The 55,620-nt window shown below is 67.2% G+C and carries 55 protein-coding genes, 3 tRNA genes and 1 other RNA gene (2 of these 59 cut by a window edge); 21 read left to right on the forward strand and 38 right to left on the reverse strand.

Annotated elements, in window-relative coordinates; genetic code table 11:
• From AZOLI_RS07985 to AZOLI_RS08005, 5 genes are all read right to left on the reverse strand, one after another.
• A protein-coding gene (locus AZOLI_RS07985; RefSeq protein WP_014248100.1) for a phosphatase PAP2 family protein crosses the window boundary here: on the reverse strand, window positions 1-151 show its 5' portion. The gene continues 515 nt to the left of window position 1, outside the view; only the first 151 of its 666 coding nucleotides appear in the window; the start codon lies at window positions 149-151; its stop codon lies beyond the left edge, outside the window.
• Between the two features lie 101 nt (window positions 152-252).
• A complete protein-coding gene (locus AZOLI_RS07990; protein WP_014248101.1) occupies window positions 253-1,647 on the reverse strand; it encodes a PleD family two-component system response regulator in 1,395 nt (464 codons plus the stop codon).
• A gap of 42 nt (window positions 1,648-1,689) precedes the next feature.
• A complete protein-coding gene (locus AZOLI_RS07995; RefSeq protein ID WP_014248102.1) occupies window positions 1,690-2,097 on the reverse strand; it encodes a response regulator in 408 nt (135 codons plus the stop codon).
• A 477-nt stretch (window positions 2,098-2,574) separates the two neighbouring features.
• Window positions 2,575-3,291 (reverse strand): GGDEF domain-containing protein, encoded by a 717-nt coding sequence (locus AZOLI_RS08000; protein ID WP_014248103.1) that lies wholly within the window; start codon window positions 3,289-3,291, stop codon window positions 2,575-2,577.
• Between the two features lie 240 nt (window positions 3,292-3,531).
• A complete protein-coding gene (locus AZOLI_RS08005) occupies window positions 3,532-4,533 on the reverse strand; it encodes a 2-hydroxyacid dehydrogenase (RefSeq protein WP_014248104.1) in 1,002 nt (333 codons plus the stop codon).
• A 109-nt stretch (window positions 4,534-4,642) separates the two neighbouring features.
• Between AZOLI_RS08005 and AZOLI_RS08010 the strand changes: the two genes are divergently transcribed.
• Window positions 4,643-5,500 (forward strand): cell envelope integrity EipB family protein, encoded by an 858-nt coding sequence (locus AZOLI_RS08010; RefSeq protein ID WP_014248105.1) that lies wholly within the window; start codon window positions 4,643-4,645, stop codon window positions 5,498-5,500.
• 171 nt (window positions 5,501-5,671) lie between these two features.
• Window positions 5,672-5,899, forward strand: a complete 228-nt coding sequence (locus tag AZOLI_RS08015) for a hypothetical protein (protein WP_014248106.1) — start codon at window positions 5,672-5,674, stop codon at window positions 5,897-5,899.
• A 173-nt stretch (window positions 5,900-6,072) separates the two neighbouring features.
• Here the strand turns inward: AZOLI_RS08015 and AZOLI_RS08020 are convergent, their stop codons facing one another.
• Window positions 6,073-7,392, reverse strand: coding sequence for a replication-associated recombination protein A (locus AZOLI_RS08020; RefSeq protein WP_014248107.1), 1,320 nt, complete (start codon window positions 7,390-7,392; stop codon window positions 6,073-6,075).
• Window positions 7,393-7,402: 10 nt separating this feature from the next.
• Window positions 7,403-7,774: a hypothetical protein gene (locus tag AZOLI_RS32965; protein ID WP_014248108.1), complete on the reverse strand. Its 372-nt coding sequence runs from the start codon at window positions 7,772-7,774 to the stop codon at window positions 7,403-7,405.
• Between the two features lie 46 nt (window positions 7,775-7,820).
• Here AZOLI_RS32965 and AZOLI_RS08030 point away from each other — a divergent pair, with 46 nt between their 5' ends.
• Entirely contained in the window at window positions 7,821-8,177 is a 357-nt protein-coding gene (locus AZOLI_RS08030; RefSeq protein ID WP_014248109.1) for a hypothetical protein, read from the forward strand.
• A gap of 14 nt (window positions 8,178-8,191) precedes the next feature.
• On the opposite strand, the gene AZOLI_RS08035 is transcribed toward AZOLI_RS08030, so the two are convergent.
• The 10 genes from AZOLI_RS08035 to AZOLI_RS08080 all read right to left on the reverse strand — a co-directional run bounded on the left by AZOLI_RS08035 (window position 8,192) and on the right by AZOLI_RS08080 (window position 17,595).
• A complete protein-coding gene (locus tag AZOLI_RS08035; RefSeq protein ID WP_244442459.1) occupies window positions 8,192-8,707 on the reverse strand; it encodes a YqaA family protein in 516 nt (171 codons plus the stop codon).
• 218 nt (window positions 8,708-8,925) lie between these two features.
• Complete coding sequence (gene rplQ / locus AZOLI_RS08040; RefSeq protein ID WP_014248111.1) at window positions 8,926-9,354, reverse strand: 50S ribosomal protein L17; 429 nt, start codon at window positions 9,352-9,354, stop codon at window positions 8,926-8,928.
• Window positions 9,355-9,514: 160 nt separating this feature from the next.
• Window positions 9,515-10,531, reverse strand: coding sequence for a DNA-directed RNA polymerase subunit alpha (locus AZOLI_RS08045; RefSeq protein ID WP_014248112.1), 1,017 nt, complete (start codon window positions 10,529-10,531; stop codon window positions 9,515-9,517).
• A gap of 136 nt (window positions 10,532-10,667) precedes the next feature.
• Window positions 10,668-11,066 carry a 30S ribosomal protein S11 gene (gene rpsK / locus AZOLI_RS08050; RefSeq protein WP_012974490.1) on the reverse strand — a complete coding sequence of 133 codons (399 nt, stop codon included), beginning with the start codon at window positions 11,064-11,066 and terminating at the stop codon, window positions 10,668-10,670.
• Between the two features lie 15 nt (window positions 11,067-11,081).
• Complete coding sequence (rpsM, locus tag AZOLI_RS08055) at window positions 11,082-11,450, reverse strand: 30S ribosomal protein S13 (RefSeq protein ID WP_014248113.1); 369 nt, start codon at window positions 11,448-11,450, stop codon at window positions 11,082-11,084.
• A gap of 172 nt (window positions 11,451-11,622) precedes the next feature.
• The gene (locus tag AZOLI_RS08060; RefSeq protein WP_014248114.1) at window positions 11,623-13,014 is read right to left on the reverse strand and encodes a hypothetical protein; all 1,392 of its coding nucleotides are present in this window, start codon (window positions 13,012-13,014) and stop codon (window positions 11,623-11,625) included.
• A gap of 160 nt (window positions 13,015-13,174) precedes the next feature.
• A complete protein-coding gene (locus tag AZOLI_RS08065; protein ID WP_244442554.1) occupies window positions 13,175-13,702 on the reverse strand; it encodes a tetratricopeptide repeat protein in 528 nt (175 codons plus the stop codon).
• Window positions 13,703-14,019: 317 nt separating this feature from the next.
• Window positions 14,020-16,161 (reverse strand): elongation factor G, encoded by a 2,142-nt coding sequence (fusA, locus tag AZOLI_RS08070; protein WP_014248116.1) that lies wholly within the window; start codon window positions 16,159-16,161, stop codon window positions 14,020-14,022.
• 228 nt (window positions 16,162-16,389) lie between these two features.
• A complete protein-coding gene (locus AZOLI_RS08075) occupies window positions 16,390-16,737 on the reverse strand; it encodes a RidA family protein (protein WP_014248117.1) in 348 nt (115 codons plus the stop codon).
• A 96-nt stretch (window positions 16,738-16,833) separates the two neighbouring features.
• Window positions 16,834-17,595 carry a trypsin-like serine peptidase gene (locus AZOLI_RS08080; RefSeq protein WP_014248118.1) on the reverse strand — a complete coding sequence of 254 codons (762 nt, stop codon included), beginning with the start codon at window positions 17,593-17,595 and terminating at the stop codon, window positions 16,834-16,836.
• 75 nt (window positions 17,596-17,670) lie between these two features.
• On the opposite strand from AZOLI_RS08080, the gene AZOLI_RS08085 reads away from it, so the two are divergent.
• Window positions 17,671-19,929 (forward strand): DNA topoisomerase, encoded by a 2,259-nt coding sequence (locus AZOLI_RS08085; RefSeq protein ID WP_014248119.1) that lies wholly within the window; start codon window positions 17,671-17,673, stop codon window positions 19,927-19,929.
• A gap of 144 nt (window positions 19,930-20,073) precedes the next feature.
• Window positions 20,074-21,243 carry a hypothetical protein gene (locus tag AZOLI_RS08090; RefSeq protein WP_014248120.1) on the forward strand — a complete coding sequence of 390 codons (1,170 nt, stop codon included), beginning with the start codon at window positions 20,074-20,076 and terminating at the stop codon, window positions 21,241-21,243.
• 91 nt (window positions 21,244-21,334) lie between these two features.
• On the opposite strand, the gene AZOLI_RS08095 is transcribed toward AZOLI_RS08090, so the two are convergent.
• The 10 genes from AZOLI_RS08095 to AZOLI_RS08140 all read right to left on the reverse strand — a co-directional run bounded on the left by AZOLI_RS08095 (window position 21,335) and on the right by AZOLI_RS08140 (window position 32,168).
• Window positions 21,335-21,409: transfer RNA gene (locus AZOLI_RS08095), tRNA-Val, on the reverse strand.
• A 111-nt stretch (window positions 21,410-21,520) separates the two neighbouring features.
• A complete protein-coding gene (locus AZOLI_RS08100; protein WP_012974523.1) occupies window positions 21,521-21,793 on the reverse strand; it encodes an HU family DNA-binding protein in 273 nt (90 codons plus the stop codon).
• A 197-nt stretch (window positions 21,794-21,990) separates the two neighbouring features.
• Window positions 21,991-24,405 (reverse strand): endopeptidase La, encoded by a 2,415-nt coding sequence (gene lon, locus AZOLI_RS08105; protein WP_014248121.1) that lies wholly within the window; start codon window positions 24,403-24,405, stop codon window positions 21,991-21,993.
• Window positions 24,406-24,882: 477 nt separating this feature from the next.
• Complete coding sequence (clpX, locus tag AZOLI_RS08110; RefSeq protein WP_014248122.1) at window positions 24,883-26,145, reverse strand: ATP-dependent Clp protease ATP-binding subunit ClpX; 1,263 nt, start codon at window positions 26,143-26,145, stop codon at window positions 24,883-24,885.
• Window positions 26,146-26,401: 256 nt separating this feature from the next.
• Window positions 26,402-27,025 carry an ATP-dependent Clp endopeptidase proteolytic subunit ClpP gene (gene clpP, locus AZOLI_RS08115; protein ID WP_014248124.1) on the reverse strand — a complete coding sequence of 208 codons (624 nt, stop codon included), beginning with the start codon at window positions 27,023-27,025 and terminating at the stop codon, window positions 26,402-26,404.
• Window positions 27,026-27,137: 112 nt separating this feature from the next.
• Window positions 27,138-28,481 carry a trigger factor gene (tig, locus tag AZOLI_RS08120; protein WP_014248125.1) on the reverse strand — a complete coding sequence of 448 codons (1,344 nt, stop codon included), beginning with the start codon at window positions 28,479-28,481 and terminating at the stop codon, window positions 27,138-27,140.
• Window positions 28,482-28,572: 91 nt separating this feature from the next.
• Window positions 28,573-28,657, reverse strand: a tRNA-Leu gene (locus AZOLI_RS08125).
• Window positions 28,658-28,794: 137 nt separating this feature from the next.
• The gene (locus AZOLI_RS08130) at window positions 28,795-30,336 is read right to left on the reverse strand and encodes a malonyl-CoA decarboxylase (protein ID WP_014248127.1); all 1,542 of its coding nucleotides are present in this window, start codon (window positions 30,334-30,336) and stop codon (window positions 28,795-28,797) included.
• 102 nt (window positions 30,337-30,438) lie between these two features.
• Window positions 30,439-31,902, reverse strand: coding sequence for a bifunctional ADP-dependent NAD(P)H-hydrate dehydratase/NAD(P)H-hydrate epimerase (locus AZOLI_RS08135; protein ID WP_014248128.1), 1,464 nt, complete (start codon window positions 31,900-31,902; stop codon window positions 30,439-30,441).
• Window positions 31,903-32,092: 190 nt separating this feature from the next.
• Window positions 32,093-32,168, reverse strand: a tRNA-His gene (locus tag AZOLI_RS08140).
• Window positions 32,169-32,410: 242 nt separating this feature from the next.
• Between AZOLI_RS08140 and AZOLI_RS08145 the strand changes: the two genes are divergently transcribed.
• Window positions 32,411-32,875: a P-II family nitrogen regulator gene (locus AZOLI_RS08145; RefSeq protein WP_081505920.1), complete on the forward strand. Its 465-nt coding sequence runs from the start codon at window positions 32,411-32,413 to the stop codon at window positions 32,873-32,875.
• Between the two features lie 294 nt (window positions 32,876-33,169).
• Complete coding sequence (gene glnA / locus AZOLI_RS08150) at window positions 33,170-34,579, forward strand: type I glutamate--ammonia ligase (protein ID WP_014248129.1); 1,410 nt, start codon at window positions 33,170-33,172, stop codon at window positions 34,577-34,579.
• 46 nt (window positions 34,580-34,625) lie between these two features.
• On the opposite strand, the gene AZOLI_RS08155 is transcribed toward glnA, so the two are convergent.
• Window positions 34,626-34,919, reverse strand: a complete 294-nt coding sequence (locus tag AZOLI_RS08155; RefSeq protein WP_014248130.1) for a hypothetical protein — start codon at window positions 34,917-34,919, stop codon at window positions 34,626-34,628.
• Between the two features lie 189 nt (window positions 34,920-35,108).
• Between AZOLI_RS08155 and AZOLI_RS08160 the strand changes: the two genes are divergently transcribed.
• Complete coding sequence (locus AZOLI_RS08160; RefSeq protein WP_014248131.1) at window positions 35,109-35,303, forward strand: hypothetical protein; 195 nt, start codon at window positions 35,109-35,111, stop codon at window positions 35,301-35,303.
• A 75-nt stretch (window positions 35,304-35,378) separates the two neighbouring features.
• Window positions 35,379-35,564 carry a hypothetical protein gene (locus AZOLI_RS08165; protein ID WP_014248132.1) on the forward strand — a complete coding sequence of 62 codons (186 nt, stop codon included), beginning with the start codon at window positions 35,379-35,381 and terminating at the stop codon, window positions 35,562-35,564.
• A 251-nt stretch (window positions 35,565-35,815) separates the two neighbouring features.
• Here AZOLI_RS08165 and gatA read toward each other — a convergent pair whose 3' ends face one another.
• The 4 genes from gatA to AZOLI_RS08185 all read right to left on the reverse strand — a co-directional run bounded on the left by gatA (window position 35,816) and on the right by AZOLI_RS08185 (window position 38,616).
• A complete protein-coding gene (gatA, locus tag AZOLI_RS08170) occupies window positions 35,816-37,297 on the reverse strand; it encodes an Asp-tRNA(Asn)/Glu-tRNA(Gln) amidotransferase subunit GatA (protein WP_014248133.1) in 1,482 nt (493 codons plus the stop codon).
• Window positions 37,297-37,584 carry an Asp-tRNA(Asn)/Glu-tRNA(Gln) amidotransferase subunit GatC gene (gene gatC / locus AZOLI_RS08175; RefSeq protein WP_014248134.1) on the reverse strand — a complete coding sequence of 96 codons (288 nt, stop codon included), beginning with the start codon at window positions 37,582-37,584 and terminating at the stop codon, window positions 37,297-37,299. The genes gatA and gatC overlap by 1 nt, the downstream gene beginning before the upstream one ends.
• A gap of 88 nt (window positions 37,585-37,672) precedes the next feature.
• Complete coding sequence (locus AZOLI_RS08180) at window positions 37,673-37,990, reverse strand: hypothetical protein (RefSeq protein WP_014248135.1); 318 nt, start codon at window positions 37,988-37,990, stop codon at window positions 37,673-37,675.
• Window positions 37,991-38,073: 83 nt separating this feature from the next.
• A complete protein-coding gene (locus AZOLI_RS08185) occupies window positions 38,074-38,616 on the reverse strand; it encodes a GNAT family N-acetyltransferase (RefSeq protein WP_014248136.1) in 543 nt (180 codons plus the stop codon).
• Window positions 38,617-38,689: 73 nt separating this feature from the next.
• Here AZOLI_RS08185 and ruvX point away from each other — a divergent pair, with 73 nt between their 5' ends.
• Complete coding sequence (gene ruvX, locus AZOLI_RS08190; RefSeq protein ID WP_429725898.1) at window positions 38,690-39,256, forward strand: Holliday junction resolvase RuvX; 567 nt, start codon at window positions 38,690-38,692, stop codon at window positions 39,254-39,256.
• 18 nt (window positions 39,257-39,274) lie between these two features.
• Here ruvX and AZOLI_RS08195 read toward each other — a convergent pair whose 3' ends face one another.
• Both AZOLI_RS08195 and thyX read right to left on the reverse strand, forming a co-directional pair.
• The gene (locus tag AZOLI_RS08195; RefSeq protein ID WP_014248138.1) at window positions 39,275-41,170 is read right to left on the reverse strand and encodes an O-linked N-acetylglucosamine transferase family protein; all 1,896 of its coding nucleotides are present in this window, start codon (window positions 41,168-41,170) and stop codon (window positions 39,275-39,277) included.
• Window positions 41,171-41,186: 16 nt separating this feature from the next.
• Window positions 41,187-42,128: an FAD-dependent thymidylate synthase gene (thyX, locus tag AZOLI_RS08200; protein ID WP_014248139.1), complete on the reverse strand. Its 942-nt coding sequence runs from the start codon at window positions 42,126-42,128 to the stop codon at window positions 41,187-41,189.
• 114 nt (window positions 42,129-42,242) lie between these two features.
• Here thyX and ssrA point away from each other — a divergent pair.
• The 3 genes from ssrA (at window position 42,243) to AZOLI_RS08210 (ending at window position 43,552) form a co-directional block, all read left to right on the forward strand.
• Window positions 42,243-42,603, forward strand: a transfer-messenger RNA (tmRNA) gene (gene ssrA / locus AZOLI_RS30800).
• A 75-nt stretch (window positions 42,604-42,678) separates the two neighbouring features.
• Window positions 42,679-43,176: an SspB family protein gene (locus AZOLI_RS08205; protein WP_014248140.1), complete on the forward strand. Its 498-nt coding sequence runs from the start codon at window positions 42,679-42,681 to the stop codon at window positions 43,174-43,176.
• 13 nt (window positions 43,177-43,189) lie between these two features.
• Window positions 43,190-43,552 (forward strand): TfoX/Sxy family protein, encoded by a 363-nt coding sequence (locus AZOLI_RS08210; RefSeq protein ID WP_014248141.1) that lies wholly within the window; start codon window positions 43,190-43,192, stop codon window positions 43,550-43,552.
• Window positions 43,553-43,610: 58 nt separating this feature from the next.
• On the opposite strand, the gene AZOLI_RS08215 is transcribed toward AZOLI_RS08210, so the two are convergent.
• Together AZOLI_RS08215 and def are read right to left on the reverse strand one after the other, a co-directional pair.
• On the reverse strand, window positions 43,611-44,306 hold the full coding sequence (locus AZOLI_RS08215) for a COQ9 family protein (protein WP_014248142.1): 696 nt from the start codon (window positions 44,304-44,306) through the stop codon (window positions 43,611-43,613).
• A gap of 24 nt (window positions 44,307-44,330) precedes the next feature.
• Window positions 44,331-44,882 (reverse strand): peptide deformylase, encoded by a 552-nt coding sequence (gene def, locus AZOLI_RS08220; protein WP_014248143.1) that lies wholly within the window; start codon window positions 44,880-44,882, stop codon window positions 44,331-44,333.
• Window positions 44,883-45,099: 217 nt separating this feature from the next.
• Between def and rpsU the strand changes: the two genes are divergently transcribed.
• The 4 genes from rpsU to AZOLI_RS08240 all read left to right on the forward strand — a co-directional run bounded on the left by rpsU (window position 45,100) and on the right by AZOLI_RS08240 (window position 49,521).
• Window positions 45,100-45,303 (forward strand): 30S ribosomal protein S21, encoded by a 204-nt coding sequence (rpsU, locus tag AZOLI_RS08225; protein WP_012974546.1) that lies wholly within the window; start codon window positions 45,100-45,102, stop codon window positions 45,301-45,303.
• 205 nt (window positions 45,304-45,508) lie between these two features.
• A complete protein-coding gene (panB, locus tag AZOLI_RS08230; RefSeq protein WP_014248144.1) occupies window positions 45,509-46,339 on the forward strand; it encodes a 3-methyl-2-oxobutanoate hydroxymethyltransferase in 831 nt (276 codons plus the stop codon).
• A gap of 139 nt (window positions 46,340-46,478) precedes the next feature.
• Entirely contained in the window at window positions 46,479-46,913 is a 435-nt protein-coding gene (locus AZOLI_RS08235) for a hypothetical protein (RefSeq protein WP_044549869.1), read from the forward strand.
• 106 nt (window positions 46,914-47,019) lie between these two features.
• Entirely contained in the window at window positions 47,020-49,521 is a 2,502-nt protein-coding gene (locus AZOLI_RS08240; protein ID WP_014248146.1) for a ligase-associated DNA damage response DEXH box helicase, read from the forward strand.
• A 23-nt stretch (window positions 49,522-49,544) separates the two neighbouring features.
• Here AZOLI_RS08240 and AZOLI_RS08245 read toward each other — a convergent pair whose 3' ends face one another.
• Complete coding sequence (locus AZOLI_RS08245; protein ID WP_014248147.1) at window positions 49,545-49,928, reverse strand: 2Fe-2S iron-sulfur cluster-binding protein; 384 nt, start codon at window positions 49,926-49,928, stop codon at window positions 49,545-49,547.
• 124 nt (window positions 49,929-50,052) lie between these two features.
• Here AZOLI_RS08245 and pdeM point away from each other — a divergent pair, with 124 nt between their 5' ends.
• The 4 genes from pdeM to AZOLI_RS08265 all read left to right on the forward strand — a co-directional run bounded on the left by pdeM (window position 50,053) and on the right by AZOLI_RS08265 (window position 54,237).
• Window positions 50,053-50,790, forward strand: a complete 738-nt coding sequence (gene pdeM / locus AZOLI_RS08250; RefSeq protein WP_014248148.1) for a ligase-associated DNA damage response endonuclease PdeM — start codon at window positions 50,053-50,055, stop codon at window positions 50,788-50,790.
• 67 nt (window positions 50,791-50,857) lie between these two features.
• Complete coding sequence (locus AZOLI_RS08255; protein ID WP_014248149.1) at window positions 50,858-52,342, forward strand: cryptochrome/photolyase family protein; 1,485 nt, start codon at window positions 50,858-50,860, stop codon at window positions 52,340-52,342.
• 279 nt (window positions 52,343-52,621) lie between these two features.
• The gene (locus tag AZOLI_RS08260; RefSeq protein ID WP_014248150.1) at window positions 52,622-53,092 is read left to right on the forward strand and encodes a Fur family transcriptional regulator; all 471 of its coding nucleotides are present in this window, start codon (window positions 52,622-52,624) and stop codon (window positions 53,090-53,092) included.
• Window positions 53,062-54,237 carry a CobW family GTP-binding protein gene (locus AZOLI_RS08265; RefSeq protein ID WP_014248151.1) on the forward strand — a complete coding sequence of 392 codons (1,176 nt, stop codon included), beginning with the start codon at window positions 53,062-53,064 and terminating at the stop codon, window positions 54,235-54,237. The genes AZOLI_RS08260 and AZOLI_RS08265 overlap by 31 nt, the downstream gene beginning before the upstream one ends.
• A 223-nt stretch (window positions 54,238-54,460) precedes the next feature.
• On the opposite strand, the gene AZOLI_RS33595 is transcribed toward AZOLI_RS08265, so the two are convergent.
• Window positions 54,461-55,620, reverse strand: partial view of a M1 family metallopeptidase gene (locus tag AZOLI_RS33595; RefSeq protein ID WP_044550667.1) — the 3' portion only. The gene runs 802 nt beyond the window's last position; the window shows 1,160 of its 1,962 coding nt (coding positions 803-1,962); its start codon lies off the right edge, out of view — the gene reads right to left on this strand; the stop codon is at window positions 54,461-54,463.

Below are 55,620 nucleotides of genomic sequence, written 5' to 3' on the forward strand. Positions count from 1 at the left end.
CACCGAGGCAGAGCGACAGCGCCAGCAGCCAGCGCAGCGCCAGCGGCGCCGAATGGTGCCGCCAGAGGGCGGTGGCGTAGAGGGCGGAAAGCGGAACGAGAAGGCTGCTGCTGCCCAGATGGGTGATGGCGCCGCTGGCGGTGGCGAACATCGGGACCCCGTGGATGGCGGTGGAGGGAACGGCTCTGCCAGATGGTGCGGCGCAGCACGGACAGCAAGGGGACTAAAAAGGGGTGCGGATGTCCCGTCCCCTTACCCCTCCACCCGATCGGCGCGCGCGTCGGCGATGACGCAATTGCGGCCCGACCGCTTCGCCTCGTACAGCGCCTCGTCGGCGCGGCGGATCAGTCCCTCGGCGGTGTCGCCCAGCCGGCCGCCGATGGAGATTCCGATTGAGACGGTCACGTTGATCTCGCCGCGGTCGGCCGACACGGCGAAAGGGGTGTCGGCGATGCGCGAGCGCAGGCGCTCGGCGACGATCAGCGCGGCCTCCCCGTCGGTGTCCGGCAGGATGACCACGAACTCCTCGCCGCCCAGCCGGGCGACGAGATCGAAGGTGCGCAGGTTGCGGCTGGCGCGCGTCGACACCTCGCGCAGCACCTCGTCGCCGATGGTGTGGCCATAGGTGTCGTTCACGACCTTGAAGTGGTCGATGTCGAACATCAGCACCGACACCGGCTTGTGGCTGTCGATGGCGCGCTCCAGCAACCGCGGCAGATGGGCGTTGACGTAACGGCGGTTGAAGACGCCGGTCAGGCTGTCGGTCAGCGCCATCGACAGGCTCTGCTCGTAATTGGAGCGCAGCCGTTCCTGGTAGCGCTTGCGCCGGATCTGGGTGCGGGCGCGGGCCAGCAGCTCGTTCCGGTCGACCGGCTTGACGACATAGTCGTTGGCGCCGAGTTCCAGCCCTTTGGCCACCTGCGCCAGATCGCCCTCGTCCACCATCAGCAGGATCGGCACCTGCCGCGTCCGCTCGTGCGAGCGCAGCTGCGAACAGAGCCGCAGCCCATCCTCGTTCAGCAGGGTCAGACTGACCACCACGAGGTCCAGCTCGCTGCCCAGCGCGCGCTCCAGCGCCTTGGCGCAGGTGTCGGCCGACATCACCGTGTTGTGGTCGCGCCGCAGCGTCTCCGTCACCTTCTCCAGGTCGAGCATGGAATCCTCCAGCACCAGCACGGTTGCGTGCTCGAAGGATTCGCTCAGCATGGTGCCGCTGCGTTCGATGACGCCGAACTGGCCGGACGTGCTTTCGCGCAGGCGCCATTCGTCCATCATCATCTTCAGGCGGACCAGCGAGCGCACGCGCGCGAACAGCGCGATGTCATTCACCGGCTTGGTCAGGAAATCGTCGGCGCCGGCCTCCAGCCCGCGCACGCGGTCGGCGATGTCGGACAGCGCCGTCACCATCACCACGGGGATGTGCATGGTGGCGGGATCGGAGCGGATCTTCTCGCAAACCTCGAAGCCGTCCATGCCCGGCATCATCACATCCAGCAGGACGATGTCCGGCGATTCCCGCCGCACCATCTCCAGCGCGTCCGGCCCGTTGTACGCCGTCAGCACATTGAAGTACTCGCGCGTCAGTTTCGCCGCGAGCAGCTTCACATTGGGCAGGACGTCATCGACGACAAGGACACGCGCGGACATTGGAAGGTAAATTCCTGCAGAATTGCTACAGAGAAAACCGACTCACCCAAGAAACTTCTTGACGGTCTCGAGAAACTTCACGACTGAAATGGGCTTCGCCACATAATCCTCGCATCCGCCCTGACGGATCTTCTCCTCGTCACCCTTCATCGCGAAGGCGGTGACAGCGACGACGGGGATCGATTTCAGGTCCGGATCGTCCTTGATCCAGCGGGTGACCTCCAGCCCCGACACTTCGGGCAGTTGGATGTCCATCAGGATCAGGTCGGGACGGTGCTGCCGGGCCAGCCGCATCGCATCCATGCCGTCGCGGGTTTGCAGCGTGTCGTAGCCGTGCGCTTCGAGCAGGTCATGAAAGAGCTTCATGTTCAGCTCGTTGTCCTCGACGATGAGGACGGTCTTCGTCGGCTTACCACCGGCCAAGGATGGACCGCCCGGCTCCGCTGACATGCATCCTCCCCTGAGACTGGCCCCCGCCCTCACGCCGTCCGAAACCCGGTTGCGCCCGTCATTCGACCGTCGGGCAGCGGGAATCCGTGCGGCATTGCACTCCGGTATACCCCCTTTCTGAATAGGTCGCGACGGTTAAATAGTCGTTAGCCGGCCAATGGACGTCTTCCCTGAGGCTGTCCATCGCCCTGTCCGGATGGCAAGAAGCCGCCCGCGTCGGGGCGCGGGCGGCTTTGGTACAGCAATGATCAGGTAAAAGCGGGGTCTCCAACGCTGCAGAGTTATGGCATTTCGAGTTGGAGTATCGATTTCCGACGGAGATGCCCTTCTCCCCTTGCGGGAGAAGGGTTGGGATGAGGGGTGCGGCCGGCCACAAGGCCGGCGGAAGTATCAGTTCGCGCCCCCCTCACCCCAACCCCTCTCCCACAAGGGGAGAGGGGCTTGAGGAGCCGATCGGACGCAAAAGAGATTGTTTTGTCAGGCAACCCGCTTGGTCCGGCGCTTGGCGTCGCGGCGGCGGGCACCCTTGGCGCCGTACATCATGGCGTCGGCGCGGCGCATCACCTCGTCCTCGCTGTCCTCGGCACCATAGGGCTGGGTACCGACGGAGAAGCGGACCGGCAGGCTGTGCCCGCCCCATTCCACATGGGTGGCGTCGGCGATGGCCGCCAGCTGGCGGGCGCGGGCGAGGCCGGTGGCGGTATCGGTGTTGGTCAGCAGCACGGCGAACTCGTCGCCGCCCAGCCGGGCAACCACGTCCTCCTGGCGGACATTGCCGACGATCATGCGCGCGACCTGCCGCAGATAGGCGTCGCCGGCGACATGGCCGTGGGTGTCGTTGATCGCCTTGAACCCGTCCAGGTCGATCATGACCAGCAGGCCGCCGGCGGACCCGTTGCGGCGGGCCGACGCCAGTTCGCGGCGGAAGTGGCTGTAGAAGCCGCGCCGGTTCAAGAGGCCGGTCAGCTCGTCCGTCATCGTCAGGCTTTCGAGGTAGGCGATGCGCTCCTGCAACTCGGCGATCGTCTCCTTGGCCTCGGAGAGCAGCGCGATCGTCTCGTCCAGCGTCTGGCGCTCGGTCCCCCGCAGAAGCCCGACGCGCGAAGCCAGCGCGACCGGCGACCAGCCCACCGGCACGTCGAAACGGTCGGAGGCGTGATGCTTCAGGTCCAGGGCGGCGACGATGGCGTTCATGGGGTCGGCTCCTCTGATGAAGGTCGGAACACTTCGACCTCATATAAGCAACCACCGTGCCAACCCGGCGCACCCCGGAGATATCAAGCATTTTATCGATCGGCGGAGAATTGTGCCTGCCGATCACCGGCCGGGCATGGAGAGTCTTTCCCACCCGGCCGGCATCTTCTGCCCAGCGCCGCCCGTTGGAGGCAGGAAATCCCTGCCGGGCACCGTTCGGCACTGTCCGGTCGCGGTGGCTTACACCACCCGGTCGGGCGCCGGCCGGCCGGCCATCACCGCGTCGATGTTGTCCAGGGCCTTGAAGCCCATGGCGTTGCGCGTCTCCACCGTGGCGCTGCCCAGATGCGGAAGCAGGAAGGCGTTGGGCAGGTCGCGATAGCCGGGATGCAGGTTCGGCTCGTTCTCGAACACGTCGAGCCCGGCCGCCGCCAACCGTCCGCTCTTCAGCGCGGCGATCACCGCGGCGTCGTCCACCACGCTGCCGCGGGCGGTGTTGACCAGGATGGCCCCCGGCGGCAGCCGCCCGATCCGCTCGGTATTCAGCCAATGGCGGGTTTCCACCGTGGCGGGGAAGTGGAGCGACAGCACATCGCAGACCGGCAGCATCTCCTCCGGGTCGGCGTGGTAGGTGGCGCCCAGCTCCAGCTCCGGGGGCAGGCGGCGGCGGTTGCTGTAGTGGATCGCCATGCCGAAGGCGCGGGCGCGGGCCGCCACCGCCTGACCGATGCGGCCCATCCCGACGATGCCCAACCGCTTGGCCCCGACATGGGTTCCCATCAGCTGGGTCGGGGTCCAGCCGGTCCAGGCATTCGCCCGGATCATCCGTTCCCCCTCCGACGCGCGGCGCGCCGCACCCAGCAGGAGAAGCAGGGCGATGTCGGCGGTGGCGTCGGTCAGCACGTCGGGCGTGTTGGTGACGGTCAGGCCGCGGGCGCGCGCCGCCTCCAGGTCGATGTGGTCGGTCCCGACGGAGAAGGTCGCCAGCACCCGCACCCGCTCCGGCAGGGCGGCGATGGCGGCGGCGTCGAGCCGGTCGCCGGCACAGCACAGAACGGCGTCGGCCCCCGCCTCCGCGGCGCGGGCGGCGATCTCAGCCCCGCTGAACGCCCGGTCTTCCGGGTTGAGGACCGCCCGGTAATCGCGCGACGCCCGCGCCTCCACCGCATCGGGAAGGCGGCGGGTCAGCAGCACCACCGGACGGGCGGCGGTGTCCGGCGGGGTCTCGGCAGGGCTTGTCATTCCGGCTGTTCCCTTCCATTGATTAGGAATTGAGGGTGGCGGGTCTTTCGGACCGCGGCGAAAACACCCATACTTCACCCAGAGCCGTCAATCACCTGTGGATCCCGTCTTGCTCGACCGTCTCTCTGCCCTGCCGGCGACCGTCGGCACGGTCCTCGCCGCCACCGTCACCGCCGGTGCGCTCCTCGCGGCCACTCCCGTCCTGGCACAGCCGGCCGCCACCTCCATGGCGGCTGTCGCGGCCAAGATCCAGCCGCACCGGGCGATCTACGCCATGTCGCTGGGATCGGCACGCAACGGGTCGAAGGTCAGCGACGTCCGCGGCCGCATGATGTTCGAATGGGCCGACGCCTGCGACGGCTGGACGACGGAGCAGCGCTTCCAGCTGCGCTTCGTCTACAGCGAGGGCGACGACATGGCGATGAACACCAACTACACGACCTGGGAGGCGAAGAACGGCCTGCGCTACCGCTTCAACGTCCGCAAGCTGGTGAACGGCGAGCTGGACGAGGAGGTGCGCGGCGAGGCGAACCTCCAGGCCGACGGCGCTGGCAGCGCCCAGTTCACCAAGCCGGAACCGCAGGAGATGGAGCTGCCGGCCGGCACCATGTTCCCCACCGCCCACACGCTGGCGATCCTCGACCATGCCGAGCGGAACGAACCCTTCTTCACCCGCACCATCTTCGACGGATCGGACGCCGAGGGGCCGACCGAGGTGTCGACCGTCGCCGGCAAGCCGGGCGCCCCGAAGGAAGCCGGCAAGGATCCTCTGCTGAAGGTGGGCAAATCCTGGCCCGTCCGCATGGCCTTCTTCCCCCTGCAGAGCGATTCCGCGCAGCCGGAATATGAGATGAGCCTGCGCCTGCTGGAGAACGGCATCGCCGAGTCCATGCAGATCGACTATGGCGATTTCACCGTCAACGCCGTGCTGGAGAAGATCGAGGCGCTGCCCAAATCGGGCTGCTGAACGGGCGCCGGCCCGTGACAATCATACCCATGTCATCGCACCGGATGGAAAAACCGCGGTTTCCCTGTTGATCGCGACTCGTTGCTGCGCTTAACTGTGGGTTGAGTTTTGTGCAACAGGCCGACCTGTCCCCTCCTGGAGGACGGGCCGCCGTCCGAGGGTTTATCCGTCATGAGCAAGAAGCATGTCCAGATCGGGCAGGTTTTCCAACCGGTTGGCACGGCCGGCGGCCGCGGTTGGCGGGTGACGGCGACGGTCAACCTGCTGGGCATTCCCCACGCCCGCGTCGTCAGCACCGAAGACGATGGCGTATCCAAGACCCTGAGCTGCTCGGTCCTGGCCGACACCAGCCACTACCGCCTGATCGCATCGGCACCGCAGGGCGGGATGGCGGCGTAACGTTTCCGCCAAGAATCAAGGGTTTACAAGAGTACCCGGCCCCCTCCCTAACCCTCCCCCACCTTTGGTGGGAGAGGGGATAAGTGCCTATTTGGGAGAGCGGCGGCAGTCTCCTCCCCCACCCAGCGGGGGAGGATTAAGGTGGGGGTCTAACGCGGCAAGACGCAGCCCCCCTACTCCTCCCCCCGCCGCTCGCGCAGCTTGGCCCAATAATCGAGCCGCTTGCGCAGGTCGCGCTCGAATCCCCGCTCCACCGGCTGATAGAATTCGCGCCGTGCCATCCCCTCGGGGAAGTAGTTCTGGCCGGAGAACCCCTCCGCGGTGTCGTGGTCGTACTCATAGCCCTTGCCGTAGCCGATGGTCTTCATCAGCTTGGTCGGCGCGTTCAGGATATGCTTGGGCGGCATCAGCGAGCCGGTTTCCTTCGCCGCGCGCACCGACGCCTTGTAGGCGGTATAGCCGGCATTCGACTTCGGCGCCGTCCCCAGATAGATCACCAGCTGCGCCAGCGCCAACTCGCCTTCCGGGCTGCCGAGCCGCTCATAGGCTTCCCAGGCGGCGATGGCCTGGGTCAGGGCGTTGGGATCGGCCAGCCCGATATCCTCCACCGCGAAGCGGGTCAGCCGGCGGGCGATGTAGCGCGGATCCTCGCCGCCATCCAGCATGCGGCTGTACCAATAGAGCGCCGCATCGGTGTCCGATCCGCGCAGCGATTTGTGCAGGGCGCTGATGAGGTTGTAATGCCCCTCCTGCGCCTTGTCGTACAGCGGGGCGCGGCGCTGGATGGTGGCGGCAAGCGCGTTGGTGTCCAGCACCGTCTCGCCGGGCAGCGCGAACAGCTCCTCGCACAGGTTCAGGCAGAAGCGGCCGTCGCCGTCCGCCATCGCCTTCACCGCGGCGCGCGCATCGGCGTCCAGCGGCAGCGGGCGGCCCATCTCCACCTCCGCCCGCGACAGCAGCTTTTCCAGCGCCGCATCGTCCAGCCGGTTCAGCACGAACACCTGGGCCCGCGACAGCAAGGCCGCGTTCAGCTCGAAGGACGGATTCTCGGTGGTGGCGCCGACCAGCGTGACGGTGCCGTCCTCGACGAAGGGCAGGAAGCCGTCCTGCTGCGACCGGTTGAAGCGATGGATCTCGTCGATGAACAGCAGGGTCCCCTGCCCCGCCACCCGCCGGGCGCGGGCGGCGTCGAAGACCTTGCGCAGGTCGGCGACGCCGGAGAAGACCGCCGACAAGGGTTCGAAATGCAGGTCGGTGCTGTGGGCCAGCAGGCGGGCGATGGTGGTCTTGCCGCAGCCGGGCGGCCCCCACAGGATCATGGAGGCCAGCCGCCGCGCCGCGACCATGCGGCCGAGCGGCCCGTCGGGCTTCAGCAGATGGTCCTGTCCGACCACCTCGTCCAGCGTGCGCGGGCGCAGCCGGTCGGCGAGCGGGCGGGGAGCCGCCGACTCGAACAGGCCGGCACCCTCGCCCGACTCGCCGCGTTTCGCCATGGCAGGTGCCTCAGCGGGCCGCGGTGCAGCGCTGGTAGCACTGCTTCAGCTGGAAGCCGCAGTTGTCGGTCGGGCTGAAGGGGGTCGACTCCGTACGGTCGATGCCGCCCTGGTTGCGCGCAGCCACCGAATCCATGCAGACATTGTGGCTGCGCTCGCACTGGGCCTGGCAGGAGGCGCCGGCACCGGCCCCGCTGCCGTTGTCCAGGCGCAGCGACTGATCGTCGGCGCCGCCACGCGGGGTCGACGGGCCGGGCACGACGGTGACGGTGGGCGCCGGACCCGAAGCGGCCGGGCGGTCGGACGGACGGTCGGCGCAGGCCGACAGGCCGAGCAGGGCGACGGCCACCAGCGGGGCAATGAGACGGACCGGACGGAACATAGCCACGACGGCTCCTATTCTTCTTGTTGTGAGGACGGCCGCGGGCATGGCGGAATGCCACACCCCTCTGGACCATCCCCCGTTCGCCCCCCACTATGCCGACAACCGCATCAAGAAGGGAATGACTGAAATGACACCGGAATCGGACGGCAGATCAACACGCAACCCGCCGCGCAACCGCTCCCTGCGGCTGCTGCTGGCGCTGCTCGTCCTCGGTCTCGTCATGCTGGGATCGCGCGTGCTGGCATTGCCCAACATCGGCATGGCCGAGATGATCATCCCGATGCTGGGCGGGCTGTTCGTGGCGGTCGCCATCGTCATGATCGTGCGCCGCGACCGCGCCGACCGCGACGCCCTGCCCCCGTCCCGGCGCAACCGCCAGGACCAGGGCATGCCGGACTGATCGGGCGCTCCCGATCAGACGAACTTGAAGCTGAGCAGGCCGCCGACCACGACGACGAGCAGGACGGTGGCCACCAGCATCAGGCGCTTCTCGATGATCTCCTGAACCTGCGGCCCGTAGAAATGCAGCAGGATGGCGATCATGTAGAAGCGCGAGAAGCGCGCGACGATCGAACAGAGGATGAAGACCGTCAGGTCGAGATGGGCGAATCCGGCGGTGATCGTCAGCAGCTTGTAGGGGATCGGCGTCACCCCCTTCAGGATCAGGAACCAGGGGCCGAACTCGGCGAACATTTCCTGGAAATGCTGGAACGACTCCTGCGCATTGTAGAAGTCGATGATCATCCGTCCGACGCTCTCGAACAGATAGAAGCCCAGCGCATAGCCAAGCAGCCCGCCCAGCAGCGACGCCAGCGCGCAGATGTTGGTGTAGAACCACAGCTTCTTGGGCTTCTCCAGGCACATCGGCACCAGCATCACGTCCGGCGGCAACGGGAAGAAGGAGCTTTCGGCGAAGGAAATCGCCGACATCCACCAAACGGCATCGTCGCGGGCGGAGAGGCGCTGAAGGCGCGTGTAAAGAGAACGCAACATTCGACCGGCCACATAAGAGAAAACCCCTCCTTCGGGGGGTGGCCCGAAGGAAGGGTCTAATATATCACCGATATCGGCGGTTCCGTCCCGTGCAACACGGGGTCCTGGGACCCGATGCCGCACGGTCAGGATAACCGGCGCGATGCCCGGTCATGTTACTCGGCGGTCTCGCCTTCGGCCTCGGCGACATCCTGCGTCGGGCCGGAGTTCTGGCCCTTGGCGGAGACGTCGCGGTCGACCAGCTCGAACACGGCCATGTCGGCGGCGTCGCCATAGCGGAAGCCGGCCTTCAGGACGCGGCTGTAGCCACCCTGACGGTCCTTGTAGCGGTCCGCCAGAACGGTGAACAGCTTGGTGACCGTCTCGTTGTCGCGCAGCTGGGCGAAAGCCAGACGGCGGTTGGCCAAGCCACCCTTCTTGCCGAGCGTGATCAGCTTGTCGACGATCGGACGCAGGTCCTTCGCCTTCGGCAGGGTGGTGGTGATCTGCTCGTGCTTGATCACCGCGTTCGCCATGTTCGAGAACATGGCCTTGCGGTGGCTGCTGGTCTTGCTGAACTTACGTCCCGAAACGCCGTGACGCATGGCGGTCCTCCTTCATGGCTTGGCCCCCCTCGGGGAGCCGATCGTGAACCCCGCCGCCCAGTCGAAACGCTGGTACGGCTGCGGGGTCGGGCCGTGGCGGCCCTGGGAAATGCGCCCTTCCCGGCCGAAAGACGGAAAGGGCGCAGAAAACGCGAGATGCTTAGTACGGCTCTTCCAGACGCTTGGCCAGCTCTTCGATGTTCTCCGGCGGCCAGTTCGGGATTTCCATACCGAGGTGCAGGCCCATCTGGGACAGCACTTCCTTGATCTCGTTCAGCGACTTGCGGCCGAAGTTCGGGGTGCGGAGCATTTCCGCCTCCGTCTTCTGCACCAGGTCGCCGATGTAGACGATGTTGTCGTTCTTGAGGCAGTTGGCCGAACGGACCGACAGTTCCAGCTCGTCCACCTTGCGGAGCAGGTTCTTGTTGAACGGAACCTCCTCGTGCTTCTCCTCGGAGACGGCGTGCGTCGGCTCCTCGAAGTTGATGAAGAGCTGCAGCTGGTCCTGCAGGATGCGGGCGGCGAGCGCCACCGCGTCGTCCGGCTTGACCGAACCGTTGGTCTCCACCGTCATCGACAGGCGGTCATAGTCGGTGACCTGCCCGACGCGGGCATTGTCGACCTTGTAGGACACCTTGCGGACGGGCGAGAACAGGGCGTCGATCGGGATCAGGCCGATGGGCGCGTCTTCCGGACGGTTCTGGCTGGCCGGGACATAGCCCTTGCCGGTCTCGACCGTCAGTTCCATGTTCAGCCGCGCGCCGTTGTCCAGCGTGCAGATGACCAGTTCCGGATCCATGACCTGGATGTCGGGACCGGTCTCGATCATGCCGGCCTTGACCTCGCCCGGGCCTTCGGCGCGCAGGCGCATGCGCTTCGGGCCGTCGCCGCCCATGCGCAGACCCATCGTCTTGATGTTCAGGACGATGTCGGTCACGTCCTCGCGGACGCCGGGGATCGACGAGAACTCGTGCAGCACGCCGTCGATGTGGATCGAGGTGACGGCGGCACCCTGCAGCGAGGAGAGCAGGATGCGGCGCAGCGCGTTGCCCAGCGTCAGACCGAAGCCGCGTTCCAGCGGTTCGGCGACCACGGTCGCGAAGCGGTCGGCGTCGTCACCGGGCTGGATGTCCAGCTTGCTCGGCTTAATCAGTTCCTGCAAGTTCTTCTGAAGCACGGATCGACCTCAAGATGCCATCGGGTGAACACGAACCCGCGGGGTCCGAACCATTCCCATGCTGAGGGGACCGCGATGGCTGCGGCCCCCTGTCCCGGAATGGCTGGTCCCCGCGGGTGCGGAAACGGTACTGGACTTAGACGCGACGCTTCTTCGGCGGGCGAACGCCGTTGTGCGGGATCGGCGTGACGTCGCGGATCGACGTGATCTGGAAGCCGATCGACTGCAGGGCGCGCAGGGCGGACTCACGCCCCGAACCCGGACCCTTCACTTCGACTTCCAGGGTCTTCATGCCGTGCTCCTGGGCCTTGCGGCCGGCGTCCTCGGCAGCGACCTGGGCGGCGTAGGGGGTCGACTTGCGCGAACCCTTGAAGCCCATGGTGCCCGACGACGACCAGGCAATGGTGTTGCCCTGCGCGTCGGTGATGGTGATCATCGTGTTGTTGAACGAGGCGTTCACATGAGCGACGCCGGCGGTGATGTTCTTGCGCTCGCGACGACGCAGGCGCTGAGAAGCGGCGGAGGGCTTGGCCATTTTGCGTTCGTCCTCTTACTTCTTCTTGCCGGCGATCGGCTTGGCCGGACCCTTGCGGGTGCGGGCGTTCGTATGGGTGCGCTGGCCGCGGACCGGCAGGCCCTTGCGGTGACGCAGGCCACGGTAGCAGCCCAGGTCCATCAGACGCTTGATGTTCATGGCGACTTCACGACGAAGATCGCCCTCGACGCGGTAGTCGGCGTCGATGGTCTCGCGGATCTTCAGGACTTCGTCGTCCGTCAGCTCGTTCACGCGACGCTCGGCCGGGATGTCCAGCTTCGCGCAGATTTCCTTGGCCTTGAAGGGGCCGATGCCATGGATGTAGGTCAACCCGATCTCCACGCGCTTCTGCGCGGGGATGTTGACGCCAGCGATACGCGCCACGCTACTCTCCTCAGTCTCGATATCTCAACGGCAGCCCGTCGGGCCGCCTACACACCGAGCAAATCCCGCCCGGCACAAGGCCGGACCCGGGAACGCACAATGTTACCCGCCACCCCGGCGGGGCAGCGAGAGGGTGGGACTATAGAAAAACCCCGGAACTTGTCAAGGCCGATTACTCGGCGGGAACCGCCGGCCGGACAAGCTCCGGCCCGGTTTCCGGCGGTTCGCGGCCGCTGTCAGTGTCGTTGACTGCGATATCCCGGACCGGACCCGGAGTCCGCGGCAGCCGCCCGGCATTCAGCAGCGCACGGTCGCGGTTCACCTGCGGCAGGTCGAGGCTGAGCTTCAGTTCGATGTTGCGCCAGATCTGACGCAGCCGCTGCACATGCAGATCCTCGCCGATGGCCTGCACCACCGACTCCAGATTCTCCAGCGTGATGCCGCGGTCGGCCAGCAGCACCGTGCCCTTGCCGTCGGTCTTGGGGCAGTTCAGCGCCTGAACCAGCCGGGGCTGCGACTCCGGCCGCGCCATGAAGCGTTCGATGTCGAAGATGGTGCGGACATTGACGACGCGCAGCGCCTCGATCTGATCGAGGTCGAGCGCCAGGATCAGCTGGGCCTGCGCCACCCAATCCATCGTCTCGTAGATGCCATAGGGCGTCTCGACAAACAGCAGGATCGGATTCGCGGTGGCAAGGTTCTGCACATCCTCGATCTCGAACTCGGCCAGCCGGAATTTGATGGACGAATCGATCCCCAGGATCATGTCGATCGGATATTCGCGGACGAATCCCTGCGCCCGGGGATCGATCCGCCGCACCTGCAGCTGCGGCACCCGGCTGAGCAGGGTCTGCAAGCCGAGCCTGGGAAAGAAGCCGATCAGGAATGCCACGATCAGCTCCGGCACCCGGTCGCCGACCGCCCCCTCCGGCGCCATTTGTGCAAGATCCATATAGCCGTGATGCAGGGTGACCGAGGTGACGCAGGCCAGGATGATATGACCGGTCACCCGCAGGAAGGAAATCGGCGACAAATCATAGTTGGAGATGCGGCGGATCAGATAGTCGATCGACCAGACATAAGCGCCGAAGAAGGTGAAGGACAGCACCGCCACGGTCTGAAGCTGGTAGTGCACAAGATCGATCGGCGTCACCCCGTCGACACCGTACAGCGTCATCCCGCTGAACAGCGGCTGAAAATGGTCCAGCCGGTCCTTGCCCAGCAGCATGCCGCTGGAGGTCAGGAAACCGCTGAAGGACACCATGATGAAGACGAGGACAGGAAAGAAATAGGCCCGCCATTCCGATGGATGCGTGTTGTCGGGTCCCTGAGGCAGGGCGCGGTATTTGTAGGCGGCGAATTCGAAGGACGGGATCAGCTGGTCATGATCGCACCCCTCGATGCGGAAAACCGATTCCAGATCGGCGATGATCTTCTGCCGCACATTCTTGATGTTGCTGCGGCCGATGAAGATCGTCAGCGGCAGTATGAAAGACAGGGCGAGCAGGCCCATCGCGCTCAGCACCCGCAGCTCGCCGATCACATGAATCACTTGGTCGAACATCGCACCCCCGGCATCCGGCCCGGCCACACCGATTGTGGACGTGCGGGATCTGCGCAGCGACCGCCCCCTGGTCGAATTGCCGGGCACTATACCTCTTTAGCGCGTCTTTTAGGAGAGTATTGCTCGCGTCAACCGTTGGCAGCCGATCCTGCCCGTCTGCCTAGAGGTCGGTTCCAGCGGCACGATGTCGAAGAGCGTCGGCCTGCGCCCGGACCCGGCCGAGATGGGGATTGATCTCCAGCGCCGCATCGAAGGCACGCAGCGCCGGCTTCTCGTCCCCAAGCGCCAGATAGACCAGCCCCAATTCCACGAATGCACCGAAATGGCGCGGCTCCAAGGACAGGGCGTGGCGCAGGTCGAGCATGGCCGAGCGGTAATCGCCCAGCATGTAATGGGCCGCGGCACGCTTGTTCCAGCCTTCCGCATAGGAGGGGTCGCGGGCGACCACTGCGTCGAATGCGCGCAGTGCCGAGTGGTAATCGTCGCTGTTCAGGCTGAGAACGCCGGCACGCATGTCGCGAACCATCGCCGGGTCGGGATGGTCGAGCCAGTATTCCCAGATATGCTCTTCCACCGATTCGGCATAGGCGGCGTCGGTGGTGCTGTGCAAGGCTTGAAAAAGGCCGTCCAGACGCACATTGCCCTGCCCCGCCCCGGCCGGCACCCCGAGGGTCAGCAGCAAAAGCACAGTCAAGGAAAAGAAGCGCCGAATCATCATGCCCCAAATTTGGGCACGGATTCGACTCTCTGCCAACTATTTTTTTGTTGCAAATTGCTAATGAATTCGACAAAGGCGCCCGACGCCCCGCCCTGACCGCGGTCCCAATGCTGCCGGACCATCCCGCCTAAGCCGCCCGCCCGCCCCCTTCACCCTTGGCATGGCTGTCGGGCGAGTGCCGCAACGGTCCTCAACGGCCCTTCCGAACGCCGAAAAAGCCAACGGCCGGCGGATTGCTCCGCCGGCCGTCGGTTTTACCGGATGTGTCCCGATTGCCAGGAAGGCGATCAGGCGGCCTTGTTGCGGCCGGCCACGATTTCGTCGGTGACGTTGCGCGGCACCGGCTCGTAGTGGCTGAACTCCATCGAGTAGGACGCACGGCCCGAGGTCATGCCGCGCAGCTGGCCGATGTAGCCGAACATCTCGTTCAGCGGGACATTGGCCTCGACGGCGATATTCGAACCACGCTCCAGCTGGCCCAGGACGGTGCCGCGACGACGGTTCACGTCGCCGATGACGTCGCCCAGGTAATCCTCCGGCGTGACGATCTCGACCTTCATCACCGGCTCGAGCAGGATCGGGCCGGCCTTCGGCAGAGCCTCACGGAAGCAGGCCTTGGCGGCGATTTCGAACGTCAGGGCGTTCGAGTCGACGTCGTGGTACTTGCCGTCCACCAGGCGGGCGCTGAAGTCGACAGTCGGGTAGCCGGCGAGGACGCCGTCTTCCTTCTGCATTTCCAGACCCTTGCCGACCGACGGGACATATTCGCGCGGAACCGAACCGCCGACCGTCTCGTCCTTGAAGGTGAAGCCGGCGCCACGCTCCAGCGGCTCGAAGATGATCTTCACTTCGGCGAACTGGCCCGAACCGCCGGTCTGCTTCTTGTGGGTGTAGGTGTATTCGACCGGCTTGGTGATCGTCTCGCGGTAGGCGACCTGGGGCTTGCCCATGTTGCCTTCCACGCCGAACTCCGTGCGCATGCGGTCCAGCGTCACTTCCAGGTGCAGCTCGCCCATGCCGCGCAGGATGGTCTGGCCGGTTTCACGGTCGGTCTCCAGGCGGAGCGACGGATCGGCGCGGACCATCTTGCCGAGCGCGATGGAGAACTTCTCCTGCTCGCCCTTGGTCTTCGGCTCGACCGAAACGCTGATGACGGGGTCGGGGAAGCGCATGCGCTCCAGGATGACCGGGTGGGCGGCGTCGCACAGCGTGTCACCGGTCTCGGTCTCCTGCAGGGAGACGAGCGCGATGATGTCGCCGGCGCGGGCTTCCTCGATCGGGTTGGCTTCCTTGGCGAACATCTCGACCATGCGGCCGATCTTCTCGCGCTTGCCGCGGGTCGAGTTCAGGATCGACATGCCCTTCGTCAGCACGCCCGAATAGACGCGGATGAAGGTCATCGAGCCGTAGGTGTCGTTCAGCACCTTGAAGGCCAGCGCCGAGAAGGGCGCGTCGTCGGAGCTGAGACGCTCGCCGTTCGCGTTGCCGTCCTCATCCACCGTCTTGATCGCCTCGACGTCGGTCGGGGCGGGCAGCAGATCGACGACCGCGTCCAGAACCTGGCACACGCCCTTGTTCTTGTAGGACGAGCCGCACAGAACCGGGGTGAAGGCGCCGGTGATGGTGCCCTTGCGCAGGCAGGCGCGCAGCACGTCGGCCGACGGCTCCTCACCCGACTCCAGGTAGGCTTCCATCGCCGCGTCGTCCTGCTCCAGGGCGGTGTCGACGAGTTCGGCGCGCAGGGCCGGAATGCTGGCGACGTTGTCCAGGTCTTCCTTGACGGTCAGGTTGAGCTTCTGGGCGAGATCGTCGGTGATCTCCCAGGTCTCCCACTTGGCGTCCTTGTCGTCGGAGAACCAGACATAGGCCTTCATCTCGACGAGGTCGACCATGCCGCGGAAGTTGTCTTCCGAGCCGAGCGGAACCTGGATGCAGACCGGGCGCGCGTTCAGGCGCTGACGGATCATGCTGACGCAGCGCTGGAAGTTGGCGCCGGAGCGGTCCATCTTGTTGACGTAGCAGATGCGCGGAACGTTGTAGTTGTCCGCCAGACGCCAGTTGGTCTCCGACTGCGGCTCCACGCCGGCGACGCCGTCGAACACCACGACCGCACCGTCGAGCACGCGCAGAGAGCGGTTCACCTCGATGGTGAAGTCGACGTGGCCCGGGGTGTCGATGACGTTGATCTTCTTGTCGCGCCAGAAAGCCGAAACCGCGGCGGACTGAATGGTGATGCCGCGCTTCTGCTCCTGCTCCATGTAGTCGGTCGTGGTCGACGTCTTCAGATCCTTCGTCTCGTGGACGTCGATGATCGTGTGCTTGCGACCCGTGTAGTACAGAATGCGTTCGGTGGTCGTCGTCTTGCCCGCGTCGACGTGGGCGATGATGCCGATGTTCCGAATGTCAGACAGTGGCGTTTGGCGCGGCATGTTGCGGTTCCATTGCAGTAACGCGACAACCGAAGCGCGACCGTCAGGGTCGTCCGCTTCGGCGGCAGAGGTTGGTCGGGGTTTTACGGGCGATCTGTTAAGGCGTCATTAACATTCCGTAAACCGACAAGCAATTTGTCGGAATATTGAAGCGCGCGGCCCTCACAGCGTTCGGGCCACGCCGGCACACCCCAACCGAGGCTGCCGGGTCGCCCCGTTTCCGCCGCCTTATTTAGCAGCGGTGACCTGAATTTCAACGAGATACTCCGGGGCAGCCAGCTTGGCTTCCACCGTGGCGCGGGCTGGCGGATTGGCCGGATCGACCCAGGCCTCCCACGCCTTGTTCATCGCGCCGAAGCTGGCGATGTCCACCAGATAGATCGTGGCCGACAGCAGCTTGCTCTTGTCGCTGCCCGCTTCCGCCAGCAGGGCGTCGATCTGGGCCAGGATTTGGGCGGTCTGACGCTCGACGTCGGGCGTCGGCTCGTCGGCGACCTGACCGGCGAGATAGACCGTGTCCTTATGGACGACCATCTGGCTCATGCGCGGTCCGGTGTGGAAGCGCTGGATCGACATGACGAATAGACTCCGGGTTCCGGGGGCTCGAAAAAGACGCGCGTACGTCTATGCCATTCGGAGCCCCGCGCGAAGTAAAAAATGCGCCTCCCCCGCTCAGGGCTGCTCCGCGGCGGTATCCTTCGCCAAAACTGCGGCGAACCGGCCGGCGGCGACGGCGAAATTGCGCACGGCCGGCGCATTTCCGGCGGCGACGCCGACTCCGGCGACAGCCCAGCCGCCCCCCGCCGGGCCGTCGCCGCTCGCGAACCGCACCAGCAGCGGCCCGCCGCTGGTTCCGCGCGTGGCGTCGCAATCATGCACCAGCAGCCCGGCGCTCTCCCCCAGCATCCGGCAATCGCGGTCGGCCATCAGGATCTGCGCCCGGTCCTGGCTGTAGCCGCCGAGCATCAGCGGCGTCCCGGCCGGCAGGGGCACGGCGCTGACGGGAAGCGGCGGCACCGATTCCGGCGCCGCCTCGGCCAGCGTCAGCACCGCCCAGTCGGCGGAAACCACCGGATTGGCCGCGGCGGGATCATAGGCCGGATCGGTCGCGACGCGGGCCACCCTGACATGCCGGGTGTAATCTCCCCGGTCATAGCCGAACAGGACATGCAGCGAAGACGCCTCCAGGAATCGCCGCGTGCGCGGGTTGAACAGGCAATGGCCGGCGGTCACCACCGTGCGCCGCCCGACCAGCGCCCCGGTGCAGCGTCCGGCCAGATTGGTCTGCACGCGGACGACGCTGCGCCAGGGAGCGGCCGACGCATCCACCGGCACCCGCCGGTCCCCCGGCCCGACGCCGGGCAGCAGCGGCCGTTCCGCATGGGCAGCGGGCGCACCGGCCAGAACGACGAGCACCAGCGCGGCTGCGACCATACGGCCGAGGCCAGGGTGGTGCCGACCGCGCGCATGTTCTTGCTCCGTTTCCCTCAATCCCGTATTCTCCCGCGCATGGCGACGCTGATCATCACCGAAAAATCCAGCCAGGCGAAGGACCTGCGCGCGGCCCTGGGCGACCGTTACGGCCGCATCCTGCCGGCCGAGGGGCACCTGTTGCGGCTTGCCGAGCCGGACGAGGTCGATCCCGCCTGGAAACGCTGGTCGCCGACCCTGCTGAAGCCGGACGGGCTCTATCCCACCCGCCCCGACCAGGGCGGCAACAAGGCGGCGAAGCTGCAGGCCATCACTGCCGCGCTGCGCGCCTGCGACGAGGTGATCCTCGCCACCGACTGCGACCGCGAAGGCCAGCTGATCGGTCAGGAGATCCTGGAGCATGTCGGCTATCGCGGCAAGGTGCGGCGCGCTCTTTTCACGGCGCAGGACCCGAAGACCCTGCGCGACGCCTTCTCCGCGCTGAAGCCCAACGACAGCATGCGCCCGCTCTACGAGGCGGCGGTGGCGCGCCAGCAGGCCGACCAGATCTACAACCTGTCGCTGACCCGAACCGCGACCAAGACCCTGCTGGCGCCCGGCACCCGCGGCGTCATCGGCATCGGCCGGGTGAAGACCCCGACGCTCGCCATCGTCTGCCTGCGCGAGCTGGAAATCCGCAACTTCAAGCCGGAGGATTATTTCGAGGTCGTGGCGACCGCCAGCGTGGCGGAGGGCAGCTTTCAGATGCGCCACGCCCCGGCGCCGAAGGACCGCATCAAGGACCGGGCGACGGCCGAGGCCATCGCCCGCGCCGCCGACAACCACCGCGGCCCGCTGACCGTGACGGTGGAGGAGAAGCGGCAGGTCCCGCCCAAGCTCTACGACCTGCCGGCGCTGCAGAAGACCTGCGGTCAGCGCTGGGGCTGGACCGCCGACCGCACGCTGGCGGTGGCGCAGGAGCTGTATGACGGCGACGGCAAGAAGCTGATAACCTATCCGCGCGCCGAGGCACGCTATCTGTCGGAGAACCAGATCGCCGACGTGCCGGCCATCGTCGGCGCGCTGACCCGGCTGCGCGGCTTCGCCCATCTCGACATTGCGCGGCCGGTGATCCGCAAGGGCAAGTCCGGCCATTTCTGCGACAAGGCGCTGGAGGGCGTGTCGCACCATGCGGTGATCCCCAACGTCAATGTGCTGGACGATCTGGAATCGCGGCTGGTCCGCCTGACCGACGATGAGAAGCGGCTGTATGCGCTGATCTGCCGCTCCTATCTAGCCGCGGTGATGCCGGATTACGAGTATCGCCAGACCAGCGTGACCATGCCGGTGCCGATGCCGACGCCCGGGGGGACCAAGCCGGTCGCCTTCCGCGCCGTCGGCCGTATCCCGCTGAAGCTGGGCTGGAAGGCCGCCTTCGGCTCTGCCGAGAGCGATGACCGCTCCGGCGGGAAACCGGAGGAGGAGGCCGAGCAGACCCTGCCGCCGCTGACCGATGGGGAGCCGGCGACCCTGAGCGATCCGAAGTTGGAGGCCAAGCGCACCCAGGCGCCGCCGCGCTACAACGAAGGCACGCTGGTGGACGCCATGCAGAACGCCTGGCGGTTCGTCGAGGAGCCGTCCCTGCGCGACCGGCTGAAGGAGGCCAAGGGGATCGGCACCCCGGCCACCCGCGCCGAAGTCATCAAGGGGCTGCGCAAGCAGAACCTGCTGGGCGCGGACGGCAAATGGCTGGTCCCGACACCGGCCGGCCTGCACCTGTTCGAGACGCTGCGCGCCGCCGCCCCGACCCTGGTCGATCCCGGCACCACCGCGCTGTGGGAAATGAAGCTGGACGATGTGGTCACCGGACGCGCCGATTTCCGCCGGGTGATCGACGCCATCGCGACGGAGGCGGAGCGGCTGATCGGTGCGCTGGTCGGGCAACGCGGCACGCTGCTCGACCTCGGCATGCCCGCACCCAAGGCACGATTCGCCCGCCGCGGCACTGGTGGGCGCACCACCGGCGCCGCAGCGGGTGCTGCCAAGCCGGTGCGGCGGCGGACCCGCAAGGCCGAAGCTCCGGTGGAGGGTGGGGCTGCCGCGCCGAAGCCGCGCCGTGTCCGCAAAGCCAAGGCTCCGGCATCGGCACCGCCGACGAGCGCGCAGGCGGATAACGGACGGCCTGCCGCTCCGGCCACCGCTCCTGCGCCGCCGAATGGGCTTCGCCGCCGCGAGCCGACGGAGCGCATGGTCGCCTTCGCCCGCAGTCTGGCGGAGCGCAAGGGAATCGACCTGCCCGATCCGTGCCTGCGCGACTTCGATCAGTGCCGCAGCTTCCTGGACCAGCACGCACGCTGAGCCACCGCAGGATCGCTGGGTGGCAGCCGCCCCATTGATTGCGGTGGCGCGGAGATTCGCTCTTTTTTGGCAAGATTGGTCACTGGACGATACCCGCGTCGCCAGCAATTCTCTTGGCATTCTCAATCAATGATGAGCCGTGCCATGGAATTCTTCACTTCGGCCACCCGCACCGTGACCGCAGCGGCACTGAGCCTCGCCGTCGCCAGCCCTGCCCTGGCCCAGAGCCAGCCCGGCTATGACGGCGCCAGCGTTACCCAGTGCATTCCCTTCGCGAACTTCCAGCCGGTGTCCTTCACCGATGCGCCGCAGCTGAATTTCAGCATTGCCGGCGACAGCACCATCCACTCCGTGACGATGGACACGGGATCGGTCGGCATCGCCATTTCGGCCACCAACATCCCCAACTATGAACAGCTGAAGACGGCCACCGGTGCCACGGCCGGCACGCAGTTCCTGTCCAGCAGCAAGGTGCTGTGGGTCGGCACCTGGGTGCCGATGACGGTCACCCTGTATGACCGCAACAAGAAGCCGGTGGCGACCTCCGAGGTCTTCGTGCTGGGCGTCGAGCAGGCCGGCAAGTGCGACAGCTACCAGACCGACCAGAAGATTTGCCCCAACCTGCCGGCACCGCAGAAGCCCGTGCTCTACATGGGCGTCGGATTCGGCCAGGAGGCGGATTTCCAGCCGCAGGGCACGCCGGACAAGAATGTCCTGCTGAACCTGCGCAGCGTGAACGGCCAGCCCATCGCCCCGGGAACGCTGAACAGGGGATACATCATCGGCCGCCAGGGCATCCAGGTCGGGCTGACCGCGGCCAACACGGCGGGATTCCGCTTCGCCAAGCTGCAGCCCTATCAGCAATATCCCGGCGACTGGATGATGCCGCGCGGCTGCATCACGGTGAATCCGAACGAGAACCGCGATGCCAACGGCCCGATCTGCACCCCGGCGAACATCCTGGTCGATACCGGCATCCCGCAGAGCTACCTGACGGTGCCGTCCACGATCAAGTTCGACACGGTGCAGCAGCCTGACAGGAGCGAGCCGAGCAAGACCGTCGGCGTATTGGCACCGCAAACCTCGGTCGCCGTGCAAATCCCCGATGCCGCCAATCCCATCGCCACCGATGCCTTCATCGTCGGCGGCGGCGCGCCGAACGAGCCGGAACAGGTGATCCCCTGGAGCACCGACAAGCGCCCGCCCTTCATCAACACCGGCCGCCATTTCCTGCGGCAGTACCAGTTCCTGTATGATGCGAGCCAGGGCTATGTCGGCATGAAGGACCAGCCGAACCCTTGCGGCGAGCAGTGACCGCCAAAGGGGCGCCCATCCGGCGCCCCTCACTTTTCGGGCATGAAAAAAGCCCCGGATCGGGGCCTGGTGGTGGAAACGCGGATGGGAATGGTGGGCGATGAGGGGATCGAACCCCCGACATTCTCGGTGTAAACGAGACGCTCTACCGCTGAGCTAATCGCCCGAAACCCTGGAAAAAGCCTTTGCTTTCAAACACAAGCCGGCCGGGAGGAAGCCCGGCCGGCCGCACTATGCCCTGAATGGGCCGGAAACTTCAAGCCCATCCGGCTGAACCTCAGTTCAGAGCGTCCTTGAGGGTCTTGCCGGCCTTGAACTTCGGCTGCTTGGACGCCGGAATGTCGATCTTCTCGCCCGTGCGCGGGTTGCGGCCTTCGGTCGCGGGACGCTCAGCCACCGCGAAGGTGCCGAAGCCGACCAGACGGACCTCATCGCCGTTCTTCAAGGATTCGGCAATGCTGTCGAACACGGCGTCGACGGCCTTCGTGGCGTCGGTCTTGGACAAACCGGACGCTTCGGCAACATGCGCCACGAGATCGTTCTTGTTCACGCAATCCCCCTTCCAAATTCAGCAAATACTGAAAGACAAAAGCCGCCCCAGGACTTTTCGTCCACGACTTATTGGAAGCAAAGGATAAGCACAGCGATTGCCGCCCGTCAATTCCCGACGGGCGGCATAGCTCATCATGTCCCAAAAGTCGCCCGTCCAGTGGCGGCCACGATCGGATCGTAACCGCCGACCCCGGATCAGTGACGCAGGACCTCTCCGTCCGCGCCCTTCTCCTGGGCCTTCGCCGCGGCCGGATCGACCTCCGGCTCGGTCCACTCGATGGGCTCCAACGGACGCACCAGCGCGTTGCGCAGCACCTCGTCCACCGTGCTGACGGGCATGATCTCCAGCCCGCGCTTCACGTTGTCCGGGATGTCCGCCAGGTCCTTCTCGTTGTCCTTCGGGATCAGCACATGCTTGATGCCGCCGCGCAGGGCGGCCAGCAGCTTCTCCTTCAGGCCGCCGATCGGCAGCACCCGGCCGCGCAGCGTGATCTCGCCGGTCATCGCCACGTCCTTGCGCACCGGAATGCCGGTCAGCACCGAGACGATGGAGGTGGCCATGGCGACACCGGCAGACGGGCCGTCCTTCGGCGTGGCGCCTTCGGGAACGTGGACGTGGATGTCCTTCTTCTCGAACAGCGTCGGCTTGATGCCGAAGGCGACGGCGCGCGACTTGACGTAGCTTTCGGCCGCCTGGACCGACTCCTTCATCACGTCACCCAGCTTGCCGGTGGTGGTGACGCGGCCCTTGCCGGGCAGGCCGACGGCTTCGATCGACAGCAGCTCGCCGCCGACCTCGGTCCAGGCCAGACCGGTGGTGACGCCCACCAGATCCTCCAGCTCCGCCTCGCCATAGTGGAAGCGGCGGACGCCGGCATACTTGTCCAGGTTGCGGCGGGTGACCGACACCTTGGCGCCGCCGCTGCCCTTCAGCAGGATCTCCTTCACCGCCTTGCGGCAGAGGTTGGCGATCTCGCGCTCCAGGCTGCGGACGCCGGCTTCCCGCGTGTAGTAGCGGACCAGATCGCGCAGCGCGTCGTCGGAGATGGTGAACTCGCCCTTCTTCAGGCCGTTCGCCTCGATCTGCTTCTCGATCAGGTGGCGCTTGGAGATCTCGACCTTCTCGTCCTCGGTATAACCGGCGACGCGGATGATCTCCATGCGGTCCAGCAGCGGCTGCGGCATGCGCATCGTGTTGGCGGTGCAGACGAACATCACGTCGGACAGGTCATAGTCGACCTCCAGGTAATGGTCGTTGAAGGTGCCGTTCTGTTCCGGATCCAGGACCTCCAGCAGGGCGGACGACGGGTCGCCGCGCCAGTCGGCGCCGAGCTTGTCGATCTCGTCCAGCAGGAAGAGCGGGTTGGAGGACTTCGCCTTCTTCATGCCCTGGATGACCTTGCCGGGCATCGAGCCGATATAGGTGCGGCGGTGACCGCGCACCTCGGCCTCGTCACGGACGCCGCCCAGCGACATGCGGACGAAGTTGCGGCCAGTGGACTTGGCGATCGACTTGCCGAGCGAGGTCTTGCCGACGCCGGGCGGGCCGACGAGGCAGAGGATCGGACCCTTGACCTTGTTCATCCGGTTCTGGACGGCAAGATACTCGAGGATGCGCTCCTTGACCTTCTCCAGACCGTAATGGTCGGCGTCCAGCACCTTCTGGGCCAGCTTCAGGTCGCGCTTCACCTTGGTGCGCTTCTTCCACGGAATGGACAGCATCCAATCCAGATAGTTGCGGACCACGGTGGCTTCCGCCGACATCGGGCTCATCGACCGCAGCTTCTTCAGCTCGGCCAGAGCCTTTTCGCGGGCTTCCTTGGAGAAGCGGGTCTTGTTGATCTTCTCTTCCAGCTCGGCCGATTCGTCGCGGCCGTCCTCGGTCTCGCCGAGTTCCTTCTGGATCGCCTTCAGCTGCTCGTTCAGATAGTACTCGCGCTGGGTCTTCTCCATCTGCCGCTTGACGCGGTTGCGGATGCGCTTTTCCACCTGAAGAACGCCGATCTCGCCTTCCATGAAGGCATAGACCCGCTCCAGCCGCTCCGACACGGTGGCGCATTCCAGAAGCTGCTGCTTTTCCGGAATCTTCAGCGCCAGATGCGAGGCGACGGTGTCGGCCAGCTTGCCGGCTTCCTCGATCTGGTTGATCGAGACCAGCACTTCCGGCGGGATCTTCTTGTTGAGCTTGATGTACTGCTCGAACTGGGAGACGACGGCGCGGCTCAGGGCTTCGAGCTCCTGGTTCTCGCCGGTCTTTTCCTCGACCAGTTCGGCCTGGGCCTGGAAGAACTCCTCATTGTCGGCGAACTTGGTGATGGCGGCGCGCTGGCCACCTTCCACCAGCACCTTGACGGTCCCGTCCGGCAGCTTGAGCAGCTGCAACACGGTGCCGACGGTGCCGACGCTGTAGATGTCGGCCGGAGTCGGATCGTCCTGCGCAGCGTTCTTCTGGGTGACGAGCAGGATCTGCTTGTCATCCTTCATCACGTCTTCCAGCGCGCGCACGGACTTCTCGCGCCCGACGAACAGCGGCACGATCATGTGGGGGAAGACCACGATGTCGCGCAGCGGCAGGACCGGGTAGAGGGCACCACGGGAGAGTTCGATCATCGGCAGGGCCTCAATGAATGGATCGCCGCCAGCCCGGAATGGGCCTGACACAGCCCCCGCCTCGGGTTGAGCGCGGGGATCGCCTACGGCACCCGACTAACGTGGCACACGCCCATGCGCCCTTCAAGTGGCTGCGGTTTCCTTCGCGCCGTTTCCACGGGGTGAGAAGGCCATTCCACCGGCCAACTCCGCGTTTATTCCTCTTTCGGACGGCTTGAACGGCACTTCGGACCGGTTTCGTACCCATTCGGCCGCCTGATGGGGAGCATTACGGCCCCGTTCGCGCCCCAACCCGGGCCAGGACCGCCATGACGGCTCCGGAGTGGCGACGATTCGGATTGGAAGCCGGCCGCCCCATGGCACCGGCGGCACCGGGACCGTGCTGATAAAGGAAATGGCCGCAGGCAAAAGAAAAGGGGCGCCGAAGCGCCCCTTTTATTCGCCGCATCGCGACAGGCGCGACGGAGTCTCACCGGGTCAGGCGCCCGGCGCCTCGCTGCGCCGTTCGGCATGGACGTAGAGCGGCTTGGCACGCCCTTCGACCACTTCCTTGTTGACCAGGATGCTCTCGATGCCGGTGAGGCCCGGCAGGTCGAACATCGGGTCGAGCAGGATGGCCTCCATGATCGACCGCAGGCCGCGGGCACCGGTCTTGCGGGCAATAGCCTTGTGGGCGATGGCGCGCATGGCGTCCTCGGAGAACTCCAGATGGACGTCCTCCATCTCGAACAGGCGCTGGTACTGCTTGACCAGGGCGTTCTTCGGCTTGCTGAGGATCTCGACCAGCGCGCCCTCGTCCAGGTCGGACAGGGTGGCCAGCACCGGCAGGCGGCCGATGAACTCGGGGATCAGGCCGAACTTCAGCAGATCCTCGGGCTCGACCTCGTGCAGGATCTCGCCGGTCGCGCGCTCGTCGGCCGACCGCACATCGGCGCCGAAGCCGATGCTGGTGCCCTTGCCGCGCTGGGCGATGATCTTGTCCAGGCCGGCGAAGGCGCCGCCGCAGATGAACAGGATGTTGCTGGTGTCGACCTGCAGGAATTCCTGCTGCGGATGCTTGCGCCCGCCCTGCGGCGGCACGGAGGCGACGGTGCCCTCCATGATCTTGAGCAGGGCCTGCTGCACGCCCTCGCCCGACACGTCGCGGATGATCGACGGGTTGTCGGACTTGCGGCTGATCTTGTCGACCTCGTCGATGTAGACGATGCCGCGCTGCGCCCGCTCCACATTGTAGTCGGCGGCCTGCAGCAGCTTGAGGATGATGTTCTCGACATCCTCGCCGACGTAACCGGCTTCGGTCAGCGTCGTGGCGTCGGCCATGGTGAAGGGAACGTCGATGATGCGGGCCAGGGTCTGGGCCAGCAGCGTCTTGCCGCAGCCGGTCGGACCGATCAGCAGGATGTTCGACTTCGCCAGTTCGACGTCGTTGTGCTTCGTCCCGTGGGCGAGGCGTTTGTAATGATTGTGGACCGCCACCGACAGCACGCGCTTGGCGTAGGACTGTCCGATGACGTAATCGTCGAGCACCGCATGAATGTCGCGCGGAGTCGGAACCCCATCGCGGGACTTCACGAGGGTCGTCTTGTTCTCCTCGCGAATGATGTCCATGCACAGTTCGACGCATTCATCGCAGATGAACACCGTCGGACCGGCAATCAGCTTGCGGACCTCGTGCTGGCTCTTGCCGCAGAAGGAGCAGTAGAGCGTATTCTTCGAATCGCCGCTGCTGGACTTGCTCATCGGTACTCCGTCATCTCGCGGGAGGCGTGGTCCTTGAGAACCATGCCCGTTCGCGGCGCCCCCCGACGCCGGTCCTACTCAGGTTATCGCGGACGACGCCCGCGACAAGGTCATGCGCCGATCTGGCGACGCATCACGATCCGCATATCCGGGTCCCTCATCGGGACGTCCCCTATGACCGGATCGTGTCACTGCCATTCAACAACAGCGTCACGACCCGATCAACCCTTTGTTGGGAGGGCTCAGGTCCAGCGGCTCACGAATGATCCACGCCCGGACGCTTCTCCACCACCTCGTCGATCAGGCCGAAGGCCTTCGCCTCTTCCGGCGACATGAACTTGTCGCGCTCCATGGCTGTCTCGATGGTGTCGAGATCCTGCCCGGTGTGCTTGACGTAGATGTCGTTCAGGCGCGAGCGCAGCTTCAGGATTTCCTGGGCCTGGATCTCGATGTCCGAGGCCTGGCCCTGGGCGCCGCCCGACGGCTGGTGGATCATGATGCGGCTGTTGGGCAGCGAGAAGCGCTTGCCCGGCGCGCCGGCGGCCAGCAGCAGCGAGCCCATAGAGGCTGCCTGCCCCATGCAGACCGTCGACACCTGCGGACGGATGTACTGCATGGTGTCGTAGATGGCGAGGCCGGCCGAGACGTAGCCGCCCGGCGAATTGATGTAGAGCGCGATGTCCTTGTTCGGGTTCTCCGATTCAAGGAACAGCAGCTGCGAGCAGATCAGGCTGGCGACGGCGTCGTTCACTCCGCCGATCAGGAAGATGATCCGCTCCTTCAGCAGGCGCGAATAGATGTCGTACGCGCGCTCGCCCCGGTTGGTCTGTTCGATGACCATCGGGACCAGAGCATTCATCTTCGGCTCGAAGTCGTACATGTGTTCTTCCCTGCCCCCGCAGTTGGCTGAACCGGTGATCGTCGCCGGTACGGAACCACATATAGGAACCTTTGGGGGCGGATGGTAGTCCGCCCCCACTCCTTTTGGGGAGTTAGGCGGCCACGGACTCGTTGCCTGCCTCGTCCTCGTCCTTCGTCAGGTCTTCGACGCTGACGGTCTTCTCGGTCACCTTGGCCTGATCCAGGATGTGATCGACGACCTTGTCCTCGAAGATCGGGGCACGGAGATTCTCGAGCGCCTGCTGGTTCTGCTTGAAGAACTCGAACACCTGACGCTCCTGACCGGGGAAGCGGCGGGCTTCGTTGATCAGGGCGCGGTTCACCTCGTCCTGGGTGACCTGGATGTTGTTGCGGCGGCCGACTTCCGACAGCAGCAGACCCAGGCGGACGCGGCGCTCGGCGATCGAGCGGTACTCGGCCTTCAGCTCGTCCTCGGACTTGCTGGCGTCCTCGCCGGCCGTGCCGTTCTTCAGCTCTTCCTGCAGGCGGGCCCAGATGCCCTCGAACTCGATGTCGACCATGCCGGCCGGCACCTCGAACGAATGGGCCTCGGCCAGCTTGTCGAGCAGCTGGCGCTTCACGCGCAGGCGCGACAGGCCGTCATACTCGCCCTTGATGCGGTCGCGGATGGCTTCGCGCATCTTCTCCAGGCTTTCCATGCCGAACTCCTTGGCGAGTTCGTCATTGACCTCGGCCGGGACGTTCTTGCGCAGCTCCTTCACGTCGACCTCGAAGACCGTCGCGGCGCCCTTCAGGCGCTCGTGCGGATAGTCTTCCGGGAAGGTGACGTTGACGGTGCGGTGCTCGCCGGCCTTGGCGCCGACCAGCTGCTCCTCGAAGCCCGGCACGAAGCGGCCGGCACCGAGCTCCAGCGGGTAGTCCTTGCCGTCCATGCCCGGCAGGGCCTCGCCATCCACCGAACCGGCGAAGTCGATCACGGCGATGTCGCCGGTCTCGGCAGCGCGGTCCTCGGTGACCGGGGCCTGGGTCGAGTGGGCCGAGGCCAGACGTGCCAGCGCCTCTTCCACCGACTCGTCGGTGACCTCGGCGACCGGCTTCTCCAGCTCGATGCCGGTGAAGTCGCCCGGCTCGACGTCCGGCAGCAGCTCGACCGCCATCTTGTAGGTGAGGTCGCCGCCGTCCTCGTACTTCTCGACCTCGATCTTCGGCTGCAGGGCGACGCGCAGGCCGCGCTCGCTCAGCGCCTGACGCGAGCTGTCGGAGATGGCGTCCTCCAGCACCTCGGACAGCACGCCACCGAAATAGCGCTGCTTGATCACGGTGACCGGCACCTTGCCCGGACGGAAGCCCGGCAGCTGGACCGTGCGGCGCAGCTCTTCCAGCTTGCCGTTCACCTTCTCTTCGATGTCCTTGGCGGAAATGACGACCTGAAATTCGCGCTTGAGGCCGTCGGTGCTGGTCTCGGTGATGTTCATCGGAACGAAAGCCTATCTCGTTGGTCCGGCCCGGCGGCGCCCGTCCGGGCGGCCCGAATCCGTGTTGTCCATGCGGTCCAAGGTGTTGCCATGGTGCGGGCGAAGGGACTTGAACCCATACGACCGAAGTCACTGGAACCTAAATCCAGCGCGTCTACCAATTCCGCCACGCCCGCGTTCATGGCAAAGGCAGCCGCGACGGGTGCGCAAACACCCGCCGGACCGCCGGCGAAGTCCGGTCTATAGCACAGCGCGCCGGAAGCAAACAGGCAAAATGGCCCCACTCAAGAGAGTGAGGCCCGGTCTGTTCCCGTCAGCCGCCGGACTTGGCCATCGACCGCACGGCGGAGGAGGCGATGATGCGCCCCTCGCCGGTATAAGCCTCGTGGTTGGCATCGATCTCGCCCAGCCGATAGCGGTAGTTGATCATCATCCCCAGCGACTGTTTCAGACCCTTGCCCGACCGGTCGGCCAGCCAGTTCAGCCGTTCCATCCGGGCGCCGTTGGTCAGGTGGAAATGCGCCACCGGATCCTGCGCGCGGGCGCGGCCATGGCCCTTCGCCTCCTGCAGCACCGTCAGATACTGGGCGCACATCCGCATCAGGGGGCCGCGAAGCCGCTTCTGGAGTTCTTCATCCTCCGCCCAGCTGGGGCGGGACAGCGCGCGGGTGAGCAGCGGCGATTCGTCGGCACCGATGCCGCCCTCGGTGGGCGCCCCGGCCGACGCCTCGCCATCTTCGTCCTGCTCCAGTTCGGCCAGCCGTTCGGCGATGCGCTCGGCCTCCGTGTTGGTCAGCACGGCGTCGCCGTCGCGGTCGAGCGTCCGGTCGAACCAGCGGCGGAAGCCGGGGATCGGCGACAGGGTGGCGTAGCATTTGATGTTGGGGAATTCGGTCGCCAGCCCGTCGACCACGCGCTTGATCAGGAAATTGCCGAAGCTGATGCCGGCCAGCCCGACCTGGGCGTTGGAGATCGAATAGAAGATGGCGCTGTCGGCGCTCTTCGGGTCGCAGACCGGGGCGGTGGGGTCGAGCAGCGCCTGCACGTTGTCCGACATGCCCTGGACCAGCGCCACCTCGACGAAGATCAGCGGCTCGTGCGGCATGCGCGGGTGGAAGAAGGCGAAGCAGCGCCGGTCGGAATCGAGCCGGTCCTTCAAATCCTGCCAGCCGCTGATCTCGTGCACAGCCTCGTACTTGATCAGCTTTTCCAGCAGCGAGGCCGGGCTGTCCCAGGTGATGCGGTGCATTTCCAGGAAACCGACGTCGAACCACGCGCGCAGCAGGTTCTTCAGATCGTCTTCCAGCGCCTGCAGCAGCGGTTCGCCGCGCGCCATCTCCATCAGCTCGGCCCGCAGGTCCACCAGGAACTTGACGCCTTCCGGCAGGGCGTTGAACTGGGTCAGCAGGCGCAGGCGCGGCGGCTCCAGCGCACGGCGGAGCGCCCGCTCGGCATGGCCGCGGGCGACCGGATCGGCCGCCGCCTGGAAGGTCGCCATCGCGTCCGTCACCGCGTCGCGGTCGACGTCGAAGTCGCGCGCGAGCATTAGAAGGAAGTTGCGGCGGCCCTGGGGATCGAGCGCCAGATAGGTGCGGCCGAGCTGGGCGGCGCGGGCGCGGGCCGAAACCTCGCCGCCACGCGATTCCAGGCAGGCTTCGATCTGCTCCTTCAGCCGCTCGGCGTCCTCGCGGGGCAGATGGGTGCGCGGCGCTGCGCCGACGGCGCCGCGGGCCGAAGCCGCGATCTCGCGCCAGCGGGTGCGCAGGTTGTCCAGCGCGCGGTCGAAGAAGTTGGACTGCGCGGCCTGGGATGGCGGCACAGGATCCAGCGTGGTCGTGTCGGGTGCGTCGCTCATGCCCCGGAGTCTGGCCCGCCTCGACCGGCGTCGCAAGGGGGCGCGTGGACGCTCCCTTCGGAAGTACCTCCGACGTTGCGCTCGTGTGACCTTCGGCGGGTGTCAGCCCTGCGCCTTCAATGCCTTCAGCACGCCGGGAAGCGCCCCCGCCAGATCGTCGGAGATCAGGCCGGGGCCGAGGGCGCGCCCGGCCTCGCCATGCAGCCAGACGGCGGTGCAGGCGGCCTCGAACCCATCCATCCCCTGCGCCAGCAGGCCCAGCACGATGCCGGCCAGCACGTCGCCGGTCCCGGCGGTCGCCAGATCGGGCGGCGCGTTCACATTGACCACGGCGCGGCCGTCGGGCGCGGCGACCACGGTGTCGGCTCCCTTCAGCACCACCACGGCACCCGACCGGGCGGCGGCGGCACGCACCCGCGACAGCTTGTCGCCGTCCATGCCGACCGAATCGCCGAACAGCCGGGCGAACTCCCCCTCATGCGGGGTCAGGACGCAGCGCTTGTCCAACCGGTCGAGAAGCTCGTCGGCCGCTTCGGCGAAGCTGGTCAGCGCATCGGCATCCAGCACGCAGGCCTTGCGGGCGTCCAGCGCGGCCATCACCGCGGCGCGGGTCTGCGCCCCCCTGCCCGCTCCCGGCCCGATCAGCACCGCGTTCTTCCGCTGGTCCTGCAGCAGGCGGGCGAAAGCGTCGGCTTCCTCCAGCGGATCGACGATCACGCTGGCGCAGCCGGCGGCATAGATCGGAAAAGCCTCCGGCGGACAGGCGATGGTGACCAGCCCGGCCCCGGCCCGCAACGCGGCGACCGAGGCCAGCCGCGCCGCGCCGGTCATCCGCGCGCCGCCGAGAACAACGGCATGGCCGCGCGCATATTTGTGGCCGTCCAGCGCCGGCCAGGGAAAGCGGTGGTGCCACAGCGACGGCTCGTTGACGGCGGTCTGCGGGGCGATGCCGTCCAACACCCGCTCCGGAATGCCGATGTCGGCGACCACCACCTCGCCGCACAGGGTACGGCCGGGCAACAGCACATGGCCGGGCTTGCGGCGGAAGAAGGTGACGGTCAGCGCCGCCTGGGGCGCGGCGCCCAGCACCCGGCCGCTGTCGCCGTGCAGGCCGCTCGGCACGTCCACCGCCACCACCGTGCGCCCCTCCATCGCCTCGACGATGGCGCGGGCAAGGCCGTCGAGCGTCCGGGACAGGCCGGCGCCGAACAGCGCGTCGATGACCAGGGGATTGCCCTTGAGGATATAGGGATCGGCCGCCTCGATCGGGCCGGGCCAGCGCTCGGCGGCCACCGCGGCGTCGCCGGCGAGGGCCGAGCGCGTGCCGAGCAGCGCCAGCCGCACCGGCCAGCCGGCCTCCAGAAGAAGCCGGGCGATCACGAAGCCGTCGCCGCCATTGTTGCCGGGGCCGCAGAGCACGGCCGTCGGGTGCGGCGCCCAGCGTTCGCACACCGCGCGGACCACGGCGGCGCCGGCGGCCTCCATCAGGGCCGGGCCGGGCACCCCGGCAGCGATGGCCAGCTGGTCGGCCCTATACATCTCCGCGACGGACAGAAGCTCATCCATCCCCCACTCTCCCCGACCCTGGCTTGTCTTGCCGTTCCCCGAGCAGGTGAAGATACGACGCCCGCTCTACCCGTAGGGGTTCTCTTCACCTGCGAAAGCCATTCAGACAAGCATAAACGCCCGCAAAACGGCAATTATGCCGTGCGGACGTTTATAGAAACAGAATTTTCGCTGAACGCGAAGAAGAAGATGGGGCGATGGATGGGACTCGAACCCACGACCGCTCGGACCACAACCGAGAGCTCTACCAACTGAGCTACCACCGCCGCCGTCAGCGTTTCCGCCGTCGGGAGCCGCGTTATGCTCCACCGCGGCTGGCCGGTCAAGCGCCTTTTTCACGAAAAGTGAAAAAACTTCTTTCGGAGCGGAATGGCACCCCTTTCGCCCAGCCGATGCGGACTTCGAACGCCCGTCAGCGCGGAGCGCTTGCGCCAGTTGCACAAATATTGTTCACTCCGCCAAATCCTTCGGCAGCACCCTGCCCCATCGGACGGCATCCGACCGTCTTATGACCAGCGTCGACGCCGCCGGATCGGATCGGCCGAATGTGGCACGCTCCATGCTTACCGTCGTCGCTGTCGGCAGTGCCGTGGACGGTGCCTGCCGGCGTTGGCACCTCGTACACGAGAGACCCATGAAGAAGATCGAAGCCATCATCAAGCCGTTCAAACTCGACGAGGTGAAGGAAGCCCTTCACGAGGTCGGGATCAAGGGGATCACCGTCACCGAAGCCAAGGGCTTCGGCCGCCAGAAGGGCCACACCGAGCTTTACCGCGGCGCGGAATATGTCGTGGACTTCCTGCCGAAGGTGAAGATCGAGGTGGTGATGGAAGACTCCCTGGTGGAACGGGCGATCGAGGCGATCCAGCAGGCCGCGCATACCGGCCGCATCGGCGACGGCAAGATCTTCGTCACGCCCGTGGAGGAAGTGGTCCGCATCCGCACCGGCGAAAAGGGTGCCGACGCGATCTGATCGCGTCCGGCCATCCCGCCCGACCTTCCAACCGGCCCCCTTCCGACCAGCACCCGCCAACATGCGCCGTTTTCCCCATCCCCTCGCGCCGGCCCCTGCCGCACCCTTCGCCGAACGGCCGATGGCCGCCTATGGCGAACGTGCGACTTTTTGGGTTGGCGCGTTGTACGGGGAAGAAAGGCGTGAGATAACGTCCGCCGCGAGCGCCGCACTCCGCCGCCGAAGCCCCGAAGGGGCTGGGGCAGCGGCTTGACGCAGCGGGATCCAACCCTCTTAAAGCGTGGAAAAAGAGACATGTCCGACATCAGCAAGGTCTTCGACCTGATCAAGGAACACGACGTCAAGTACGTGGACCTGCGCTTCACCGACCCGCGCGGCAAGCTGCACCACACGGCCCAGCACGTCTCGACCATCGACGAGGATGTGTTCGAGGACGGCATCATGTTCGACGGTTCCTCGATCGCCGGCTGGAAGGGCATCGAAGAGTCGGACATGATCCTGAAGCTGGACCCGACAACGGCCGTCATGGATCCGTTCGCCGCCCAGCCGACGCTGAACATCCTCTGCGACGTGTACGATCCCGGCACCGGCGGCTCCTACGCCCGCTGCCCGCGCGGCATCGCCAAGGCCGCCGAGCGCTACACCGCCTCGGCCGGCATCGGCGACACCGTCTTCTTCGGTCCGGAAGCCGAGTTCTTCGTCTTCGACAACGTGAAGTACACGGTCGAGATGAACAAGGTCTCCTACCAGTTCGATTCGGACGAGGGCACCTATTCGTCCGACAAGGACTATGAGGACGGCAACCTGGGCCACCGTCCGGGCACCAAGGGCGGTTACTTCCCGGTCGCCCCGATCGACAGCTGCAACGACCTCCGCGCCGAGATGCTGAGCGTCCTGGCCGAGATGGGCGTTCCGGTCGAGAAGCACCACCACGAGGTGGCCGCCGCCCAGCACGAGCTGGGCATCAAGTTCGACACGCTGGTCCGCACCGCGGACAACATGCAGTACTACAAGTACGTGGTGCACAACGTCGCCCACGCCTACGGCAAGTCGGCGACCTTCATGCCGAAGCCGGTGTTCGGCGACAACGGTTCGGGCATGCACTGCCACCAGTCGATCTGGAAGGACGGCCAGCCGCTGTTCGCCGGCAACCAGTATGCCGACCTGTCGGAGCTGGCGCTGTACTACATCGGCGGTATCATCAAGCACGCCAAGGCGCTGAACGCCTTCACCAACCCGTCGACCAACAGCTACAAGCGTCTGGTCCCGGGCTATGAGGCCCCGGTCCTGCTGGCCTACTCGGCCCGCAACCGTTCGGCGTCCTGCCGCATCCCGTACGTCGCCTCGCCGAAGGGCAAGCGCGTCGAGGTCCGCTTCCCGGATCCGTCGGCCAACCCGTACCTGGCCTTCGCCGCCATGCTGATGGCCGGCCTGGACGGCATCCAGAACAAGATCCATCCGGGCGACGCGATGGACAAGAACCTGTACGACCTGCCGCCGGAAGAGCTGGCCAAGGTTCCGACCGTCTGCGGCTCGCTGCGCGAAGCCCTGAACTCGCTCCGCGAGGACAACGAGTTCCTGCGCAAGGGCGACGTCTTCACGCAGGACATGATCGACGGCTACATCGACCTCCGCACGGAAGAGATGATGGCCTTCGAGACCATGCCGCACCCGATCGAGTACAAGATGTACTACTCGGTTTGATGTCGCCTCGCGGCGTCCGGCAACGGGCGCCGCGGTCGGTCATGCATCATTCGAAAGCCGCTCCCGGTTCGCGCCGGGGGCGGTTTTCTTTTTTGGCCTGTTCGATCCAGACGCCGACGTCCGGCGGGGCGCACGCTGCCCGCTCGGTACAGTCCGCCTTGGCACAAGCGCAGGCAGGGAACCGGCAGCTGTCGCCGTTCAGGTCGGTCGCCCGCACTGCAAGGTCGTAGCGGACGCCGCGCATGATGGCGGGGCCGGCGGTGCTGTGGCGTTCGTAATGCTCCACGACATGGCGGACGCGGGTGAGCAGTTCCCGCCGTTGATCCTGTCCCGGGTCCATGCAGTCGCCCCCAGTCGCCGGTGATTGCAGCCATGAACAGGGACGCCGGAAAGCCGCGTCCTGTTCCGGCATCCAAGCGCAGTACGGCGCAAGGGGAACCCGACGCACAGGAATGATGCGGCAGCCCGGCTGTTGGCACGCCAACGATCAAGAATGATTGACCGAGATGAGTGACCAGGATGGGAGAGCATGATGGATCGCGATCGGCTGCACCGCGTCGCCAAGGCGCTGGGCGATGTCCGCCTCTATGAAAAGCACCACACCGGTGAGTTCATCACGATGCGCCTGCGCGACTCCCTGGCCGACAACCCCGGCTATGACGAGGAGGATGTGGACAAGAAGCTGCTGGAACTGGCGCGGGTGGCGCTGGAGGCGGCGGAATAGCGGGAGCCGAGGGTGACGAAGCGGCGGGCGGCCTGTTGGTGGGGATGAAGCGTCCACCAGAGGGAGACTGCCGCCATGGCCGAAGAGAAGACGTCCGACATGCCGCAAGGTGACCGTCCCGCCACCAAGCCGATCCCGGTCAAGCCGGCGGTCGAGCCGATGAGCGACAAGGACGAAGCGCCGCCGGGCACGCCGGGGACGGGCGAGAATATCGATCCGAAGACCGGCGAGAGCTATGTGCAGGGGATCGGCGGGGCGTGATGGGTGGGTGTGATGGATAGGCGTCGGCTGGCGATGCCCCCACCCTAACCCTCCCCCGCTCTCGGTCGGCCGAAGGCCGGTCCGATCACGGGAGAGGGGACTGCCGCCGCTCCTTTGATTAACTCTCCCAAGCGTCCTGCCCCCTCTCCCGCGAAGCGGGGGAGGGATGGGGAGGGGGCACAGCCAACCACCCCCCAAACGAAAAGGGCCGGCTCCTGCGAGCCGGCCCTTTCGCATTCAACGCTCCCGCATCACGCCACGAAGGGCGGGAGCGCGGTGAAATTGGCGGCCTTCTCCACGACATGGCCGACGCGCAGCAGCGTCTCCTCGTCGAAGGGGCGGCCGATCAGCTGGAGGCCGAGCGGCAGGCCGTCGGCGCCGAGACCGGCGGGGACCGACATGGCCGGCAGGCCGGCGAGATTGATCGGAACGGTGAAGACGTCGTTCAGGTACATCTGCACCGGATCGTCCATCTTCTCGCCGATGGCGAAGGGCGTGCTGGGGGCGGTCGGCGTCAGGATGACGTCGCAGCTCTTGAACGCCTCGTCGAAGTCCCACTTGATGCGCGTGCGCACCTGACGGGCCTTGTTGTAATAGGCGTCGTAATAGCCGGCCGACAGCACATAGGTGCCGATCAGGATGCGGCGCTGCACTTCCTTGCCGAAGCCGGCGCCGCGGGTGTTCTCGTACATTTCCTTGAGGTTGCCGCCCTCGACCCGCAGGCCGTAGCGCACGCCGTCATAGCGCGCGAGGTTGGACGACGCCTCGGCCGGCGCGATGATGTAATAGGCGGCCAGCGCGTATTTGGTGTGCGGCAGGCTGACCTCGACCGGCTCGGCGCCGGCCTCCTTCAGCCAGGCGATGCCCTGGTCCCACAGCGCGGCGATCTCCGGCGACAGGCCCTCCACCCGGTATTCCTTCGGAATGCCGACGCGCAGGCCGCGGATGTCACCGGTCAGCGCGGCGCGGAAATCCGGCACCGGCATGTCGACCGAGGTGGAGTCCTTCGGATCGAAGCCGCACATGGAGCGCAGCATGATCGCCGCATCCTCGACCGTCCGGGTCATCGGCCCGGCCTGATCCAGCGAGGAGGCGTAGGCGACGATGCCCCAGCGCGAACAGCGGCCATAGGTCGGCTTGATGCCGACGGTGCCGGTGTAGCCGGCCGGCTGGCGGATCGAGCCGCCGGTGTCGGTGCCGGTGGCGCCCAGCGCGGCGCGCGCGGCGATCACCGCGGCGGACCCGCCCGACGAGCCGCCGGCGACGATCTTCTTCTCCCAGGCGCCGGGCGCGCCGGGGCTCCACGGGCTGACCGTCTCGCCCTGATGGGCGGTGATGGTGGCGGAACCCATGGCGAACTCGTCCAGGTTCACCTTGCCCAGCATGACGGCGCCGTCGCGCCACAGCTGGGAGGTAACCGTCGACTCATATTCCGGCTTGAAGCCGTCCAGGATATGGCTGCCGGCGGTGGTCGAAACGCCCTTGGTGCAGAACAGATCCTTCACCGCGATGGGCAGGCCGTCCATCGGGCCGGCCTCGCCCTTCGCCCGGCGCTCGTCGCTGGCCTTGGCCATCGACAGGGCGGCGTCGGGGGTCTCGGTGATGAAGATGTTGAAGGGCCGCACGGCCTCGACCGCGCGCACATGCGCCTCGGTCAGCTCGACCGCGGTGAAATCCTTCTTGGCGAGGCCATCCAGGGCCTCCGCCATCGTCAGATGCGTGAGCGCCGTCATCACTCGACCACCTTGGGCACGACATAGAAGCCTTCGGCCGTTTCCGGACCGTTCGACAGGACCTGCGCGGCGTAACCGCCGTCGGTGACCTCGTCCTTGCGGCGGCGCAGTTTTTGCGCGGCCACACTGGTCATCGGCGGCACGTCCTTCGTGTCGACCTCGTTGAGCTGTTCCACGAAGGTCAGAATCTGGCTCAGTTCCCCAGCCAGGGATTCCAGTTCCTCGTCCGGCACCTTGATGCGGGCCAGATGCGCGATCTTGGCCACCGTGGCCTTGTCGAGCGACATGCCTCTACTCTCTTCCAAAACATTGGAAATCGGCCGCGAAGCTAGCACCCGCGCACGCCCACCGCAACGTTTGCGGCCTGTGCCCCGCTCAGAAGGCGTCCGGATTGCCCGAGGGCGCCGCGGCGGCCAGCGCCAGCGGGCAGCCGCAGGACCGGCAAGTGGTCTGCTGGAGCACCTGCAACACCCGCGCATCGGGCAGCGTGACCCCAAGCGCACGTTCCACCGCGGCGATCTGGCGCTTGTGGTCGGCGCTGGCGCCGCAGGCGGCATCCAGCATGGCGCCATAGTCGGACCGCGGCTGCGCCGTGATCGCCTGCGCGGCCCCGGCGGCGAAAAGGCCGGCACCGCCGGCAGCCAGCCCGGCCAGCACCGCACGCCGGTTCGCACCCGTCCCTGTCCTGCTCATCCGTCCGCTCCGTCGATGGGTTGACCGACTATACGCCGCACGGGCCGGCCCGCCAGCGGGCGAATCATTAAATCTGTGGATGCTCAGGCGGCAATGCGCGAGACCGAATGCCAGCTGGCACGGTCCATGCGCAGCTTGAACAGCGCGATCGGCTCGCCCCAGGGCGTCACCCGCGTTTCCAGTGCGATCGGCGTCAACCCGAGCTTCGCATAGAGCAGCAGGGCCGGCGTGTTGGTGTTGAAGCAATAGAGGGTCAGTTCGGGCAGGCGGTGATGGTCGAAGGCACGGCCGATCATCGTCCGCACCAGATATTCGGCGATGCCGCGGCGGCGCAGGGCCGGATCGACGCTGACATTGCCGATGCTGGCGGTCCGGCCATCCTCGAAGGTGGCATAGTTGGCATAGCCGACGACCCGGTCCCGCCCGTTCTCCGACAGGGTCACGACGGTCGGATCGCGGCGGGTGCCCAGCGTCGCCCGGACCTGATCCGCGGTCAGCGGCCAGACCGCGCGCGGGAACAGGAAATACAGTTCCTCCGCGCTGCGGGGAAATCCGCAGATGGTCGGGATGTCGCCGTCGGCAAGCGGCCGGTGCGACAGAAAGGGCAGGGTCGATGCGCTGTTCATACTTAGAAGAATAAGTATCTTGAACAACAACTCAAGCGTTCTTGCGGTCACAGGGCTGCGGCCCTATGGTCGGATCATGATCCACACCCTCTCCGAACTCGCGGCCCGGCTGGGCAAAAACCAACGTTTGCTTGGCCTTGACGTCGGCACCAAGACCGTCGGGCTGGCGGTTGCCGATCCGGGACTGATCGTCGCATCCCCGATCGGAACGCTGAAGCGGACCAAATTCACCCAGGACGCGCGCGAGCTCGGCAAGACCATCCGCGACTACGGCATCGGCGGGCTGGTCGTCGGGCTGCCGCTGAACATGGACGGGACGGAGGGGCCGCGCGCCGAGTCGGTGCGCGCCTTCGCCAAGAACCTGCTGGAGCGCCCCGACCTGCTGGGCTGGGAGGCGGAGATCGCCTTCTGGGACGAGCGGCTGTCGACCTCCGCCGTCGAGCGTTTCATGATCGGCGAGGCCGACATGACCCGCAAGCGCCGGGACGAGGTGGTGGACAAGATGGCCGCCGCCTACATCCTGCAGGGCGCTCTCGACATGCTGGCCAACCAGCGCCGCCTCGCCGCGGAAGAGGAAGCGGAAGAGGACGACGACTACGACCGGGACGAGGACCGCGACCACGGGCGCGACCGGGACTGACCGGTCGCCGGTCCCGGCTCAGTCGAAGTTCAACGCGAAGGACGCACGCCCCTGCCCGGCCGCAGCCCGCTGCCACATGGCGCCGAAGGCGGCCTCCAGGGCGCGGGTGAAGCGCACGCCGTCCAGTGACGGCGACGCGGCGAGCCGGTCGCGCAGGCGGCTGCGGATGCTCGCCAGACCGTCGGAGTCCGACACCAGCGCCGCCGCCATGGCGAGGTAAGCCTCCTCCCCCTCCACGGCGAGCGCCGGAAGCCCGGCGGAGGTCAGGTGCGTGACGGCATGGCGGGCGCAGAAGCGGTCGCCGCCCAGCGTCACCACCGGGACACCCATCCATAGCGCCTCCAACGTCGTCAGACCGCCCGAATAGGGGAAGGGGTCGAGCGCGACGTCGATCTCGCCATAGGTCGCCAGGAATTCGGCATGCGGGGCCGCGCCGCGCAGCTCGATGCGCTCCGGGTCGGCGCCGGCCGCGGTGAACAGCGCCAGCGTGCGCGCCCGCAGGTCAGGATCGTCCAGGCCGGGGGTGCGCAGAAGCAGCCGCGACTCCGGCACCGCCGCCAACAGGCGGGTCCACAATGCGGCGACCTGCGCATTCAGCTTGGGCAGGGCGTTCAGCGACCCGAAGGTGGGGCCACCGCGCGCGATCATCGGCAGCGGCGCCACCGCGGGCGCATCGGCCGGCGGCGACCAGGGCACATAGGCGTCGGGCATGCGGACGATGCCCTCGATGGCCCAGCCATCCGCACCCTCCGGGCTCTGCCGCGGGTCGGAGATCAGATAATCCATCGCCGGCAGTCCGGTGGTGCCGACATAGCCGGCCCAGGTGACCTGCACCGGCGCCGCCCGCCGGGAGAACACGCCCAGCCGGTTGCCCAGCGTGTGGCCGGCCAGATCGACCAGGATGTGGATGCCGTCGGCGCGGATGCGCTCCAGCAGCGCCGCGTCGTCCATCGCCGTGCTGTCGACCCAGCCGCCGGCCAGCCCGCGCAGCCGCGCCGTCACCGCATCGGGATTCGCGGTGTTGGAATAGCAGATCGCCTCGATGGTGCCTCGGTCATGGGCGGCCAGCACCGGTTCGAGGAAATAGCCGACGGGATGGGCGCGGAAATCGGCGGAGACATAGCCGACGCGCAGGCGCGGCCTCGGGGTGGCAATCGGGGTGGCCGGCCGGTCCGGGTAGCGCGCGCCCCAATCGGCATGGGCCTGCGCGATCTGCGGCATTGTGCGCGCCGGGTCGTATTGCATCAGGAACAGCCGCGCGCTGTGCAGCGAATCGGTGCCGGGCGCCAACCGCAGGGCGCGGTCCAGCGCGGCCAGAGCCTCGCCGATGCGCGCTTGGGGGGCGAGCGCCCGGCTGGCACGGTTGGCCCACAGCTCCACCCGCGACGGCTCCAGGCACAGCCCGGCGCTATAGGCGCGGTCGGCCTCGCCCAGCCGGTTCATCTCGGCCAGGGCATTGCCGATGTTGTAGAGCGGGATCCAGCTGTCGGGCTCGAGGATCGCGGCGCGACGATGCAGCGCCGCCGATTCCGACCGCCGGGCCCGCGCCCGCAGCAGGTTGCCGGCATTGACCAGAGCCGCCGGCGTGGCAGGGGCGAGCGCCAGGGCGCGGCGGTAGCAGCCCTCCGCCAGATCGGCGCGTCCGGCCTTGGCCAGCGTCTCCGCCATCACCAGCAGGCCGTCCATCGCCATGGCGAGCCCGCCGTCGAGGTTCAGCGCCCCGGCATAGGCCTGCGCCGCCCCCGGCGCGTCACCCTGGCTTTCCAGCACCAGACCGTAATTGGCCCACCAGACGGCGACACCGGGGCAGGCGGTGATGGCCTGGGCGAGAAGATCCTGCGCCTCGGCCCAGCGGCCGGCCTGCGCGGCGATCAGGCCCTGGCGGTAGATGCTTTCGGCCTGATCCGGCGTCATCGTCTTCGGTCCTATCTCAGGCTTCGGGGCGGCCGAGCTGGTCCATCAGCTCGCGCCATTCGCGCTTGGACAGGCCGCTGGCCTCCTGCGACACCGGCTCGCCGGCCAGCAGGCGCTTCACCACGTCCAGGCCGGTGCGCGACAGATGGGCGCCGCCCATGCGGTACTCGGTGAAGGACTCGAACACCGCCGGGACCCAGCGCTTCACCACGTCCAGCATCGCGTCGGCATAGACGCGGATTTCGTACTGGGCGTGGCTGTCGGCGCGCAGCGACAGAAAATGCAGAAGGTTGTGGAGATCGACCTTCCAGTACCACTGCGTGTAATAGTTCAGCGACAGGTTCATCCGCGCCAGCTCGCGCGCCAGACCCTGGCGGGACGGGTCGATGACGGTGCCGTCCTCGCGCTGGTTCAGCATCTCTTCATAGTGGCTGTAGGCGCGCTCCGAATCCTCGCGCAGCAGCCGCATGACGTTGGCCGCCTCCTCGCCCTCCAGCACGTCGCCGCGGCCCTGGCGGTTCACCACGGCCTGGGCGCCCAGCTGTTCCGGCGCCGGCACGTAGAACTCGCGGTCGAGGATGGAATAGCGCGCCGAATACTCGTTCACATTCGCGGTACGGTGGCGAATCCACTGGCGGGCGACGAAGATCGGCAGCTTCACATGGAACTTGATCTCGCACATCTCGAACGGGGTCGAGTGGCGGTGGCGCATCAGATACTTGATGAGGCCGGAATCCTCGCTGACCTTCTTGGTGCCCTTGCCATAGGACACGCGCGCCGCCTGCACGACCGCCGCATCGTCGCCCATATAGTCGATGACGCGGACGAAGCCGTGGTCCAGCACCTCCAGCGGCTGATAGAGGATGTCCTCCAGGGCCGGGACGGTGGCGCGGCGGGTGGTGGCGGTGACGGCGCGCAGGCGATCGATCTCATCGCGCTGCTCGGGCGTGATCGGCATGGTGACTCCGGGGTTACGGTGCCGGCTGTCTTATCAGACCGCGTGGCTGTCGGGAACGGTGAACGAACGGATCCCCCCGCGTCACCGCAACGCATTCGGCGAACATGCACACACCCCCTTCCCTTGCCGGACGGGAGTGCCTATATTCGCGACGTCGGTTCGCCGACTATGGCGATAAACGCCTTGTGGAATAAGCGTTGTGGACCCGGGGGCGGTACCCGGCGCCTCCACCAACCATACACCGGACTCGTTGACCGGGGTCGTTGGGGGCGAAACAGGATCGACACGCGTGGTAAAGGCATGGTTTTCGCTCGGCATGGTTCCGCCGTTATCGGGCCGTTGCAATAGTTGCCAACGACAACGTTGCTCAGGCTCGCCTCGCTGCCTAACGGCGGCTGGTAGCCTAAACCTAATCCCCGAGGGTTAGCGCCCAAGGGTGGGGCCGTGGGCCGCCTAGCAACAGAAGGCCCACACCTCTTCCTCCCAGCGTCCGCAACCGGCTTTCCCGTCGGCAGGACGCGAGACCGATGCATCAGGGACCCGCCCAAGCATGCCGAAAGAGCAGCTCCGCTATGACCGCATGGTCGAGACCGCGTTGCGCGGCGTTGTCCGCGACGCGCTGACCGAGGTTGCCGAGCGCGGCTTGCCGGGCAATCACCATTTCTACCTGACCTTCCGCACCGGTTACCCCGGCGTCGAGATCCCCGAATATCTGGCGTCCCAGTATCCCAACGAGATGACCATCGTCCTGCAGTTCCAGTATTACGGGCTGGACGTGACGGACGATCATTTCGAAGTGACGCTGAGCTTCAACAATGTGCATGAGCGGCTGGTGATCCCCTTCGCCGCCATCACGACCTTCGCCGACCCGTCGGTGAATTTCGCCCTGCAGTTCCAGCCGCTGGCCGCCGCCGAATCGGCGGAGGTGTCCTCCATGCCGCCGCGCGCCGCTGCCGAGCGCGTCGAGGAAAAGGTGGAGGAAGCCGCCCCGGCCGAGGAGCCGAAGCGTGGCGAGGTCGTCGCTCTGGACGCCTTCCGCAAGAAGTAACCGCTTCCCGCCAATGCCCGCCCGGCCGCCCAGCGAGTATGTCGCCACGCTCTGCGAGATGATGGCGCCGCTGGGCGACTTGCGGGCGCGCCGCATGTTCGGCGGCTATGGCCTGTCCATCGACGGGCTGACCTTCGCGCTGGTCGCGGAGGAGATTCTGTATTTCAAGGCGGACGATGTGAACCGCGGCTCGTTCGCGGATTTGGGCCTGGAGCCCTTCCGGCCCATGCCGGACAAGCCGACCACCCTCTCCTACTACCCGCCACCCGACTCGGCACTGGACGACCGTGACGAGTTGCTGCCCTGGGCAAGGTCGGGGTTCGAGGCGGCATTGCGGGCTGCGGCGAAGAAGGCCGCGAAGGTTAAGCGGAGGTAGGAGGCCCTCTCCCGGGACGGGAGAGGGAGATTCCAGGTGGGAGAGGGAATCACTCCCCTCAGATATTCTCCGCCATATGCACCGTCGCGTTGCTGGCCTGGGCGCCGGTGGTGCGCTGGCGCATCTGGCGGGCGAAGCGCAGGGGGTTGGGGAGGAAGTTCAGCATCGAGCCGAGCTTGCCGACCGACGAGGTCGCCTTGCCCACCGCCATCACGTCGGCCAGCCGGCGGTCGATGAAGGCGCGGGTCTCCACATGCCCTTCCGACTGGTCGTCCAGCCAGTAGAAGGTGGAGGAACTGACCACCGCGGACAGCAGCGCCCGCTTGGTATAGTGGTTGTAGTCGGTGGAGGTGTCGCCGGCGGCGAACCACATGGCGTCCACCGTGCGGTAGAGCAGCCGCAGGCCGAGAGCCACATTCTGCGGCATGGCCAGATAGGAGATCTGCCGGCGCTTCGCCTCGCGGTAGGGCTCCAGCACCTCGAAATAGGTGCGGACGGCGAGAGAGATGCGCTCGCGCACCTTCATCTCGGCCAGCGGCAGGGCCTCCAGCCGGTCGAGCATCTGGCGGTCGGTCCAGTCGGCGAAATGCTCCACCGCGTCGGTCACGCCGCCGGGGAAGGCGCGCAGCAGTGCGGACGGCTCGTGACCGGCAATCTGGGTGCCGTCGCGCAGGGCCTGCAGGCTCCAGCCGTCGAAGACGACATTTGGCAGGCTCGCAACCAGGATATCGTCGCGAAGCGTGTCGATGCTCATAGCCAACTCTCCCTGCGCCCGCCCTCAGGTCCGGGGCGGCGCGTCCGTGGCCGCGGCGAGCGCGGCGTTGATATGATGCATCTCCTCGGTGCAGACGAGGAGCCGCAGATCGTCCATGCGATCAAGATAGAGCACGCCATCCAGGTGGTCGACCTCGTGCTGGACCACACGGGCATGGAACCCCGATGCCTCGCGCTCGATGCGGGCGCCGTCCAGGCCGTAACCGCGGTAGCGGATGCGCCCGTATCGCGGAACCAGACCGCGCAGGCCGGGAATCGACAGGCACCCTTCCCAGCCCAGGACCTTGTCGTCGGACAGCGGCTCGATCACCGGATTGACCAGGACGGTGTTCGCCACCTCCTCTCCCTCGCCGCGGTCGGCGGGGACTCGGAAGACGATGATCCGGCGCGACTCCGAGATCTGCGGCGCGGCCAGCCCGACTCCGGGGGCATCCAGCATGGTGGCGATCATGTCGGCCGCCAGCCGGGCGACGGCCGGATCGGTCGGGTCGGCGATGGGCTCCGCGATCTTGCGGAGTACGGGATTGCCCATCCGGGCGATTGGAAGCACTGGCATGGCGCTATATCTGGAGTGTGGATGCCGTCGGAGCAACCGTTTCCTGCGGTTCCGGTTCCCGTGGTTCTGCAGGGCTCATGCTTGCGGGCCGAAGACTCCCCTTCACAAAGGCGGTGGGGCATGCTACACACTGCGCCCACACAAGGGGTGCGCCTGCCGCGCATACCTATTTGTTGCCTTTGCGCAACACGGCACACTTGGAAGGGTGACGGTAAACGTGCAAGTTCTGGTCCGAGATAACAACGTCGATCAGGCCCTCCGCGCGCTGAAGAAGAAGATGCAGCGCGAGGGCATTTTCCGTGAAATGAAGCTGCGCCGTAACTACGAGAAGCCCTCGGAGAAGCGCGCGCGTGAGAAGGCTGAAGCGGTGCGTCGCACCCGCAAGCTGCTCCGCAAGCGGATGGAACGCGAGGGCTATTAATCGTCGGTCGCTCTCAGCGACTGCGATGGGCGCGTGTGATGCGCGCCCAAGACCCCTTGTGTCTTGCACCCGACCGTCCCGCGATCTTCGCGAGGGCGGTTTTGGTGTATCTGCGCCATTCTGCGTGGCCCGACTGTGCGCCGGGCAAGCGTATTGAACGGTCAGCGAGCCATCGCGCCGCAGCCGGTACCGGAAAGTCCCGATCATGAGCGCTTCCAACCTCACCGCCCGCCAGTCGGTCCCTGCGCTGCGCGCCCGCAAGGGGGGCGAGCCCATCGTCTGCCTGACCGCCTACACGGCACCGGTGGCCCGGCTGCTCGATCCCCATGTCGACCTGCTGCTGGTCGGCGATTCGCTGGGCATGGTGGTCTATGGGCTGGACAGCACGCTGCCGGTGACGCTGGACATGATGATCGCCCATGGCGCCGCCGTGGTCCGTGCCTCCGAACGGGCCTGCGTCGTGGTGGACCTGCCCTTCGGCAGCTATCAGGAGAGCAAGGAGGCGGCCTTCCGCGCCTCGGCCCGCGTGATGGCGGAGACCGGTGCCCAGGCGGTCAAGCTGGAAGGCGGGCTGGAGATGGCGGAAACCGTCGCCTTCCTGACCGCCCGCGGCATCCCGGTGATGGGCCATGTCGGGCTGACCCCGCAGTCGGTCAACACGCTCGGCGGCTACAAGGCGGTCGGCCGCGATGCCGAGGCGGCGGAGCGGATCGCCGTCGACGCCCGCGCCATTGCCGAGGCCGGCGCCTTCACCCTGGTCATCGAAGGCACCATGGAGCCGCTGGCCCGCCGCATCACCGAAGAGGTGGCGATTCCCACCATCGGCATCGGCGGTTCGCCGGCCTGCGACGGGCAGGTTCTGGTCACCGACGACATGCTCGGCCTGTTCGGCGCCTTCCGGCCGAAATTCGTCAAGCGCTACGCCAATCTGGGCGAGACGGTCGGTGAGGCCGCAGCAGCCTACGCCGCAGAGGTGCGCAGCCGCGCCTTCCCCGGGCCGGAACATTGCTTCGGCGTGAAGAAGGCCCTCGATTAGCGCACGCTTCATTAGAAGTGCTGGATCAGAAAACACCCCTCGTGCCGATCGAAACTGTCCGCCACAGTTCATAATGATTGCGCGCGCAAGGTTATCCCCTGCCTAATCGTGGCAGTTTCGCCAAGCACTGGGGAATGCCATGACCTATGTCTATCGCTGGACGGATGCCAATTCTCCCGACATCCCGAACTACAAGAACAAAAAACTGACATATACTTTTGGCGGCCGTTCATCGGATAAGGCGTTCTGGGTATTTGACAAGGACAGCGCTTACCGCCCCGGCAAGGGGATCATGAAAGATCGGATTCTGCTCGCTTTCGACTTCGGCGAACATTACACGACGGTCGTCACCAATCCTGAGAATTTCGTCGATTTCGAATCGGAAGAGTTCAAGGGCGAAACCCGTCATCCGACGCAGGTGATCATCAAGTCCAACGAGGCCGGTGCGTACGGGATCGGCGCGATGATCCGGGGATTCCTGATGATCCGCGACATCCGTCTGGCCACCCGGAAGGAGATGGCCACCGCCCTGGGGTTGAAGGAAATAGAGGTGCCGGCAGGTCAGCGCTGGTGATCCGCCAAGCTGTCGGCGGCGACCGCGATGCCCCGACGATCGGGCTGACTGCCCGCTCCAGTTCGTTCTTTCTCCGTTCCGGGCGATCCGGTAAAGTCCGGCCGCCATGGATGCACCCTCCCCTGCCCTGATCCCGCCCAACGTCGCCGCGTGGTTCCGGTCGCGCGGCTGGGCGCCGCACCCGCATCAGGTCGCGATGGTGGAGGCGGCGGAACGGGGTGAGAGCGCGCTGCTGATCGCCCCCACCGGCGGCGGCAAGACGCTGGCAGGCTTCCTGCCCTCGCTGATCGAACTGGCCGAACGGCCGCGCGACGGGCTGCACACGCTCTATATCTCGCCGCTGAAGGCGCTGGCGGTGGATATCCAGCGCAATCTGGAACAGCCCATCGCCGAGATGCGGCTGCCGATCCGGGCGGAAACCCGCACCGGCGACACGCCGGAGGCCAAGCGCAAGCGCCAGCGCACCCATCCGCCGCACATGCTGATGACGACGCCGGAAAGTCTGGCGCTGCTGCTGTCCTACACCGACGCCGACCGGCTGTTCCGCAACCTGCGCTGCGTCATCATCGACGAACTGCATGCGCTGGCCGGCACCAAGCGCGGCGATCTGCTGGCGCTGGGGCTGGCCCGACTGTCGCGCCTCGCCCCCGCCGCCCGCCGGGTCGGGCTGTCGGCCACGGTGGCGGAGCCGGAGCGGCTGCTGGCCTGGCTGTCGCGCCGCGGCCGGCATGAGGGAAGCGACTCCGACGACGTGCGCCTCGTGCTGGGCCGTTCCGGCGCACAGGCGGAGGTGGAGATCCTGACCTCGCAGGAGCGGGTGCCCTGGGCCGGCCACATGGCGATGCATGCCATGAAGGAAATCTACGAGCGCGTCCGCCGCCAGCGCACCACCCTGCTGTTCGTCAACACCCGCGCCCAGGCGGAGCTGGTGTTCCAGGCGCTGTGGCGGGTCAATGACGACAACCTTCCCATCGCGCTCCACCATGGCTCGCTGGCGGTGGAGCAGCGCCGCAAGGTCGAGGGCGCCATGGCGCGCGGCGAGTTGCGAGCGGTGGTCGCCACCTCCTCGCTCGACCTCGGCATCGACTGGGCGGCGGTGGATCTGGTGGTGCAGATCGGCGCGCCGAAGGGGTCGAGCCGGCTGGTCCAGCGCATCGGCCGCGCCAACCACCGGCTGGACGAGCCCAGCCGCGCCCTGCTGGTCCCCGCCAACCGGTTCGAGGTGCTGGAATGCCGCGCCGCGCTGGAGGCGGTGCACGACCACACGCTGGACGGCGAGGCGCCGCGTCCGGGCGGGCTCGACGTGCTGGCCCAGCATCTGCTCGGCATGGCCTGCGCCGCCCCCTTCCTGGCCGACGAGCTGTATGAGGAGGTGGTTTCCGCCGCCCCCTATGCCGCGATGACCCGCGACGAGTTCGACGACGTGTTGGATTTCGTCGCCACCGGCGGCTATGCGCTCGGCGCCTATGAACGCTTCCAGCGCCTGAAGCTGCGCGAGGACGGGCGGATGGCGGTGGCCGGCCCGGCGGTGGCGCGCCAGTACCGGATGAATGTCGGCACCATCACCCAGGAGGCGCTGCTGCGTGTCCGGCTGAACCGCGGCCCGGTGCTGGGCGAGGTGGAGGAGTATTTCATCCAGGGCCTGACCCCCGGTGACACCTTCCTGTTCGCCGGCCAGCTTCTGAAGTTCCTCGGCGTGCGCGAGATGGAGGCGCAGGTCGCCAAGGGCGGCACCGGCGACCCGAAGGTCCCCGCCTATGCCGGCGGGCGGCTGCCGCTGACCACCCATCTGGCCGAGCGGGTGCGCGCCATGCTGGCCGATCCGCGCCAGTGGGAGGGGCTGCCGGAGGATGTGCAGGAATGGCTGCGGCTGCAACGCTACCGCTCGGTCCTGCCCAGCCGCGACGGGCTGCTGGTGGAAACCTTCCCCAAGGCCGGCAAGCGCTTCCTCGTCGCCTATGCCTTCGAGGGGCGGAACGCCCACCAGACGCTGGGCATGCTGCTGACCCGGCGGATGGAACGGTTCGGACTGGGTCCGCTGGGCTTCGTCGCCACCGACTATGTGCTGGCGGTGTGGTCGCTGCGGTCGCCCACAGATATGGATGCCCTGTTCGACCAGGACATGCTGGGCGACGATCTGGAAGCCTGGATGGACGAATCGTCGATGCTGCGGCGGACCTTCCGCAACGTGGCGCTGATCGCCGGGGTGATCGACCGCCGTCATCCGGGGCAGGAGAAGACCGGGCGGCAGGTCACCTTCTCCTCCGACCTGATCTATGACGTGCTGCGCAAGCACGACCCCGGCCATGTGCTGCTGCGGGCGACGCGGGCCGATGCGGCGGGCGGGCTGACCGACATCCGCCGCCTGTCCGATTTCCTGGCGCGGGTGCGCGGGCGGATCACCCACAAGGACCTCGACCGCATCTCCCCCCTGGCCGTGCCGGTGATCCTGGAGATCGGGCGCGAGCGGGTGGACGGCAGCGCCACCGACGAGCTGCTCGCCGCGGCCGAAGCCGAATTGCTGGCGGAGGCGATGCCGGAACTGGCTCCGCCACGGCCCGCGAAATCGGACACGGGGCGCCCGCAGCAGGGACGGTTGTCGTTGTGACACCGCCCCATGCCGCTCGCAGGTTACTTGCGCAGTTCCGGTTCCACTCCCGGCTCGCCGCTGAACTCGACAAGAATGGTCTCGTCACGGACGATGAACTGGCAGGCCAAACGGTAGGGCGGCGGGCGGTGGGCGTTCTCGGCAGCCTCCAGCAGGTCCCTGTTCAGCTTGCCGTTGACGGAAAGGGTGACTTTCTCCTTTTCGGTCAGATCGATGGCCATCGGAGTCTTTCCGTCCAGATAGGTGATCTTGACGAGGCAGGACCCGCACTCCCCGTCCTGGCACTGGAACGGGATCGGAATGTCGTGCTTTTTCGCCAGCGCCAGCAGAGTGCCGGTATCGCCGGCGACCGCGTAGACGGTCATGTCCTTGGGCATGTTCAGGCCGGTGAACGTCACTGTGGCCATGGGTATCCTCCGGGTATGGTTGTGATCCGCCATGCCTCCACGGCGGCGGCCCGTCAGGCTGCAAACATCATGCCCACAAAAAATTCATGGATATTGGTCATTTCCAATGATCGCCGGTAAACGAATGTTGTCAGCTTCCCCCCAAGCTCACGGCTCTGCCTGTCAGGGCGACGACAGCCGTGCCGCCCTGACGCTGTGCGGTGCCGACCTGCTGGCCGATCCCTCGGGCGCGCTGCTGTGGCCGGCGGAGGGCATCCTGGCCGTCGCCGACCTGCATCTGGAGAAGGGCTCCGCCTTCGCCGCGCGCGGCCGGATGCTGCCACCCTACGACACGCGGGCGACGCTGGACCGGCTGGCCGAGCTGATCGCGAGAGAGCGCCCGGCGCGCGTGCTGTGCCTGGGCGACAGTTTCCACGACCGCCACGCGGCGGAGCGGATGGACCCGGCCGACGTGGAGCGGCTGCGCGGCCTGACCGCCGCCGTGGCGGACTGGGTGTGGATCACCGGGAACCACGACCCCGATCCGCCGCAGGGCCTCGGCGGCAGGGCGGTGGCGGAGCTGTCCATCGGTCCCCTGACCTTCCGGCACGAGGCGCAGCCGGGCGCGGTGGGTGAGTTGTCGGGCCACCTGCATCCGGCCGCCGCCGTGGCGCTTGCCGGGCGGCGGGTGCGCGAGCGCTGCTTCGCCCATGACGGCGCCAAGCTGATCCTGCCCGCCTTCGGCAGCTTCACCGGCGGGCTGAACGTGCTGGATGCCGCCTTCGACGGGCTGCTGGCGCGCCGGTTCGAGGTGCTGATGACGGTGCGCGGCCGGGTCTATCGCTTCCCCTGCGCCCGTTTGTCGCCGGACCGCGCGCGCTGACGCGCTGGCCGAAGCGTGAGCGCGGCCTATATCCGTTGGTCCGGAGACGACCAACCGAGCGCCGTGCATGTCCGCCTCTCCCATCATCGTCTGGTTCCGCAACGACCTGCGTCTGGCCGACAACCCGGCGCTGACCGCCGCCGCCCAGGCCTCGGCCGAACGCGGCGCGCCGGTCATCCCGCTCTATATCCTGGAGGAGGAGACCGGCGATCCCCCCTGCGATCCATGGCCGCTCGGCGGGGCGCAGCGCTGGTGGCTGCATGGCAGCCTGGAACGGCTCGCAACCTGCTGCGCCCGCCATGGCTCGCCGCTGCTGCTGCGCCGTGGCGAGCCGGGGGCCGTGCTGGACGCGCTGATCGCCGAGACGGGGGCGGAGTGCGTGCTGTGGAACCGCCGCTACACCCCCGCCCAGACCGCCCGCGACGCAGCGATCAAGGAGCGGTTGAAGGCGCGCGGCATCGACGCCCGCAGCTTCAACGCCGGGCTGCTGGCCGAACCCTGGACCGTGCGCAACAAGAGCGGCGGTCCCTTCAAGGTCTTCACCCCCTTCTGGCGCCACCTGTCGGCCACGCTGAACCCGCCCCTGCCCACCCGCGCGCCCTCCGCCCTGAAGGCGCCGGCCAAGGCACCGGCGGGCGATGCGCTCGACAGTTGGGGCTTGCTGCCGACCAAGCCCGATTGGGCCGCGGGCTTGCGCAAGCGTTGGGTGCCGGGGGAGACGGCGGCGCTGTCCCATCTGGCCGATTTCCTCGACGGGCCGGTCGGCGCCTATGCCACCGAACGCGACCGGCCGGACCGTGACGGCACCTCCGCCCTCTCCCCCTATCTGGCCTTCGGGGAGATCGGACCGCGGCAGGTCTGGCACGCCGCCCGCCATGCCGCCGATGCCCGGCCGGAGCTGGCGCCCGGCATCGACTCCTTCCTGCGCGAGGTCGGCTGGCGCGAGTTCCAGTATCATCTGCTGCACCATGCGCCGGAGTTGCCCGACCGGCCGCTCGATCCCCGCTTCGCCGACTTCCCCTGGCGCGAGGATGCGGCGGGCCTGCTGGCGTGGCAGCGCGGGCGCACCGGCTATCCCATCGTCGATGCCGGGATGCGCCAGCTGTGGGAGACCGGCTGGATGCACAACCGGGTGCGGATGATCGTCGCCTCCTTCCTGGTCAAGGACCTGCTGCTGCCCTGGCAGGAGGGGGAACGCTGGTTCTGGGACACGCTGGTCGATGCCGATCTGGCCCAGAATGCCGGCAACTGGCAATGGGTGGCCGGCTGCGGGGCCGATGCCGCCCCCTTCTTCCGCGTCTTCAATCCCGTCCTGCAGGGCGAGAAGTTCGATCCGGAGGGCGATTACGTCCGGCGTTACGTCCCCGAACTGGACCGGCTGCCGCCGCGCTGGATCCACCAGCCCTGGGCCGCCCCGACCGAGCTGCTGCGGCAGGCCGGCGTCCGGCTGGGCGACGATTACCCGCGGCCGATCATCGACCACGGCGTCGCCCGCGACCGTGCGCTCGCGCTGTTCGAAGAGCGCAAGCGGCGGGTCGAGCCGGCGTCGTGACCCGGATCTTCACCGAAGCGTCACCGCCATGCCTGCAAACGGTCACAGCCGGCCGCTACTGTGCCTTCAGCGGCCCGGTGCGGCCGCCCTGTCCCGCCCAGCCTTCCGGGTCAGAGCGATAAGGACGCCGGCCGCTCCGCCGCGGTCGCTGCATGTCCAGGCTTGCAAAGAGCCCGGCCCCAAAAAGAACAACCGCCACTCGGCAAGGCGGCCCCAACCCCGGGGCCGCCTTTTCCATGCGCGTTGCGTCGCCGGCCGAACTGTTATAAAGTAACACCCATGCCCTCGCCCCACGACCATACCCACTGCATCGCCGACGCCCTGACCCGTGCCGACGCGCTGTGCGCCGAACGGGGGGCGCGGCTGACCGCGCTGCGCCGCCGTGTGCTGGAGCTGGTGTGGTCCAGCCACCGGCCGCGCGGCGCCTATGCGATCCTGGAAGACCTCAGCCAACAGGACGGCAAGGCGGCGGCGCCGCTGACCGTCTATCGCGCGCTGGAGTTCCTGGTCGAACAGGGGCTGGTCCACCGCATCGAATCGCTGAACGCCTATGTCGGCTGCGCCGCACCGGGGGCGGTCCATTCCGGGCAGTTCCTGGTATGCGATGCCTGCGGCGATGCGGCCGAGATCGACGATCCGGGTGTCGGTTCGGCCATCGTCGCCGCGGCGGCCGAGCGCGGCTTCCGTGTCCAGCGCCCCACCGTCGAGGTGCGCGGCCTGTGCAAATCCTGTCAGGAGAAACCCCGTTGAGCGCTCCCGCCGCCTCTCCCGCCCGCCTTCCCGTGTCGGTGTTGACCGGCTTCCTCGGCAGCGGCAAGACCACGCTGCTGCAGGCGCTGCTGCGCAACCCGGCCATGGCGCGCACCGCCATCGTCATCAACGAGTTCGGCGAGGTCGGGCTGGACCATCTGCTGGTCGCCAAGGCGTCGGAGAACATGGTGTTGATGGACAGCGGTTGTCTGTGCTGCACCATCCGTGGCGATCTGGTCGACACGCTGCGCGACCTGTTCCTGAAGCGGGTGAAGGGCGAGATCCCCGATTTCGACCGGGTGGTGGTGGAGACGACCGGGCTGGCCGATCCGGCGCCGATCATCCACACCCTGATGTCGGACCCGCTGCTGGCCGCCCGTTTCCGCCTGGACGGGGTGATCGCCACGGTGGACGCGGCGCATGGCTCGCTCCAGCTCGACCGCCAGCCGGAAAGCGTCAAGCAGGCCGCCGTCGCCGACCGCATCGTCCTGACCAAGACCGACGTGGCCACCCCGGCCGCGACCGCCGCCCTGATGCAGCGCCTCGCCGCCATCAACCCGGCCGCCCCGATTCTTCCGGCCGCCCATGGCGAGATCGACCCCAAGCGGCTGTTCGACGCCGGGCTCTACAATCCCGAGACCAAGAGCCCCGACGTCGCCCGCTGGCTGCGCGAGGAGGCCTATCGCGACGAACAGGCCAAGGCGCACGATCATGGGCATGAGCACGGGCATGACCACGATCATCACCATCACGATCATGGCGACCACGAGCACGGCGATCATTGCGGTCCCGACTGCGGTCATGACCACCATCACCACGACGCCAACCGCCATGACGATCACATCCGCGCCTTCTGCATGGTGATCGACCGGCCGATCCCGTGGAACGGCTTCGTCGACTTCATGGAGGCGCTGATCGCCCAGTCCGGCGAGAATCTGCTGCGGGTGAAGGGTCTGCTGAACGTTCAGGAAAGCGATCTGCCCGTGGTCGTCCACGGCGTCCAGCACATGTTCCACCCCCCGGTCCGCCTGGAGGACTGGCCCAGCGACGACCACCGCACCAAGCTGGTCTTCATCACCCGCGACGTCGGCCAGTCGGTGATCGAGCCGCTGTTCAACGGGCTGGTCTGGGGCGAGGGGAAGTAGGCGGAATAAGCATCGGCTACTGGGAGCCCCCTCCCCATCCCTCCCCCGCTCTCAGCGGACCTACGGTCCGCCTGTCGCGTCAGCACAAAGCGGAGCTTTGTGCGAGAGCTTCGCGGGAGAGGGGGTAGGATGCTTGGCGGTGCGGCTTCATCGCGGAGCATCGGCAGTCCCCTCTCCCGCGTAGCGGGGGAGGGTTAGGGAGGGGGCACTCGAAGCCGACGCCTCACCTCCCCACCACCCGCCGCAGCGGGCTGTCGCCGACCGCCCACACCCCGCGGTCGGCCGCCTTCGCTCCCTCGAACACCAACCAGCTCTGCCGTCCGTAATGCGGCAGCGGCCGGACCAGCGCCTGCAACGCCGCGGCATCGGCGCCCGACACCACCAGCGCCGTCCGCCCGTCCGCCGCGCGCGACACCCACACCCGCGCGCTGCCACGCCCGGCCAATTCCGCCGGCACCGGCGCCAATCCGCGCCTCTCCAGTTCCCGCACAACCGCCGCGTCGGTCCCGACCAGCAGCACCGGCGCGCCCGAGCCGCCGCTCTCCCGACCGGCGCCGTCCATCAGCCGGCCGGCCAGCGCCCGCGCCGCCTCCGCCGCGTCGCCATCGGCGGCGATCACCCGCTCGGCAGCGGGGCGCAGGGTGACGTCGCGCAGGATCGGCGGCGCCTCGCCCGGAGCCAAACGGCGGAACAGGTCGAAATCGGGATCGACGGACACCGCCCGCACCGCCGCACCGGCCGGCACGCGCAGCGTCGCCTCCTTCACGTCGAAACGGACACTGCGCTCCTCCACCCCCGCCGCCGTCTCCAGCCGCACCGGCACGGTCAGGGCATAGGGCTTGTCGGCCTCCTGCCGCAGGGTCAGCAGCACGCCGTCACCATCGGCGCGGGCATCCGCCAGAGTCAGCAGCGGCGCGCCGCGACGCTCCAGCCATTGGGCGAACAGCCCGCCCAGGTCGCGGCCGGACGCCGTCTCGAAGGCGCGGCGCAGGTCGCGCCAGCCGGCATCGCGGAAGGCGTGGTCGCTCCAGAACCGCCGGATGCCGGCGTCGAAGGCCTCTCGGCCAATCTCCGCCTCCAGCATATGGAACAGCATCGCCGCCTTGCCGTAGCCGACGATCTGCGCGGCGTCATGCGTCTTCGACAGGAACTCCGTCAACGGGCGGTCGCGCTCGGCCGGCAGGGCGGCATAGTCGCGCAACCAGTCCAGCCGCATCGCCCGCGCCGCGTCGGCACCGCGGTCGCGCGCGGCGGCGTAATCGGCCATATAGGTGGTCAGCCCCTCCGCCCAGTTGCCGCCGCTCCCCACGCGCACGCCGTTGCCCCACCAGTTGTGCATGATCTCGTGGGTCAGCGACTGGCTGCGGATGAAGGGCAGCGGCA

Source organism: Azospirillum lipoferum 4B, assembly GCF_000283655.1.
Classification (GTDB): Bacteria; Pseudomonadota; Alphaproteobacteria; order Azospirillales; family Azospirillaceae; genus Azospirillum; species Azospirillum lipoferum_C.

Coding starts and splice junctions, on each gene's coding strand:
- AZOLI_RS07990 (WP_014248101.1), bottom strand. CDS start 1,647: ATGTCCGCGCGTGTCCTTGTCGTCGATGACGTCCTGCCCAATGTGAAG.
- AZOLI_RS07995 (WP_014248102.1), bottom strand. CDS start 2,097: ATGTCAGCGGAGCCGGGCGGTCCATCCTTGGCCGGTGGTAAGCCGACG.
- AZOLI_RS08000 (WP_014248103.1), bottom strand. CDS start 3,291: ATGAACGCCATCGTCGCCGCCCTGGACCTGAAGCATCACGCCTCCGAC.
- AZOLI_RS08005 (WP_014248104.1), bottom strand. CDS start 4,533: ATGACAAGCCCTGCCGAGACCCCGCCGGACACCGCCGCCCGTCCGGTG.
- AZOLI_RS08015 (WP_014248106.1), top strand. CDS start 5,672: ATGAGCAAGAAGCATGTCCAGATCGGGCAGGTTTTCCAACCGGTTGGC.
- AZOLI_RS08020 (WP_014248107.1), bottom strand. CDS start 7,392: ATGGCGAAACGCGGCGAGTCGGGCGAGGGTGCCGGCCTGTTCGAGTCG.
- AZOLI_RS32965 (WP_014248108.1), bottom strand. CDS start 7,774: ATGTTCCGTCCGGTCCGTCTCATTGCCCCGCTGGTGGCCGTCGCCCTG.
- AZOLI_RS08030 (WP_014248109.1), top strand. CDS start 7,821: ATGGCGGAATGCCACACCCCTCTGGACCATCCCCCGTTCGCCCCCCAC.
- AZOLI_RS08035 (WP_244442459.1), bottom strand. CDS start 8,707: ATGTCGGCGATTTCCTTCGCCGAAAGCTCCTTCTTCCCGTTGCCGCCG.
- rplQ (WP_014248111.1), bottom strand. CDS start 9,354: ATGCGTCACGGCGTTTCGGGACGTAAGTTCAGCAAGACCAGCAGCCAC.
- rpsK (WP_012974490.1), bottom strand. CDS start 11,066: ATGGCCAAGCCCTCCGCCGCTTCTCAGCGCCTGCGTCGTCGCGAGCGC.
- AZOLI_RS08060 (WP_014248114.1), bottom strand. CDS start 13,014: ATGTTCGACCAAGTGATTCATGTGATCGGCGAGCTGCGGGTGCTGAGC.
- fusA (WP_014248116.1), bottom strand. CDS start 16,161: ATGCCGCGCCAAACGCCACTGTCTGACATTCGGAACATCGGCATCATC.
- AZOLI_RS08075 (WP_014248117.1), bottom strand. CDS start 16,737: ATGTCGATCCAGCGCTTCCACACCGGACCGCGCATGAGCCAGATGGTC.
- AZOLI_RS08080 (WP_014248118.1), bottom strand. CDS start 17,595: ATGGTCGCAGCCGCGCTGGTGCTCGTCGTTCTGGCCGGTGCGCCCGCT.
- AZOLI_RS08085 (WP_014248119.1), top strand. CDS start 17,671: ATGGCGACGCTGATCATCACCGAAAAATCCAGCCAGGCGAAGGACCTG.
- AZOLI_RS08090 (WP_014248120.1), top strand. CDS start 20,074: ATGGAATTCTTCACTTCGGCCACCCGCACCGTGACCGCAGCGGCACTG.
- lon (WP_014248121.1), bottom strand. CDS start 24,405: ATGATCGAACTCTCCCGTGGTGCCCTCTACCCGGTCCTGCCGCTGCGC.
- clpX (WP_014248122.1), bottom strand. CDS start 26,145: ATGAGCAAGTCCAGCAGCGGCGATTCGAAGAATACGCTCTACTGCTCC.
- clpP (WP_014248124.1), bottom strand. CDS start 27,025: ATGTACGACTTCGAGCCGAAGATGAATGCTCTGGTCCCGATGGTCATC.
- tig (WP_014248125.1), bottom strand. CDS start 28,481: ATGAACATCACCGAGACCAGCACCGACGGCCTCAAGCGCGAATTTCAG.
- AZOLI_RS08130 (WP_014248127.1), bottom strand. CDS start 30,336: ATGAGCGACGCACCCGACACGACCACGCTGGATCCTGTGCCGCCATCC.
- AZOLI_RS08135 (WP_014248128.1), bottom strand. CDS start 31,902: ATGGATGAGCTTCTGTCCGTCGCGGAGATGTATAGGGCCGACCAGCTG.
- AZOLI_RS08145 (WP_081505920.1), top strand. CDS start 32,411: ATGACCAGCGTCGACGCCGCCGGATCGGATCGGCCGAATGTGGCACGC.
- glnA (WP_014248129.1), top strand. CDS start 33,170: ATGTCCGACATCAGCAAGGTCTTCGACCTGATCAAGGAACACGACGTC.
- AZOLI_RS08155 (WP_014248130.1), bottom strand. CDS start 34,919: ATGGACCCGGGACAGGATCAACGGCGGGAACTGCTCACCCGCGTCCGC.
- AZOLI_RS08160 (WP_014248131.1), top strand. CDS start 35,109: ATGATGGATCGCGATCGGCTGCACCGCGTCGCCAAGGCGCTGGGCGAT.
- AZOLI_RS08165 (WP_014248132.1), top strand. CDS start 35,379: ATGGCCGAAGAGAAGACGTCCGACATGCCGCAAGGTGACCGTCCCGCC.
- gatA (WP_014248133.1), bottom strand. CDS start 37,297: ATGACGGCGCTCACGCATCTGACGATGGCGGAGGCCCTGGATGGCCTC.
- gatC (WP_014248134.1), bottom strand. CDS start 37,584: ATGTCGCTCGACAAGGCCACGGTGGCCAAGATCGCGCATCTGGCCCGC.
- AZOLI_RS08180 (WP_014248135.1), bottom strand. CDS start 37,990: ATGAGCAGGACAGGGACGGGTGCGAACCGGCGTGCGGTGCTGGCCGGG.
- AZOLI_RS08185 (WP_014248136.1), bottom strand. CDS start 38,616: ATGAACAGCGCATCGACCCTGCCCTTTCTGTCGCACCGGCCGCTTGCC.
- AZOLI_RS08195 (WP_014248138.1), bottom strand. CDS start 41,170: ATGACGCCGGATCAGGCCGAAAGCATCTACCGCCAGGGCCTGATCGCC.
- thyX (WP_014248139.1), bottom strand. CDS start 42,128: ATGCCGATCACGCCCGAGCAGCGCGATGAGATCGATCGCCTGCGCGCC.
- AZOLI_RS08205 (WP_014248140.1), top strand. CDS start 42,679: ATGCCGAAAGAGCAGCTCCGCTATGACCGCATGGTCGAGACCGCGTTG.
- AZOLI_RS08210 (WP_014248141.1), top strand. CDS start 43,190: ATGCCCGCCCGGCCGCCCAGCGAGTATGTCGCCACGCTCTGCGAGATG.
- AZOLI_RS08215 (WP_014248142.1), bottom strand. CDS start 44,306: ATGAGCATCGACACGCTTCGCGACGATATCCTGGTTGCGAGCCTGCCA.
- def (WP_014248143.1), bottom strand. CDS start 44,882: ATGCCAGTGCTTCCAATCGCCCGGATGGGCAATCCCGTACTCCGCAAG.
- panB (WP_014248144.1), top strand. CDS start 45,509: ATGAGCGCTTCCAACCTCACCGCCCGCCAGTCGGTCCCTGCGCTGCGC.
- AZOLI_RS08235 (WP_044549869.1), top strand. CDS start 46,479: ATGACCTATGTCTATCGCTGGACGGATGCCAATTCTCCCGACATCCCG.
- AZOLI_RS08240 (WP_014248146.1), top strand. CDS start 47,020: ATGGATGCACCCTCCCCTGCCCTGATCCCGCCCAACGTCGCCGCGTGG.
- AZOLI_RS08245 (WP_014248147.1), bottom strand. CDS start 49,928: ATGGCCACAGTGACGTTCACCGGCCTGAACATGCCCAAGGACATGACC.
- pdeM (WP_014248148.1), top strand. CDS start 50,053: ATGTTGTCAGCTTCCCCCCAAGCTCACGGCTCTGCCTGTCAGGGCGAC.
- AZOLI_RS08255 (WP_014248149.1), top strand. CDS start 50,858: ATGTCCGCCTCTCCCATCATCGTCTGGTTCCGCAACGACCTGCGTCTG.
- AZOLI_RS08260 (WP_014248150.1), top strand. CDS start 52,622: ATGCCCTCGCCCCACGACCATACCCACTGCATCGCCGACGCCCTGACC.